This window comes from Ignatzschineria sp. LJL83 (assembly GCF_054871845.1).
On sequence record NZ_JBTXLY010000010.1, the window covers coordinates 1 to 57,671 of the forward strand.

The 57,671-nt window shown below is 36.5% G+C and carries 50 protein-coding genes and 1 pseudogene (1 of these 51 running past the window's edge); 31 read left to right on the forward strand and 20 right to left on the reverse strand.

Annotated features, from left to right (window positions below; genetic code table 11):
- Nucleotides 1–99: 99 nt before the first annotated feature.
- The 7 genes from gmtY (at nucleotide 100) to cas6f (ending at nucleotide 7,787) form a co-directional block, all read left to right on the forward strand.
- A complete protein-coding gene (gene gmtY / locus ACYSN2_RS07440) occupies nucleotides 100–1,302 on the forward strand; it encodes a gamma-mobile-trio recombinase GmtY (protein WP_461749623.1) in 1,203 nt (400 codons plus the stop codon).
- Nucleotides 1,284–4,007, forward strand: a complete 2,724-nt coding sequence (gene gmtZ, locus ACYSN2_RS07445) for a gamma-mobile-trio integrase GmtZ (protein ID WP_461749624.1) — start codon at nucleotides 1,284–1,286, stop codon at nucleotides 4,005–4,007. The genes gmtY and gmtZ overlap by 19 nt, the downstream gene beginning before the upstream one ends.
- 2 nt (nucleotides 4,008–4,009) lie before the next feature.
- Nucleotides 4,010–4,624: a gamma-mobile-trio protein GmtX gene (gmtX, locus tag ACYSN2_RS07450; protein ID WP_461749625.1), complete on the forward strand. Its 615-nt coding sequence runs from the start codon at nucleotides 4,010–4,012 to the stop codon at nucleotides 4,622–4,624.
- A complete protein-coding gene (gene greB, locus ACYSN2_RS07455) occupies nucleotides 4,621–5,091 on the forward strand; it encodes a transcription elongation factor GreB (RefSeq protein WP_461749626.1) in 471 nt (156 codons plus the stop codon). The genes gmtX and greB (ACYSN2_RS07455) overlap by 4 nt, the downstream gene beginning before the upstream one ends.
- 70 nt (nucleotides 5,092–5,161) lie before the next feature.
- Complete coding sequence (gene cas7fv, locus ACYSN2_RS07460; RefSeq protein ID WP_461749627.1) at nucleotides 5,162–6,142, forward strand: type I-Fv CRISPR-associated protein Cas7fv; 981 nt, start codon at nucleotides 5,162–5,164, stop codon at nucleotides 6,140–6,142.
- 10 nt (nucleotides 6,143–6,152) lie between these two features.
- Nucleotides 6,153–7,163, forward strand: coding sequence for a type I-Fv CRISPR-associated protein Cas5fv (gene cas5fv / locus ACYSN2_RS07465; protein ID WP_461749628.1), 1,011 nt, complete (start codon nucleotides 6,153–6,155; stop codon nucleotides 7,161–7,163).
- 12 nt (nucleotides 7,164–7,175) lie between these two features.
- Nucleotides 7,176–7,787, forward strand: a complete 612-nt coding sequence (gene cas6f, locus ACYSN2_RS07470; RefSeq protein WP_461749629.1) for a type I-F CRISPR-associated endoribonuclease Cas6/Csy4 — start codon at nucleotides 7,176–7,178, stop codon at nucleotides 7,785–7,787.
- 260 nt (nucleotides 7,788–8,047) lie between these two features.
- On the opposite strand, the gene ACYSN2_RS07475 is transcribed toward cas6f, so the two are convergent.
- Together ACYSN2_RS07475 and ACYSN2_RS07480 are read right to left on the reverse strand one after the other, a co-directional pair.
- The gene (locus tag ACYSN2_RS07475; RefSeq protein ID WP_461749630.1) at nucleotides 8,048–9,295 is read right to left on the reverse strand and encodes a hypothetical protein; all 1,248 of its coding nucleotides are present in this window, start codon (nucleotides 9,293–9,295) and stop codon (nucleotides 8,048–8,050) included.
- Between the two features lie 318 nt (nucleotides 9,296–9,613).
- Nucleotides 9,614–10,591, reverse strand: coding sequence for a permease (locus ACYSN2_RS07480; RefSeq protein WP_461749631.1), 978 nt, complete (start codon nucleotides 10,589–10,591; stop codon nucleotides 9,614–9,616).
- A 140-nt stretch (nucleotides 10,592–10,731) separates the two neighbouring features.
- On the opposite strand from ACYSN2_RS07480, the gene ACYSN2_RS07485 reads away from it, so the two are divergent.
- The 9 genes from ACYSN2_RS07485 to ACYSN2_RS07525 all read left to right on the forward strand — a co-directional run bounded on the left by ACYSN2_RS07485 (nucleotide 10,732) and on the right by ACYSN2_RS07525 (nucleotide 17,618).
- Entirely contained in the window at nucleotides 10,732–11,022 is a 291-nt protein-coding gene (locus ACYSN2_RS07485; RefSeq protein ID WP_461749632.1) for an ArsR/SmtB family transcription factor, read from the forward strand.
- A gap of 46 nt (nucleotides 11,023–11,068) precedes the next feature.
- Entirely contained in the window at nucleotides 11,069–11,413 is a 345-nt protein-coding gene (locus ACYSN2_RS07490) for an ArsR/SmtB family transcription factor (RefSeq protein ID WP_461749633.1), read from the forward strand.
- 130 nt (nucleotides 11,414–11,543) lie between these two features.
- Nucleotides 11,544–11,945, forward strand: coding sequence for an arsenate reductase (glutaredoxin) (gene arsC / locus ACYSN2_RS07495; RefSeq protein WP_461749634.1), 402 nt, complete (start codon nucleotides 11,544–11,546; stop codon nucleotides 11,943–11,945).
- 37 nt (nucleotides 11,946–11,982) lie between these two features.
- The gene (gene arsD, locus ACYSN2_RS07500; protein WP_461749635.1) at nucleotides 11,983–12,279 is read left to right on the forward strand and encodes an arsenite efflux transporter metallochaperone ArsD; all 297 of its coding nucleotides are present in this window, start codon (nucleotides 11,983–11,985) and stop codon (nucleotides 12,277–12,279) included.
- A 31-nt stretch (nucleotides 12,280–12,310) separates the two neighbouring features.
- Nucleotides 12,311–14,062 carry an arsenical pump-driving ATPase gene (arsA, locus tag ACYSN2_RS07505; RefSeq protein ID WP_461749636.1) on the forward strand — a complete coding sequence of 584 codons (1,752 nt, stop codon included), beginning with the start codon at nucleotides 12,311–12,313 and terminating at the stop codon, nucleotides 14,060–14,062.
- Between the two features lie 75 nt (nucleotides 14,063–14,137).
- A complete protein-coding gene (locus tag ACYSN2_RS07510) occupies nucleotides 14,138–15,421 on the forward strand; it encodes an arsenic transporter (protein WP_461749637.1) in 1,284 nt (427 codons plus the stop codon).
- A gap of 476 nt (nucleotides 15,422–15,897) precedes the next feature.
- Nucleotides 15,898–16,785 carry a DUF6731 family protein gene (locus ACYSN2_RS07515; RefSeq protein WP_461749638.1) on the forward strand — a complete coding sequence of 296 codons (888 nt, stop codon included), beginning with the start codon at nucleotides 15,898–15,900 and terminating at the stop codon, nucleotides 16,783–16,785.
- The gene (locus ACYSN2_RS07520) at nucleotides 16,782–17,327 is read left to right on the forward strand and encodes a hypothetical protein (RefSeq protein WP_461749639.1); all 546 of its coding nucleotides are present in this window, start codon (nucleotides 16,782–16,784) and stop codon (nucleotides 17,325–17,327) included. Before ACYSN2_RS07515 ends, ACYSN2_RS07520 begins: the two co-directional genes overlap by 4 nt.
- A gap of 75 nt (nucleotides 17,328–17,402) precedes the next feature.
- Nucleotides 17,403–17,618 carry a hypothetical protein gene (locus tag ACYSN2_RS07525; RefSeq protein ID WP_461749640.1) on the forward strand — a complete coding sequence of 72 codons (216 nt, stop codon included), beginning with the start codon at nucleotides 17,403–17,405 and terminating at the stop codon, nucleotides 17,616–17,618.
- Between the two features lie 220 nt (nucleotides 17,619–17,838).
- On the opposite strand, the pseudogene greB (ACYSN2_RS07530) reads toward ACYSN2_RS07525, so the two are convergent.
- The 5 genes and pseudogenes from greB (ACYSN2_RS07530) to ispG all read right to left on the reverse strand — a co-directional run.
- A pseudogene (greB, locus tag ACYSN2_RS07530) lies at nucleotides 17,839–17,979 on the reverse strand (transcription elongation factor GreB); the annotation flags it as partial.
- A gap of 277 nt (nucleotides 17,980–18,256) precedes the next feature.
- Nucleotides 18,257–19,564 (reverse strand): arsenic transporter, encoded by a 1,308-nt coding sequence (locus ACYSN2_RS07535; protein ID WP_461749641.1) that lies wholly within the window; start codon nucleotides 19,562–19,564, stop codon nucleotides 18,257–18,259.
- A gap of 13 nt (nucleotides 19,565–19,577) precedes the next feature.
- Nucleotides 19,578–19,925, reverse strand: a complete 348-nt coding sequence (locus ACYSN2_RS07540; RefSeq protein ID WP_461749642.1) for an ArsR/SmtB family transcription factor — start codon at nucleotides 19,923–19,925, stop codon at nucleotides 19,578–19,580.
- Nucleotides 19,926–20,398: 473 nt separating this feature from the next.
- Complete coding sequence (gene trmB / locus ACYSN2_RS07545) at nucleotides 20,399–21,094, reverse strand: tRNA (guanosine(46)-N7)-methyltransferase TrmB (RefSeq protein WP_461749643.1); 696 nt, start codon at nucleotides 21,092–21,094, stop codon at nucleotides 20,399–20,401.
- Nucleotides 21,072–22,295 carry a flavodoxin-dependent (E)-4-hydroxy-3-methylbut-2-enyl-diphosphate synthase gene (gene ispG / locus ACYSN2_RS07550; RefSeq protein WP_461749644.1) on the reverse strand — a complete coding sequence of 408 codons (1,224 nt, stop codon included), beginning with the start codon at nucleotides 22,293–22,295 and terminating at the stop codon, nucleotides 21,072–21,074. Before ispG ends, trmB begins: the two co-directional genes overlap by 23 nt.
- A gap of 307 nt (nucleotides 22,296–22,602) precedes the next feature.
- On the opposite strand from ispG, the gene hemJ reads away from it, so the two are divergent.
- On the forward strand, nucleotides 22,603–23,040 hold the full coding sequence (gene hemJ, locus ACYSN2_RS07555) for a protoporphyrinogen oxidase HemJ (RefSeq protein WP_461749645.1): 438 nt from the start codon (nucleotides 22,603–22,605) through the stop codon (nucleotides 23,038–23,040).
- 131 nt (nucleotides 23,041–23,171) lie between these two features.
- On the opposite strand, the gene ACYSN2_RS07560 is transcribed toward hemJ, so the two are convergent.
- Nucleotides 23,172–23,630 carry a peroxiredoxin gene (locus ACYSN2_RS07560; RefSeq protein WP_461749646.1) on the reverse strand — a complete coding sequence of 153 codons (459 nt, stop codon included), beginning with the start codon at nucleotides 23,628–23,630 and terminating at the stop codon, nucleotides 23,172–23,174.
- 161 nt (nucleotides 23,631–23,791) lie between these two features.
- Between ACYSN2_RS07560 and dprA the strand changes: the two genes are divergently transcribed.
- Nucleotides 23,792–25,012 (forward strand): DNA-processing protein DprA, encoded by a 1,221-nt coding sequence (gene dprA / locus ACYSN2_RS07565; RefSeq protein ID WP_461749647.1) that lies wholly within the window; start codon nucleotides 23,792–23,794, stop codon nucleotides 25,010–25,012.
- A gap of 19 nt (nucleotides 25,013–25,031) precedes the next feature.
- On the opposite strand, the gene ACYSN2_RS07570 is transcribed toward dprA, so the two are convergent.
- Complete coding sequence (locus tag ACYSN2_RS07570; protein ID WP_461749648.1) at nucleotides 25,032–25,736, reverse strand: hypothetical protein; 705 nt, start codon at nucleotides 25,734–25,736, stop codon at nucleotides 25,032–25,034.
- A gap of 207 nt (nucleotides 25,737–25,943) precedes the next feature.
- On the reverse strand, nucleotides 25,944–26,633 hold the full coding sequence (locus tag ACYSN2_RS07575) for a Bax inhibitor-1 family protein (RefSeq protein WP_461749649.1): 690 nt from the start codon (nucleotides 26,631–26,633) through the stop codon (nucleotides 25,944–25,946).
- Nucleotides 26,634–26,845: 212 nt separating this feature from the next.
- Here ACYSN2_RS07575 and ACYSN2_RS07580 point away from each other — a divergent pair, with 212 nt between their 5' ends.
- Complete coding sequence (locus tag ACYSN2_RS07580; protein WP_461749650.1) at nucleotides 26,846–29,149, forward strand: LPS-assembly protein LptD; 2,304 nt, start codon at nucleotides 26,846–26,848, stop codon at nucleotides 29,147–29,149.
- A gap of 556 nt (nucleotides 29,150–29,705) precedes the next feature.
- Nucleotides 29,706–31,106 carry an APC family permease gene (locus tag ACYSN2_RS07585; RefSeq protein ID WP_461749722.1) on the forward strand — a complete coding sequence of 467 codons (1,401 nt, stop codon included), beginning with the start codon at nucleotides 29,706–29,708 and terminating at the stop codon, nucleotides 31,104–31,106.
- A 141-nt stretch (nucleotides 31,107–31,247) separates the two neighbouring features.
- Here ACYSN2_RS07585 and ACYSN2_RS07590 read toward each other — a convergent pair whose 3' ends face one another.
- Nucleotides 31,248–31,505, reverse strand: coding sequence for a hypothetical protein (locus ACYSN2_RS07590; RefSeq protein WP_461749651.1), 258 nt, complete (start codon nucleotides 31,503–31,505; stop codon nucleotides 31,248–31,250).
- Between the two features lie 248 nt (nucleotides 31,506–31,753).
- On the opposite strand from ACYSN2_RS07590, the gene ACYSN2_RS07595 reads away from it, so the two are divergent.
- Both ACYSN2_RS07595 and ACYSN2_RS07600 read left to right on the forward strand, forming a co-directional pair.
- The gene (locus ACYSN2_RS07595) at nucleotides 31,754–32,095 is read left to right on the forward strand and encodes a hypothetical protein (RefSeq protein ID WP_461749652.1); all 342 of its coding nucleotides are present in this window, start codon (nucleotides 31,754–31,756) and stop codon (nucleotides 32,093–32,095) included.
- A gap of 179 nt (nucleotides 32,096–32,274) precedes the next feature.
- Nucleotides 32,275–33,255 (forward strand): LLM class flavin-dependent oxidoreductase, encoded by a 981-nt coding sequence (locus tag ACYSN2_RS07600; protein WP_461749653.1) that lies wholly within the window; start codon nucleotides 32,275–32,277, stop codon nucleotides 33,253–33,255.
- Between the two features lie 122 nt (nucleotides 33,256–33,377).
- Here ACYSN2_RS07600 and ACYSN2_RS07605 read toward each other — a convergent pair whose 3' ends face one another.
- Both ACYSN2_RS07605 and dtd read right to left on the reverse strand, forming a co-directional pair.
- Nucleotides 33,378–33,971, reverse strand: a complete 594-nt coding sequence (locus tag ACYSN2_RS07605) for a LysE family translocator (protein ID WP_461749654.1) — start codon at nucleotides 33,969–33,971, stop codon at nucleotides 33,378–33,380.
- 224 nt (nucleotides 33,972–34,195) lie between these two features.
- Nucleotides 34,196–34,636: a D-aminoacyl-tRNA deacylase gene (gene dtd, locus ACYSN2_RS07610; RefSeq protein ID WP_461749655.1), complete on the reverse strand. Its 441-nt coding sequence runs from the start codon at nucleotides 34,634–34,636 to the stop codon at nucleotides 34,196–34,198.
- Between the two features lie 364 nt (nucleotides 34,637–35,000).
- Between dtd and ACYSN2_RS07615 the strand changes: the two genes are divergently transcribed.
- The 5 genes from ACYSN2_RS07615 to dinB all read left to right on the forward strand — a co-directional run bounded on the left by ACYSN2_RS07615 (nucleotide 35,001) and on the right by dinB (nucleotide 41,905).
- Nucleotides 35,001–35,612, forward strand: coding sequence for an HAD family hydrolase (locus tag ACYSN2_RS07615; protein WP_461749656.1), 612 nt, complete (start codon nucleotides 35,001–35,003; stop codon nucleotides 35,610–35,612).
- A gap of 126 nt (nucleotides 35,613–35,738) precedes the next feature.
- The gene (locus tag ACYSN2_RS07620; protein WP_461749657.1) at nucleotides 35,739–36,545 is read left to right on the forward strand and encodes a type III pantothenate kinase; all 807 of its coding nucleotides are present in this window, start codon (nucleotides 35,739–35,741) and stop codon (nucleotides 36,543–36,545) included.
- A 190-nt stretch (nucleotides 36,546–36,735) separates the two neighbouring features.
- Nucleotides 36,736–37,758, forward strand: coding sequence for a tetraacyldisaccharide 4'-kinase (lpxK, locus tag ACYSN2_RS07625; RefSeq protein ID WP_461749658.1), 1,023 nt, complete (start codon nucleotides 36,736–36,738; stop codon nucleotides 37,756–37,758).
- A 359-nt stretch (nucleotides 37,759–38,117) separates the two neighbouring features.
- Nucleotides 38,118–40,493, forward strand: a complete 2,376-nt coding sequence (gene rnr / locus ACYSN2_RS07630; protein WP_461749659.1) for a ribonuclease R — start codon at nucleotides 38,118–38,120, stop codon at nucleotides 40,491–40,493.
- Between the two features lie 317 nt (nucleotides 40,494–40,810).
- The gene (dinB, locus tag ACYSN2_RS07635) at nucleotides 40,811–41,905 is read left to right on the forward strand and encodes a DNA polymerase IV (protein ID WP_461749660.1); all 1,095 of its coding nucleotides are present in this window, start codon (nucleotides 40,811–40,813) and stop codon (nucleotides 41,903–41,905) included.
- A 79-nt stretch (nucleotides 41,906–41,984) separates the two neighbouring features.
- Here the strand turns inward: dinB and ACYSN2_RS07640 are convergent, their stop codons facing one another.
- Complete coding sequence (locus tag ACYSN2_RS07640; RefSeq protein WP_461749661.1) at nucleotides 41,985–42,878, reverse strand: LysR family transcriptional regulator; 894 nt, start codon at nucleotides 42,876–42,878, stop codon at nucleotides 41,985–41,987.
- Nucleotides 42,879–43,158: 280 nt separating this feature from the next.
- Between ACYSN2_RS07640 and ACYSN2_RS07645 the strand changes: the two genes are divergently transcribed.
- Entirely contained in the window at nucleotides 43,159–43,881 is a 723-nt protein-coding gene (locus ACYSN2_RS07645) for a pirin family protein (protein ID WP_461749662.1), read from the forward strand.
- A gap of 113 nt (nucleotides 43,882–43,994) precedes the next feature.
- Here the strand turns inward: ACYSN2_RS07645 and ACYSN2_RS07650 are convergent, their stop codons facing one another.
- The 3 genes from ACYSN2_RS07650 to ACYSN2_RS07660 all read right to left on the reverse strand — a co-directional run bounded on the left by ACYSN2_RS07650 (nucleotide 43,995) and on the right by ACYSN2_RS07660 (nucleotide 47,716).
- Complete coding sequence (locus tag ACYSN2_RS07650) at nucleotides 43,995–44,378, reverse strand: YbaN family protein (RefSeq protein ID WP_461749663.1); 384 nt, start codon at nucleotides 44,376–44,378, stop codon at nucleotides 43,995–43,997.
- Between the two features lie 193 nt (nucleotides 44,379–44,571).
- The gene (locus ACYSN2_RS07655; protein WP_461749664.1) at nucleotides 44,572–46,122 is read right to left on the reverse strand and encodes a BCCT family transporter; all 1,551 of its coding nucleotides are present in this window, start codon (nucleotides 46,120–46,122) and stop codon (nucleotides 44,572–44,574) included.
- Nucleotides 46,123–46,195: 73 nt separating this feature from the next.
- Complete coding sequence (locus tag ACYSN2_RS07660) at nucleotides 46,196–47,716, reverse strand: HAL/PAL/TAL family ammonia-lyase (protein ID WP_461749665.1); 1,521 nt, start codon at nucleotides 47,714–47,716, stop codon at nucleotides 46,196–46,198.
- A gap of 432 nt (nucleotides 47,717–48,148) precedes the next feature.
- On the opposite strand from ACYSN2_RS07660, the gene ACYSN2_RS07665 reads away from it, so the two are divergent.
- A complete protein-coding gene (locus ACYSN2_RS07665; RefSeq protein WP_461749666.1) occupies nucleotides 48,149–50,938 on the forward strand; it encodes an autotransporter domain-containing protein in 2,790 nt (929 codons plus the stop codon).
- Nucleotides 50,939–51,103: 165 nt separating this feature from the next.
- Here the strand turns inward: ACYSN2_RS07665 and ACYSN2_RS07670 are convergent, their stop codons facing one another.
- From ACYSN2_RS07670 to ACYSN2_RS07680, 3 genes are all read right to left on the reverse strand, one after another.
- A complete protein-coding gene (locus ACYSN2_RS07670) occupies nucleotides 51,104–53,320 on the reverse strand; it encodes an NADP-dependent isocitrate dehydrogenase (RefSeq protein ID WP_461749667.1) in 2,217 nt (738 codons plus the stop codon).
- Nucleotides 53,321–53,890: 570 nt separating this feature from the next.
- Nucleotides 53,891–55,174 (reverse strand): 3-deoxy-D-manno-octulosonic acid transferase, encoded by a 1,284-nt coding sequence (locus tag ACYSN2_RS07675; protein WP_461749668.1) that lies wholly within the window; start codon nucleotides 55,172–55,174, stop codon nucleotides 53,891–53,893.
- Nucleotides 55,175–55,605: 431 nt separating this feature from the next.
- Complete coding sequence (locus ACYSN2_RS07680; protein ID WP_461749669.1) at nucleotides 55,606–56,436, reverse strand: outer membrane protein assembly factor BamD; 831 nt, start codon at nucleotides 56,434–56,436, stop codon at nucleotides 55,606–55,608.
- Between the two features lie 57 nt (nucleotides 56,437–56,493).
- On the opposite strand from ACYSN2_RS07680, the gene ACYSN2_RS07685 reads away from it, so the two are divergent.
- On the forward strand, nucleotides 56,494–57,486 hold the full coding sequence (locus tag ACYSN2_RS07685; protein ID WP_461749670.1) for an RluA family pseudouridine synthase: 993 nt from the start codon (nucleotides 56,494–56,496) through the stop codon (nucleotides 57,484–57,486).
- Nucleotides 57,470–57,671, forward strand: partial view of a peptidoglycan editing factor PgeF gene (pgeF, locus tag ACYSN2_RS07690; protein WP_461749671.1) — the 5' portion only. 626 nt of this gene lie beyond the right edge of the window; 202 of the gene's 828 nt are visible here — the first part of the coding sequence; the start codon lies at nucleotides 57,470–57,472; its stop codon lies off the right edge, out of view. Before ACYSN2_RS07685 ends, pgeF begins: the two co-directional genes overlap by 17 nt.

The following is a 57,671-nucleotide window of genomic DNA, read 5'->3' on the forward strand; positions in this document are numbered from 1 at the left end:
AAAATCAACGTTTAGATAACCTTGATCCGCAAGCAGTTCAATATGTGGAAGATCTACTAAATAATAGACCTCGAAAGGTGTTAGGATATTTAACACCTTATGAGTATTTGGTCAAAAACGTACTTGTCGCACTTCGTATTTGAATCTGCCTATTTAAATGCTGTTCCTAACATTACTAAAGCAACGGATGCATTAAAGTCTTTTACTGAAACTTTAATTGTAGGATCAATCGATCCAGATACATTCACTGATCCTTTAGAACTGTATTGGCGACCACGTACACTGAGAGATGCTAATAATCTTCTATTTCATATCACTCATTACACTGATTATTTAGCTCTTCAAGATGATTATCAAACTGAAAGAGTCAATCCATTTCGGAAGGCTACTAGCTACGAAGAGCGATTAAACTGGTGCGCTTACTACCATAAGCAATCCAATGTTTTCTTAAATCACTTATCGAATCGATATGAGCAAAGTGAACGAAATAAAAAAGTCCGCATGATTGATGGCTTTAATGAAAATATAGTTGCAACCGAATTTGCGGTTCGCTTTCCGGAAGAACATTTAGAGCGATTGCTATATTTAGGATTTCTTAAAAGAGATGGAACGCCTGATTACAAATCACAAGCAATTGCAATGCTATTGAATTACGGTGGTCTAAGAAAAAGCGAGGTATTCCATATTTATGTTTCTGATATCACGTTGAATCCCAATTACCCTAAAGAAGCGCTAGTTCGAGTTTACCATCCATCACTAGGTCAAGCTCCTGACCCTGCGTTTAAAAATAGACAAGAATATTTACTAGCAACAACTCAATATAAACCTAGAAATACATATTTAGGATCTGAAAGGCTATATTCAGGATGGAAAAATCCACTACTAACTTCTAAATCGGGTTATTTTGAAGTGGTTTTTAATCCTCCTCAGAAAGCGGCAGAATTCTTACTCATTTGGACAAATTATTTGAAATTTCAGCGTGTAGAGCCAGCACAGCTTAAAAAACATCCCTTTGCTTTCACAAATTCAACAGGTGCGCCAGAAACAATAAAAAACTTTCAAAGATTACATAAACGAGCTGTAGAAAAAATAGGATTAACGGTTAAAAAGGAACTTGGTACTACTGAGCATGGTCATAGACATGCTTATGGTTTTAGAGCAAGAAAAGCAGGATTAGATCAAGTTGCAATACAAAAAGCGATGCATCATAAAAGCCCCCTTTCATGCTTAGTATATATCAAACCAACATTAGAAGAAGTAACCGAGGCTTTAAGAGGAATAGAATGGAAAAGTCAGAAGTAATCATCAAAAAAGAATTAAATTACGATGAGTTAAAAAATGAATGTAAAAAGCTAGGGTTAACAAATTCAGCTCTATATAGAAAGTTCTATAGGAAATATGGATTACCTGCTCACCCTGAAAGGATTTTCCCCGAATGGGTTAGCTATAGAGATTTTTTTGATATTCCTGATTTTATTTCCTATCAATCACTTAAACAACTCATTGCACCTTTTCAATTAAAAAATGCTACGGCATACAAAGCATTTGTAGAAAAAACTAATGATGCCTCTATTCCTTTTGATCCACAAACTGCGTATTCAGATGAGTGGGAAAACTGGTACGCTTTTTTAGGCAAAGAAGAACCTTTTAAACCAAATTTTATACCTAAAGAGTATTCAATGTGGGCTGATTCTATTGATAAATTCATGCTGAAAGCTAAGGGAGGCGGCACAAAGATCAGCCACTTATGTCGCTTTGTTCGTCTATTTATCATGCCATTCGATAAAAGTAAGTCTCCTTATGAATTTCTCACTCAAAAACGATTTGATATCAAACCATTTCGTGATTTAGCTGAAACCTTATCTACTCCTCACATGAAACGTAAATTTCTTGTTTCAGTCAATGAGTTTCTTGATCACATCATCAATACAGATCTAACTGAAGAAGATGAAGAAACCGGAATAGTCGCTCGTATTGCCAATGCAAGGAATCCATTTTCTTTATTATTAACACAAGAAGAACCTGTTTCTGCTAATGCTAGATCTGAAACTACGAAGCCATGTCTACAGTATCATTTCGTAAAGAAGGTGCAAGAGTGGATTATTCCTGATGAAGCAAAAACATTTCAAGATTTAAAGCATTTACAAAAATTTGATGCTGATTGGATCAAGGTTGATCCCTCATTAATAGACAAAAAAGACCCCGATTGCATTTATAAAGTGAGTGATGGACAAACTTTCCTATGGCTTCCAATGGATTGGATGCATACTTACGCTCTTACAAAAGTGCCCTTAAGAGGCCGTCAAATTGCCTATAATGATTCAGGAGAAGCAGATGAATATATTGCAGATATTGATTCTCATGGAAAAATCATCTGGGTTAAAAATAAATCTCCTTTTGCAGGAATGACCAAAGAGCAATCTTTTATTTCCAGAATGCAAGATAATCAAATTGGCATCTACACAACGACCAATAAAACTAATAACAATGGGGCTGGATACTCTATCCCTTGGATACCAGAAGATCTGGCATATTGGTTAGTTAGACTCAGAAAATGGCAACAAAAATATAACCCTATTTCAAGCCCAAGCTCATGGTCTAATTGTAAAAGAACAAATATGAATGCCATGCAATTAAAAGCACGAGGCATAAATTGCTTTTTATTTCGTAGATTTGATGATTTTGAGCCAGCTACTGTCGCTAATGCATTAACACCTCGGCTGGCCGCTGCCTTATATAATATACAGCCATCTAATTTAATGTTGGCAGAATCAAATGGTAATCTAGCAAGTCTCAGTACTTACAGCTCAAAATACACTCCGCATAGCATGAGAGTCAGTTTGATCACTGCTTATGTCGTAGAAATGGGAATGCCGATTGAGATTGTAATGAAGGTCGTTGGGCATAGCTCAATTATAATGTCTATTTATTACTGTAAAATCTCAAATTCTGAAATTAGAAAAAGATTAAATGAAGGAGAAAAGCTAGCCTTGAAATCTCAAGCAAATGCTATTCAGGAAACCATTGAGCAGAATAGAATTGAAGAGCTAAAAAATCAGTTAGTAGGCAGTAATAATGAAATGTTACAGGCTTTAACTAATGATGTTCCTGCTGGTAATTATGTATTCAGAGACTATGGAATTTGCCCGTATGCAGCATCCAGATGTAATGATGGAGGTGAGCCCGTACAAGGTAGTAGATTATATATGCAAACTCCAAATGGTCATCTTGGCGTACAAAACTGTTTAAGATGCAGACATTTTATTACAGGCCCAGCTTTTTTGGGTGGATTGTTAGCTATTACTAATGAAGTATTACTTGAATCTAATGACCAAGCAATAATTTGCTCGAAATTACAGAATAAAATAGATTCTATTAATGATTATTTATACATATTAGATCAAGAAGAATATGCTGCTAATCTTAAACAAGATAAGTTTATGAAAAAAAATGAACGACATCAAAACGAAACTGAATTAAGGAATGTCGAATCTGAATATGAAACAGCAGCTAAAAAGCTTGATATGTTGTTATGTGATATCCAATCAGCTTATGCTCATATTAGTCGCTGTCAAAGCATCATAAATCAGCCTCAATTATTAGAAAAAGAAAGTAAGCTAAGCTTAGTAACATCTGTAGACACCGAAATAAAAGTTGAGGTAGAGGAAGTACATCACTTCCAACAATTACAAGAAGTATGTAGTAATGCTGTAATTTATCGTTCTTGTAATGCTGATAAAGCAATTTATCCTAGGACTCAACTATTAGATAAAATGGCAATGTTTAATGAAATGGTTCCAAAAATATTTACTTTAACTAAAGACCAGCAATTATTTGCAGGTAATGAAATTTTCAAATTGTTATCGTCTAGACTGCAATCGTGGGATCAAATAATGAGAGTGATAGATTGTAAGATAAAATTTAATGAGTTGGATTATACAGAACGTATTACACAATCAGATATTGAACTAATACTATCTGCTTCACATCAGTTAATTGAGGGATAAGAATGAGCCCAATAGAGTTATTAGAATTTCTAAAAAAAGATTCTTCCAACAAAATGCAAGAATCATTAGATGCAATTTATGAAATATGTCAGGAACAAAAAGAACGAGGTCTGAGTGATTTTTCAGTATCTACTATTGCTCGACTAGGACATAAGCGGGGTGTACCAAAAGCACAAAGCATTCGTAACAAAACTGGCGAAAAATATAGAGCTCTCATCCAAGCTTTCATCAATTGTAATACACCTAATAACTCCCTGAGGAAATTATCAAAATCAGATAATGATTGGATTTCTGAAATTACGAATCCAAAACACCAGATATTAGTAAGAATCCTAGCTTCTGAATTAAAAGAAGCTACACAAATGATCACTGAAATAATTCCACCTAAACAACGAATCGATATCTATGATCATAAGGGGGATACACAATTGAATAATTCCTTTAAACTAACAGATTTAGAAACTAGAGCTCTACAGCATTTACTATCCAAAGATTTCCAAAAAGCATGGAAGCTAACACCTACAGAATCTGGTGCGCTTTTAAATGAAGAAGAAAAATTGGTTTTTAAAGTTGCAACATTAGATGCTCTTCGTAAGGCATTGGAATATTTATCATGACTAGAAAATTACTAACAGCAGAAGGCTATGACACCTTAAAGAAAGAATTAGATCATATTCTGCGTGTAGAAAGACCTGAAACCACCAAGATTGTCACATGGGCAGCAAGCCTTGGAGATCGATCAGAAAATGCTGATTATACTGCAAATAAACGAAAATTACGTCAATTAGATCATAGGATTAGATTTCTAACTAAGCTTTTTGATGTAGCACAAAGATTTGAATATAACCCTCAACAAGAAGGAAAAGCATATTTTGGAGCTTGGATATCTTTAGAAGATGAAGATGGTCAAGAGTTAACTTTTAGAATTGTTGGAAATGAAGAAATTTATCAAAATAGCAAATACATTTCATTAAACTCTCCTATGGCTAAAGCTTGTTTAGGTAAAAAGGAAGATGATGAGATTGAAATTATCACTCCAGATGGGAGAAAGGTTTGGGTAATCACAAACATTAAGTATCTGTGATCTGACCCCTCTATGAAAATTATAATGAAATATTTCGATACTACTCAACTTAAGGATAAGGAGAGATAATATGGTTAAAATAACGGGTATAAAAAGTGTAGATTTTAGAATTCTTGCTTATGGCCATGGAGTTGTCAATTGGAATGGCCCTACTCCTTTGATACTAGACAATGGTTTTACTACTAAAAATCACTCGTTACCTAAATTACGAGGTTATTCAAATTTATCGGGAAAAGTTAAATTAGAAACAGGCCATAAGTACCCTAAAAAAGCATCTGATATTAATTTCGAAGAAACACCCCTATACATAAGCCAAAACTGTATTCGTCACCATTTATTTCGAGATCATGCTTACGATGCCCATTATATAAAAAAGCATAACTTAATAGAAACCTTAGCATCAATTACTGGCCTAATCCGTGGCTATGCAGTTACAGAAAGTCAATGCCACCGAGCTAGCCCATTATTTCTCACTGATTTTGTAGATCAGCTACATAATGGTAATTTCGAACAAATGGGGCGTTCAGGGCCTAAAGAGAGAAAAATGGATAAAGATGGTAATGAAGTAGCCAGTAATACTTTTTTCTCAAAAACAACATTTGGGGATACTGAATATATTGCCCATGGCTCCATTAATATTGAAAAATTACAGTTTATTTCCCTCGATAAAAAATTTGATCGAGCCTCAATGATTATTCATGAAGAAGAAGGATTTCAAGTTGCTGAACGTATTCAACAGGTTATCCAAAGCTTAGATCCGACTCGAAAAGCTAAAGTAACTTTCCACCCTAATTATGTTCGACAAGGAACGATTTATCATGAAGGTGAAGCTGGAATATTATTGGATAACACATCGATAGATATTTTAGTAAAAGAAACTTTAAATATGCTTGAAGACCTAGTTATCCAGCAATCTCAAGGCTATATGTACGTGGAAACATTAGACATAGACTACAACGATAGTAATAAAATGATGCGTATCAAGCGTAACCCCTACATATTTAATACAGAACCACAGCAAGATTATGCCGTGTATTTTAAAGCAGAATAAAAGGTGAGTTATGAAAATCATTATTGAATATGAAGCTTCATGGAGAAACTCATTCTTAGATGGTTCTAATAATCAAAAATTACCTACTAAAGGCCGCTCTTTCATTTCATCTATGGCTTTATTAAAAAAACCAAACAATTACATTCAAAGGAAAGTTACAAAAGATACTGTAATGGGGGTATTAAATCGCTTAATTGGTGAACAAGGAAAATTGTATCAAGCAAGGCTAAGGCCCAATTATTATTTCGCTGAAATTGAATCTATATTAAAAGACAACGACATCATCGATCAGCCAATTATTAGTAATGAGATTGTATATATTCGTAATATTACAGGTAACACAGATCGCAATTCATTTACAGGAATGATTAAAGTAGATGATCCATGGTTAAAATCTGTATATGCTAAGGAATTTTGGAGTGTTTTATGGATGAATATAGACGAGCTATTACAGTTTATTAACGATAACCATATTTCAACTCATATAGAACCGATACTTAATCCGCTACAAATATTACAACGATTTGAAGAAATTAAAAAAACTAGTACTTCAATAAATACAGAAATTCAACAAGCAGCTGAAAAGTTATCTAGTAGGTACCCCAAGTTTTTATTAAAGGAATCAAATAATCAGATACAAGTGCTATCGCTATATTGTTCTGCTTTATATTTAAAACTAGACCTATTATCCGAGCAGTATGACACAAAATCAATAAGGGCTCCTAGAGGTGGATTAACAGGGATTTCTCATAATGGTTTTACCCCCAAAAACTTTATGCAACGATTTTCAACTGGACCAGAAAAAATTGTTTGGGGAAACCCCTATTTATCTAAGTCTAAGAAAAAAGGTGTAGGAGAAGTTATTTCTATGTTAACTAAAGCAAGTGGGCAGCTAACGATTAATTTAAATATATCGGAATCTAAAGCAACAGAGTTACAAGATCTAATTGATAATGCTGGGGTTTCAACTTTTTATTTAGGTAAAAAAGGTCTAGCTTATATCTCACAGATTTTAATTTAAGGAATTAAATATATGAAGTATTTTATAGAGGTAACTTTGTTACATAACAGAGATATTTCACTGCGACACTTATGGTCAAAAATTTATGATCAATTACACTTAAGATTAGTGGTAGCGAGAAATATTTATGGTCAAACTAATATAGGCGTATCATTTCCTGAGTACCAATCAGATACAATTCATAATATTCAAATATTGGGTTGTAAACTAAGAGTCTTTGCCCCAACCAAGTCGATACTTGAACAGATTAATTTACCTCAATATTTAAAGTCTTGGCTAGACTACATACATATAACCTCTATTCGTGAAATACCCAACAATATTGATGGATATGCCATTTATAAACGAAAACGTATTCATGGAGAACTAGCGATTAGTAAAAAAATCATGAGACTGGCAACTTATAAAGCAATACAAGAAAGCATTACATATGAGAAAGCAATACAAGGCTATCAGCATTGGTCAACACCAAAAATCACATTACCTTATTTATACGTTAACAGCGCAAGCACAGAGCAAACCGTAAGATTCTATATTGAACAAATTAAGGTAGATCAACCCAGTATTAATTTATCTTTTTCTTCGTATGGACTAAGTCCTGAATCAACCGTACCTGTATTTTAACCTTTATTTTTCTCACAAAGAAAAGACAACTTGAAATCAATAAGTTGACTTTCATATAGAAAGATATGGTTGTTGTAATAATTTTCTTTAAACATATTGGTTTTACATATAAATTCTCATATAATTAATTGCATGCCACTGTATAGGTGGTTTAGAAGTTCCAGTAAATTCTTACAAGAGTTCACAAAATGCATGCCACTGTATAGGTGGTTTAGAAAATGTTACAAAGCCTCTTTATTAGTGGCTTTGTAACATTAATTTTATGATCTTATTTTTTTGATTAGGATAGAAATGAATTCATTTACTGGTGTTTTTAGCCATATATTCCCTAATCCACACTGATCCTCTATAAATGAGATATTTCTAGAGTAATTATAATTACTAGGCATATTCCTCTCATAAAAATGAGTGATTTTATTGCTCATGAGACAGTTAGAGTAAACTGAATTCATAATTTTTTTTCTCTTAATATCTGGATAATGATCCAATGTAATCAAACTTAGATTCATAGCAGCTAAAAAATACCCATAGATCATTTGAATGTTGTAATGCTCGCACAATTCTTTCGCCTTCTCTTCAAATGCATTAGTCTTCTTTATTTTAATCTTATGATTATATTCAACAACTTCAGTCAGAAATAACACTTCACTGTATCTTTTTTGTTTTAAATATATCGATATTTGCTCAAGATCAGTAAATTTAACCTGATAGTTCTTAATTTTTATAAGTAATAAATCCGAAAACTCTTTAAAGGTATAGTCATTAGGCTTCCAAATCAGGTCATATTGCCACAAAGCATAATTTAGAGTAGAGATAACAGGATCTGGAAGATTTTGGCAAATATGTACTATATTTGGATCAGATACGTTGTTTTTATATTGATTACAAAGAAAGTAAAAATCCAGTAAACGTTGGTTAAGAGTTTCATCAGTAGTGTACGAAAATACTTCTTTCTGAAATAGACTTTGAATAACAATATTGTCTTGAGGCTCACTATAAAAAAATTTAGATAACGCTCGAAATCCAAGCTCTCCGGTATTTTCAGGATTTACTTCATTGATAATATTATACAAAAAAACCATTTCTAATAAACTGAGCGAATTTATCAATTCAGCCGTATTAGGGTATCTAAACCTTTTTTGGTTATTCTTTAAAATTTTATAGCAAGTTTCAATATGTGGTGCAAGAGATCTATATTCTTCAAGAATTATCTGGTCAATATCTGAAGAAATACAATTTGAACACATTGTATTTTCTGTTATCAGATTATCTAAATCTCCTCTTCTGAAATATTGATGGGGCTGATTACATTTAGAGCAAAAGAAAGAAGCGTCTGTAATGATCGCATGCCCTAGATTCTTTACTGCTTCGTCTAACATATGTACAGAGATGTTAAATTGAGTTGATAAGTCATTCTTAGAATATACAAATTTGGCCTTTACATTCATAGCCCAATAGTCTTGTAGCAATTGGTTTTTGTCTGTACTTGTATAAATGACTTTAAGCATAATTCATCTTTACCTATATTAAATGAGAATATTGTTCAGTTTAAACTATGAAGCAAGGTTAAGCTCTTATTACTCTATAATCATAAACAAGGGAATGAGTAAAATATGCATCGTTACTCAAGTAGCCTATTAACTAATCATACTTAATCACTACCAGTCTATTTATTATTTAAGCAAAAAGCATACTTAAATACCCTCATTAACACTTCTCTTAAAATTATATTAACTCAAGCGGTATAAATGGGTACCTTTAGCTTAAAACCCACCCATCCACTTGATTAATATTGATTTATTTTCATAAATATAATCATTAATGCTTTAATGTAAAAATAAATATGTACTGTATCCTGCGATTAAAGCCATTGTTAAAATTACTGTAGTAAAAGCTATGAGTAATGGTGTTTTGAATATTGATTTTAATAAAATTAACTCAGTAATACTTGCCCCAGCACTTCCTATAATAAGAGCTAGTACTGTCCCAGAACCAACGCCCTTAGCTAATAGTGCCGCAGCAAGTGGAATTACGGTTTCAGCTCTTACATAAAGAGGAATACCAATTATTGCTGCAAAAGGAATTGCTAATGGATTATCATCCCCTGCATATTTAGCTAAAAATTCAGTAGGGATAAAACCATAAATTAGACTGCCAATTGCTATCCCAATGAACAAGTATACAGCGAGTTTTCGGTACTCTTCCCAAGCGCTTTTCCAACTTGTTTTTAACAAAGATTTGGACGAATCTTGGGCTGTATTTGCATCGCAACAGCTATTTGTCATGTTACAGCCATCACTTTCAACCACTCCTATATCTTCACAAGATGGTTCGCATGAGGTTTCACAAGATGTTTTTTGGGTAAGGGTATCTTGAATAATATATTTTTGAAAATTGAGTTTATGCAAGAACCATCCAGAAAAAAGTGAGATCAATAGAGCCGAAGTTGCATAAATGATAGTTAATTTAAATCCAAAAGTAACAAGTAGTAGCCCTAGAATAATTGGGTTTAAAAGAGGTGAAACGAAAAGAAAAACCATAGTAGGACCAAAGCCCGCTTTTGCTTTTAACATCCCTTTTAGCATCGGGATTGTAGAACAGCTACAAAAAGGAGTGATAGCTCCAATGGCAGCGGCAACAAAATAACTTCTTTTTTTCTCTGAGCTAAGAAGTGATCCATTTTTTAATACAGGAAATTTTTCCTGTAAGTAATTTATAATAAAACTAATTCCTATAAATAGGATAGAAAGCTCTAATGCTAAGAAGATGAACATCTCTAAAGCACTTTTTAATTCTGGAGTCATTGTATATTTCCTTTTTTACTTATATTATAAGTTTCTATATTTCTAGAAAGATCGAAATATAATTTATAGAACAAAATAAAAGTTGTCAACTTATAATAGATACAATGTTTTGTTAATAGAACTTAAAAAGGTTACAAAAAATGAACCAACATGAAGCGGTTGCGAGTTGTTTGGCTGAACTCGGGAATACTCATCGGCTAGCTATTTTTCGTTATTTAGTGAGGTCGGGAATGGAAGGATCAACAGTGGGGGAAATACAGCAAGAGCTAAATATCCCAAATTCCACTCTTTCTCATCATTTATCTAGAATGGTTAATGTTGGTCTTATTCAGCAAGAAAAAGAGGGGCGGATTATTAGATGTATCCCTAAATACTCTAAACTTGATGAAATTATTAGTTTTTTAAAAGAAGAGTGTTGTTTGGGGCATTAGGAATAAATTTCTTGAATCATTTCAATAGAAGTTGTAATATCAAAATATGGAAAAGAAAAGTGCTATAAAAATGTTTGAAGCGTTATCATCTGAGGTTAGACTAGATGTATATCGTTTATTAGTTAAGTATGGAGATTCAGGATTAGTTGCAGGAGAAATCGCAACTTTATTAGATATTCCTAATACGAATTTATCCTTTCACTTAAAGTCTCTAGTTCATGCTGAAATGCTTTATGTAGAGCAAGAAGGACGATTTTTACGCTATAAAGCTAATATTGATTTAATGTTAGATTTAGTCGAATTTCTAACAGATGAATGTTGTTTTAATAATCCTGATCAATGTTTATCTCATCGAGATAAACATCCTAAGCTCAAGAATATTCTAAGTTAAGTTTAGTAGTTAGTAATTGTAGATTGGCTCAATACTTCAGCCCTAGTTGAATTGTTGTAATGAATTATTCAATATTTCAACACTAGTTGAATAGTCATTATATGAAAAAGTAAAAAATGGAATTTATACAATGAAAGAAAAAGAAGTCATTATTTACCATAATCCTGATTGTGGCACATCAAGGAATGTTTTAGGGCTCATTAGAAATGCAGGAATAGAGCCCCTAATTATTGAATATTTAAAAGCACCACCTTCAAAACAAGAGTTACAAACTTTAATTAGTTCTGCAGGTCTTAAGCCAAGTGACGCTTTAAGAAGAAATGTTAGTGAGTTTGAGGCTCTGAAAGAACAAGATTTGAGCGAAGATCAAGTTATTGATCAAATGCTTTTGACTCCTATTTTAATTAATAGACCTTTTGTTGTTACGGCTAAAGGTACTGCTTTGTGCCGACCTTCTGAGAAAGTTTTAGAAATTCTAACTCAACCCCAAACAGATAGTTTTTATAAAGAAGATGGGGAAAAAGTAATTTAAGTTATTTTAAATAATATTTGTCATATAAGGATTTTTTATGAAAAAAGTAGAAATTTTTGATCCAGTTTTATGTTGTAGTACAGGTGTTTGCGGTGTAAGTCCAGATGATGAATTGATCAGAATGGCGGGTATAGTTGAAAATATAAAAACAAAAGGATATTCAGTGACTCGATATAATTTGGGTCAAGAGCCAATGAAATTTGCTGAAAATGAATTAGTAAAAAATCTATTAGAATCTGAAGGTAATGTTGCTCTTCCGATTATCATTATTGATGGAATCGTAGAGTTTTCAGGAAGCTATCCTTCAGAAGAAGAATTGCTTAGATACCTATAATTTATAGATATATTTAAAAAGGAGTAGTGAAATGAACTTTATTAAAGAAGCATCTCCCTTTTTGTTCTTTACTGGTAAAGGAGGGGTAGGAAAAACATCTATAGCATCCTCTACAGCCGTAACTCTTGCTGATATGGGAAAAAAGGTTCTTATAGTTAGTACTGATCCTGCATCTAATATTGCTCAAGTTTTTGGGCAAAATATTGGTTCTCACATTATACAAATAACATCAGTTCCAAACCTATCGGCGATTGAAATTAATCCTCACGATGCGGCCGAAGCATATCGTAAAAAGATTATAGATCCTATTCGTGGAACTCTTCCTGAAGATGTTGTTGTAAGTATAGAAGAACAACTGTCAGGAGCATGTACTACTGAAATAGCTGCCTTTGATGAATTCACTGCATTATTGACCAACTCAGAGATTAAGAGAAATTTTGATCATATTGTTTTTGATACAGCTCCAACAGGCCATACTATTAGAATGTTGCAATTACCAGGTGCTTGGAGTGATTTTTTAGAAACCTCACCTGAAGGAGCTTCTTGTTTAGGACCTTTAGCAGGACTAGAAAAACAAAAGGAGAAGTATAAAGCTGCGGTTGATGCTTTATCTGATGAAAACCTCACTACTATGGTATTAGTTACCCGTGCGCAAAAAAGCGCAATAAATGAGGTTTCTAAGACTTTTTCTGAACTCTATTCTCTTGGAATTCATAAGCAATACTTAGTGGTTAATGGCCTATTTCCTAAAGAAGAAGCTGAAAAAGATGATTTAGGTTCTGCTATATACCAAAGAGAACAGCAAGTTTTAAAGAATATGCCTGAGAATCTTTCAAAGTTACCAATTGACTATATCTCTTTGAAATCATTTAATTTGGTTGGTATTGATAACTTAAGGCTGCTTTTAAGTAATGTGAACGTTACTTTCGAAACATTAATGGTTCCGGAAGAAGTTAACGTTAAAATTCCTGATTTAGCTTCAATGGTTGAGAAGCTAGCAGAAAAAGACACAGGTCTGGTAATGCTTATGGGGAAAGGAGGTGTCGGAAAAACAACAATGGCTGCCGCTATTGCTGTTAAGTTAGCCGAAATGGGTAAACAGGTTCACCTTTCTACCTCTGATCCTGCTGCGCATCTAGCATCTACTTTAAATAATGAAGATCTTAGTAATTTAACAATCAGCCGTATTGATCCAGCAACTGAAACGGAAAGATATCGCCAGGAAGTCATGAAGCGTCATGGCGATAATCTAAGCGATAGTGAAAGAGCTGTTTTAGAAGAAGATTTAAGATCTCCATGTACTGAAGAAATTGCAACCTTTCAGGCATTTTCTAGAATTATTAGAGAATCTAATAAAAAGATTGTTGTAATGGATACAGCTCCAACAGGACACACATTATTGTTGTTAGATGCAACAGGCGCTTATCATAATGAAGTTATTAAGCAAATGGGAAGTAAAGGTGTCACAACTCCTATGATGCAAATACAAAACTCGGATAAGACGAAAATTATACTTGTAACGTTGGCTGAAACTACTCCAATTACTGAAGCTGAACATCTAGAACAAGATTTAGGAAGAGCTGGAATTAAACCATGGGGATGGATTATTAATAATACACTAGTCAATCATCCTACTCGCTCAGGCTTGTTGATAGAAAGGGCTTTAAAAGAAAAAACAGAGATTGAGGAGATATCTAAACGTAAAGATAACTTAGCGCTTGTCGGCTTACAAAGTGAAGAACCTACAGGTATTGAAGGCTTAAGTAAGCTTTCTTACCATTAATAGAAGGTTTTTTATAATTATTAATTTCAGATGGGCTCCTTTCATAGGAGCTTGTCGTCTTTTAGGAATTTATTTATGATATTAGCAATTACCATATTCATATTTACCTTGGTGCTTGTAATTTGGCAACCTAGGGGTTTAGGGATAGGTTGGAGTGCTTCAATAGGCGCTATTTTAGCACTGATATTTGGGGTAATAAATATTGATGATATCCCTATTGTTTGGGGTATTATTTGGAATGCGACTATTACCTTTATAGCAATAATAATCATTAGTTTGATTTTAGATGAAGCTGGATTTTTTAAATGGGCCGCATTACATATTGCAAAATTTGGTAATGGTAATAGCCGTAAACTATTTACTTACTTAATTTTATTAGGTGCTTTGGTTGCTGCTTTTTTTGCCAATGATGGTGCAGCATTGATCATTACACCAATCGTCATGGCTATGCTTTTATCTTTAGGGATTAGTCGAGCATCGACACTCGCTTTTGTGATGGCCGCAGGGTTTATAGCAGATACTGGAAGCCTTCCATTTATTGTTTCAAACTTAGTGAATATCGTTTCAGCTGATTATTTTGATATCAGTTTTACACGCTATGCTTCTATCATGTTGCCTGTAAATATCGTATCCGTTATTACCACATTAATTGTTTTACATTTATTTTTTAGGAAAGATACTAAGTTCTCGTACAACGTGATTAGTATTGAAAAGCCAAAAGATTCCATTGTAGATAGGATGACGTTTAAAGCTGGCTGGATCGTCTTAATTCTTTTATTAATAGGCTTTTTCACTTCGGATTATTTAGATATCCCTATTAGTGTTATAGCATCGATAGCGGCCATGATATTAGCTGCAATCGCTTATAGAGGCAGAAAAATTAATCTTCGAACCGTTATAAAAGGGGCACCTTGGCAAATAGTCATATTTTCTTTGGGAATGTATTTAGTCGTATTTGGTTTAAGAAATGCAGGTCTAACAACCTATATTGCTAATATCTTGAATGATTTTTCAGATAATGGTCTATGGGCATCTATTTTTGGTACCGGCATTCTTACAGCAGTTTTATCATCTATTATGAATAATATGCCAACGGTTTTAGTAGGTGTATTATCTATTGATGCAAGTAGTGCAACAGGTCTTACTGAAGAAGCAATGGTTTATGCAAATGTCATCGGTAGCGATTTAGGACCTAAAATCACGCCTATTGGTAGTTTAGCAACACTGTTGTGGCTTCACGTTCTATCTCAAAAGAACTTAAAAATTACTTGGGGATATTATTTTAAAGTAGGTATTATTTTAACAACCCCAATTCTACTAGTAACTTTAGCCGCTTTAGCTATTAGACTTTCCTTTTAAAATATTGTGATACAAGGAGTGAAAAGTCACTACGTTAGTTCATGATAACCTCAATTAATTTAAATTTATGATTAGAGCAACGCTATTGAACGTTTAAATCAATAGCGTTTTTTACATTTATTTTTAGCTTGAAAGCTCTATTTTCTCTTCAGTAATGATCCTATCCCCATCGGATTATCATGGGAGTGATGGATATGTAAAAGCAAAGAAAACAGATTGTTGCATAGTCTATTGAAACTTCGCCGATTAAACCTACGACTGATAGAATACTGAGAATCGAAAGTCCTCAACCAGATATGGAGAATGGTTTTATTCTGCTCAATCCAAGCCAAAAAACACTAGTTGCACAATTAAAGCACTTCCCCATGAATATATTATTAGATTTATAGAATTAATGTATAAAATCTATTTTTTAGGTCAGAAAAAGTATAAGCTATCCTACATTAAATATATTTTTCATTGTGGGATAGCTTAAAATGGTTAGAAAAATCAAAATACATGCATTTGATGTTATTGGGTCGTATCGAGGGAATTTAAAAAATGTATTTGAAAGTATGTATAGCAACAAAAACTTACCCATAGAGGATAATACTCTCTTAATTAAGCGTAAAAATTTTAGATTTGAATATATAGAAAAAATTACACATCAGTCTGCGGAGCTATGGTATGTAGAGTTTAGTTTTTTAACTTTAACTAATGGCTTAGGTCGTGGAAGTCGACAAACCAAAATGTCATCAATAAATTTAAATAATAAAATAGGTGAACAATTTTGCTATGACACAGGCCTACTCTATGATCCGAATAAAAATATTGTTATAGTCCAGTATAACCATACAGGTCCAAGAATCTCTCAAATCCAAGAGTATTTACAGAAATACTATACAAAAAATGCTGAAAAGTTTTTAGATATAGATTTCACTCCTGTTTTAAAAAGCAATGTGTTAGATAAGCTAGAAAAGGGTAAAAATGTACTAACCAAAATAGAACTCAATATTAACAGGTCGAAAATTACAAATAAGAACAAAGATATTACTAATACCCTTAATGCTTATTGTGATAGAGATGACAAATTTAAATTTGAAATCTCTTCCAGCCAGCGAAAAGGGAAAATTAGTAGTGCTGCGGAAAAGACTTATAATAAGTTTAAAGGTCTTTTGAAAACAGATGGTAGTGGAATTGATACTTTCAAAGTAAGTGTTTTGAATGAAGACAAATCAATTGAACTTTTAGATCTGGTTAAGGCTAGGTTGGTAAAAGAGGAAGAAGTCGAAACGGATATCAGCGGTCTGTATGATACAACTAGTAGAAAAAATGCAACAATAAGAGCGTATCAGTCTTGGATAAAAGAGGGTGAAATAAAGTGATAACTGAACTGAAGAATTATGAAAGATTTGCACCTTATTACATAACACTTATTCTAATTAGTGTTATTTGTGCTATTTATTTTTATTACCCTTCAGTATTAGATATTATTAAAATTCCTGAAAAAAATGAGCTTTTTTCTGCTTCATTATCATTATTTGGTATTTTATTAGGATTTTTAGCAACAACCAAAACTATCTTGTTGAGTTTTAAGTCTAAAGTAGTCACGATACTAATCGAAGAAGGATTAATGACAACTCTCATTGGTTATATTTCATTGGCAACTTGGGCTTGTTTTTGTATGTGTGTGCTCAACATTATTTTTTTCTTTTTGGAGAAAAGAGATATTATTATCTATTCGATCTGGGGCGGCGCAACAACATTTTCATTATTACTATTTATTAGGGTCGCTTACTTAGTTCTGAAGGTTTTGAATATACATTATAAAAATGCGGAAACTATAGCTAAACAAAAAAAGGAAGATGAGACTAAAAGGATAAATAAAGTACAAGAAGATGTGTTAGGTATAGACGCTAATCCTTGAACCTCAGTACCTTCCCATGAGTGACCTAAAAGCCTACATTAACGCTAATGTAGGCTTTTTTGTGAGGGAAATTTCATGACAAATATTTTCAAACAAGGTTTGAACGCTTTATCAAGTGCTGTTAAATCTGTTTTAAAACAAAATACGACTCAAGTTGATAATCTCGATCGTGAGCAAATGACGGCTTATTATGGGAAAAATGTGAGAACAACCAGCCCTGATGAATTAAAACGTTTACTTGATTCAGCGGATAAAGACGATATCAGTGCAATACATACGCTCTTCTTTTAGATGGAGGAACAAGACGGACATATCATTTTTATGTTTCTTGCCCTATACAATCGCTTTTTAGTAATTCTCAAATAATTCCTAGCTTTTGTGAACTTTCAAAAAATATAGCTCCATACATTCTATTAAAATAGTATACATTTTAGTATTAATACTATTTATTTAACATTGATAATAATGGATATTTTTACAAATAGTATACTTATAGAGGTTCTTTCATTTAATCTGCATTCTCAGACCTATCTCCGAGGCTTGCTGCCCATGAAACGATGCGTGTTATTTCGGGTCTTTCCGTCCGTAAAAGATAATTTAGCTCATCTTGTAACGTTTGATAGCCTTCTGCAGTTAATAATTTTCTATTCATCATCAATATTCCAATACTTTTATAGCCCTCCATAGAATGATGTTAAAACCTGCTGTTATTCATAGGTATATTCATCATCTATAGGATATAAAGAGAATTATCGCATTAATAATTTTTTTAGCTTCTTTTAAATCCTAAAGGCTAACTTTGTGAACAATAATAGCGAATATCCTACAACTAAAATTTCATATAAAAAAGCGAATATCTATTGAGATATTCGCTTTTTCGATGTTTTAATTTAGATAAAATAAAGACTCATATCCTATGAATAAACTTCTTAAAATAACGTTAATCGAAGCACTAACGCCACTAATGTCACAAACAATACCGGCAATGTGAGGACGATTCCGACTTTAAAGTAATATCCCCATGTGATTTTCATGTTTTTTGTCGCTAAAACGTGAAGCCATAGAAGCGTTGCTAAACTGCCGATGGGCGTGATTTTTGGTCCTAAATCACTGCCGATAACATTGGCATAAACCATCGCTTCTTCGACTAATCCTGTTGCCGTTGAGCTATCGACCGATAACACGCCGATCAACACCGTTGGCAGATTATTCATAATGGAAGAGAGTCCGGCGGAGATAAATCCTGTGACGATGGTTGCGCTCCAAATGCCTTGATCTGCAAGCTTATTCAAGATTATGACTAAATAATCCATAATGCCGGCATTTCTTAAACCAAATACCACTAAATACATGCCGAGCGCAAAGATCACGATTTGCCAAGGCGCTGACATCACCACCTTTTTCACGTTAATCACTTTGCCACGTTTGGCCGAAAGAAGGAGCACAAAAGCGCCGATACCGGCAATGGCACTAATGGGAAGATGAATCATATCGGAGATAAAAAATCCGAGCAGTAATAGCCCTAAAATCCACCAACCTGTGATAAAAGTCCGACGATCAACAATCGCATTTTTCATAGCAATTTTTGGCGTTCCGCCTTCGAAAATTTTATCGGCATCATAGGTAAATGCCAAATCTTTGCGGTAATAGATATAGAGCACAAAAAGCGTCATCACAATCGAAATCAGATTCACCGGAATCATCACGGATGCATATTGTCCGAAAGAGATCTGATAATAATCTGCCGAAACGATATTCACCAAATTCGATACCGTTAATGGCAAGCTTGCTGTATCGGCGATGAAACCTGCGCCCATAACAAAGGCAAGCGTAGAAGCTCTACTGGCGCCTAATTGAATCAAAATCGCCATCACAATCGGCGTGAGGATCAGCGCTGCGCCATCGTTCGCAAAAAATGCTGCAATCAGTGCGCCGAGCATGATCATATAGAAGAATAATCGCTTTCCGCTTCCTCGCCCAAGATAAGCAATATAGAGCGCCGCCCATTTGAAAAATCCGGCTTCATCTAATAAAAGGCTGATAATGATAATGGCAATAAAAGTTAATACGGCATTCCAAATAATGCCCCAAACAATGCCGATATCGGAAAATTCTATCACGCCACAAATAAGCGCAACGATTGCCCCAAAAGCCGCACTATAGCCAATGCCTAAACCTCGTGGTTGCCAAATGACGAGCGTAATTGTAATGATAAAAATCACTAATGCTAAGATCATTCTGTTCTCCTCATTACTTCGAAAATAGTTGCATTAAAGCAGGGAATTTTGCGGGATCAATTTCGCAACAACCGACAGATTCCTGACAGCAAGAACCTAATAAGAAGTTAATGAGAGAAAATACTTCCGGTGTTTTAATGTGATAGCGCACAAAGCGTCCTTCTTTCGTCATTTCAACAACGCCGGCATGATAGAGCGCTTTCAGATGAAAAGAGAGATTCGTATTAGGAATTTCTAAAGCTTCAGCAATATCGCCGGCAACTAAGCCTTGTTCGCCATATTTTAGAAGTAATTTAAAGATATCTAAGCGCACTTCTGAAGAGAGCGCTTCAAAAATCGTGACCGCTTGCTGGTTATTCATGATTGCCTCAAATAAATAGGAATATTGCCGAGAACAATAGCATAAGTACAATCATCATTTCAATATTTCAACTAAATTTGAAATATAAAAATAATAATCGCCATAAAACAATTTTACAAAAGCTCAATGACCAAACAGGCGATGAATCATCGCTGGTTCGAATGTGTGCATGCTTATATGTATCCCGTGCCAGCAATATGGATTCTTTGAGATTTCTTTGGGTTATTAAATCTAAAATAACGCTATTGTGATGGTATTTCATGACGACTTTGAGCCCAGAATTGCGATGTGTCAATGCTGTCATGCGATCTACAAAAATGCACAAACATTCTTCCCAGCGACATGACAGCTTAAAATAGATATGAAAATATTGAGCGGTTTTATAGTGCACAAGAAAAAGCTGTAAAAGCGAACCTTTACAGCTTTTCTAATCTGAATTGTCATGAAAGCTCACGCTATCAAGCTATTCATCCCTACTTTTTAAGAAATACTAAATCCCAAACGCCGTGACCTAAACGAATGCCGCGCGCTTCAAATTTTGTGGGTAAACGATGCGTTGGATTTTCAACAAATCCTTCAACGCTATTTTCATAATCTGGCGCTGCTTGCATCACTTCCATCATATGTTCCGCATAAGGTTCCCAATCCGTTGCAAGGCAAAGTCTACCGCCTTTTTGCAATTTTTGAGCGATCAATGCGACAAATTCCGGTTGAATAATACGGCGTTTGTTGTGCTTCTTCTTATGCCAAGGATCTGGGAAAAAGACTTGAACACATTCTAAACTACCATCTGGAATACAGGTTTTTAAAATATGTACCGCATCATAATCAATGGCACGGATATTATGAAGATCACGCTCTTCCACATCTAAAAGTAATCTTCCAACGCCGGGACGATGTACTTCTAAACCTAAAAAGTCACGTTCTGGTTCATTTTCTGCCATATTTGAAAATGACATGCCATCGCCAAAACCAATCTCTAAAGTGCGAGGCGCATTTTCACGACCAAATAACGTATTTAAATCCCATTGATGATCTACTTCATCATGCGTAATTAAATATGGGCTTTCCGCTAAAATGCGCTCTTGACCTTTCGTTAAGCGCCCTTCTCTTTTAACAAAAGAGCGAATCGCGCGAAGCGGTCTATTATTGTTTTCTGTATTTTCCATCAATATATTCGTTAATTATTAGTTTAAATTCATCAGCGATATTCTCGCCCTTCAAAGTTACTGAGCGCTCGCCATCTACATAAACAGGCGCTACGGGTTTTTCCCCATTTCCCGGCAAGCTAATGCCGATATTTGCCATTTTTGATTCTCCAGGACCATTGACAATACAGCCCATGACAGCAACCACCATCTTTTCAACGCCTTCATATTGGGTTTTCCAAGTCGGCATGCTGTTATCAATATACGATTGAATATCTTGCGCAAGATATTGGAAATCATCGCTACTTGTGCGGCCACATCCAGGACATGCAACCACTTTTGGCGTAAATGCACGAATCTGTAAGCTCTGTAAAATCTCTCTGCCAACCAATACTTCTTCCGTACGAGAAGCATTTGGTTCTGGTGTGAGAGAAATACGGATTGTATCGCCAATACCTTGTTGCAATAGAACTGCCAATGCAGCCGTAGAAGCAACGGTGCCTTTCATGCCCATTCCTGCTTCTGTTAAGCCTAAATGGAGCGGTAAATTAATTTTACCGGCAATATCTTGATACACTTTGATCAATTGTTGGCTTTGGCTCACTTTCACAGACAGAATAATATCGTTATCCGTCATGCCGATATCTTTCGCAAAGGCAACGCTTTCCAATGCCGAAACAATCATCGCTTCACACATAAGCTCATCATTAGAAAGTGGCACTGCTTTTTTGAGATTTTCATCGAGCAATCTTTTTAAAACTTCCGGATCTAAGCTTCCCCAATTCACACCGATTCGCACAGGTTTTTGGTATTTGAGTGCTTCTTCCACAATGGAAGAAAACTGCTCATCTTTACGCGCACCACGACCAACGTTTCCGGGATTAATACGAAGCTTTGCTAATGCTCTTGCACATTCTGGCTCTGCTTGCAGAAGTCTATGGCCATTAAAATGAAAATCCCCAACAACCGGCGTTGTATAGCCTTTCGCATCAAGCTTTTCTACGATAAATGGCACAGCTTTTGCGGCCGTTTCAGTATTCACCGTTACGCGCACAATTTCAGAGCCACTATCTGCTAATTCAATAATCTGCTGAACTGTTGCATCTACATCTTCCGTATTCGTATTGGTCATTGACTGCACACGAATTGGATAATCCGAGCCGATCCCAATATTGCCAACCATCACTTGGCTTGTAGGTCGTCTTTTAATGGTAAAAACCATGAAGAAATCCTTTTAAGGTCATAGAAATATTTTTCGAGCTATTATCGCTAAAATCCCTCCATAGCACAAGGGAACCTCAACTTTTATGATTCCAAGCAATCAAGCGAATCTACGATTTCTATCATCATTCTTAAAATAATCTTTGTTATAATCATTCATAAAGATATTTCCTCAAAATTTTCTCGAGACTTCTATGGAAGTTCTAGGAAATTTTAGAAGCTTCTAGGGAATATCCATAAAATTCTCGGCATTTTATGAATTTCGATCAACGATAAAACTTATTTTAACTTCTCATTCAAAGGTCACTATGTCATATCTCGTTTTTAAAGCTTTACATATTATTTTTATGGTTACGTGGTTTGCCGGTCTTTTCTATCTGCCACGAATTTTTGTTTATCATGCGATGAATGAAAGCCCAGATACCAATGAAACATTCAAAGTGATGGAACGAAAGCTGATGATTATGACCAATATCGGCGCCGTATTAACCGTTACTTTTGGCTTAATTTTGATTATGAAAAATCCTGCGCTTATGAAAATGGGTTGGTTACACTTTAAACTCACACTTGTGACGCTTCTCATTATTTATCAAGGTTTTTGCTATCATTACGTTTTAGCTTTTAGGCATGATAAAAATGTTCACGGGCATAAGTTTTATCGCTATTTCAATGAATTCCCGAGCATCATTTTAATGATTGTGGTGTTCTTAGCAGTATTAAAAGCGATTCCTTTTATTCATTTTTAGTTCGCTCTAAACATTATCATTTAATGCATAAAAAAAGGATCTATCACATGGTAGATCCTTTTTTGCATAATTATTAATTAGCGGTAACAGTTATCCCTTACCGGCATTATACACTCTAATGCTTAGAGTATTTAGAGTGCTTTTACAGCTTCCAACACTTCTTGCGCATGTTCCGGCACTTTTACTTTGCGCCATTCTTGTAAAATCTCGCCTTTTTGATTCAAGATAAACGTACTGCGCTCAATGCCAAAACCAATTTTTCCAAACATATTTTTCTCTTTAATCACATCAAACGCTTTACAGAGCGTTTCATCTGGATCTGAAAGAAGCGGATATTGCAGATCAAATTTATCAGAGAATTTAATGTGGGAACTTTTACTATCTCTAGAAGCTCCGACTAAAGCACAATTTGCCGTTTTAAACTCATTTAATAACAAATTAAAATCTTGCACTTCAATGGTACAACCCGGCGTATTATCCTTTGGATAGAAAAAAAGGACGATATACGTTTCCTGAATTTCTGAAAGTGCTAATGATTCCGTTTGTGTCTCAAACTTTCTTGTGAAAATTTTTTCCGCTAATTGTGCCATTACTGAACTCCATCTCATATATTTTAAAGTCACATTCGATTCATTATGCAATATCTCGCGCTTCTCTCGAGTATTTCAAATCTTTCAATCTATTTACGAATCGAATTTTTATAAAAATCTTTTTGTAATATAACATAGAACCCTTACAAGGAAACGCCATAATGCTAGATGCTTGGCTCACACTCTATTACACACCTCTGATTGGTGCTGTCCGCTTTAAATGTCTGATTGATTATTTTGGCTCGGCAGAAAAAGCGGTCATTGCCGATGATTTAGAGTGGCAAAACGCCGGCATTCCCTCATCTGTAATTGCTAAAAGAGCATCTTATGCCAACAAAGTAGAACAAGCATTATTGTGGGCGGAAAAACCCAACCATCATATCCTGACTTTTCATCATGAACATTACCCGTCTCTTTTAAAAGAGATCTTTGATCCGCCAATGCTTCTCTTTGTTCAAGGCAATCTAGAGATATTAGGAGAACCACAAATTGCCATTGTCGGCGCACGAAAACCAACATCAGAAGGGTTATATAATGCTCGATTATTTGCAGAAGAGCTCGCGAAAGCAGGACTTATTACTAGCGGTTTAGCAATAGGCGTTGATAAAGTCGCTCATGAAGCCACTGTGGCACAGCAAAAACCAACCATTGCCGTATTAGGTTCTGGTTTAAATGAAGTATATCCAAAATCTCATCTCTCATTAAGCCGTGAAATCCTTCAAAATAATGGCACATTAATCAGCGAATATCCGCTTCAAATGCCCCCTAAACCTCAAAACTTCCCGAGACGAAATCGTATTATCGCCGGATTATCGTTAGGAACTTTAGTGGTAGAAGCGACGTTAAAATCAGGTTCACTCATTACTGCAAGATTAAGTATGGAAGAAAATCGGGAAGTATTTACGATTCCAGGATCGATTCATCAGCCACAATCACGAGGTTGTCATCAGCTTATTCGAGAAGGTGCCACGCTCGTTGAATCAACTCTAGATATTCGCACCCATCTCAAAGGCTGGTTTGAAACAAGTGATCCTATTATTCAATCGGATCTATTTATGGCACAAGAAGATGCACAGAAAGCATCTCTCACAATTTCTTCGAAAAATAGTCTCAAAAGATCATCAGACTCATCCCATACCCAAAGCACACCGAAAATAGCAACTACTAAGATCAAACCAGAAGCGATTCCCCCAATCACATTGCCGGAAGATCATCCTCAATATGCCCTATTTCAACTCTTAGAAATGCCAAAATCTATCAATCAACTAGTAGAATTGACGCTCAAAAACACAGCGGATATTACCGCAGATTTAATTATGTTAGAGATTGAAGGCGTGATTATTTCTGAGCAGGGGTTTTATCGACAAATAAGATCGATGTGAAGTGCAGAACGACTCATTGTTATACTGCTCTATCATCTTTAAGATATTGCTCTTTAATCTGCTCTAGCTGTCGAAAAAACTCTGGCTTTGAAAAGGCTTTAGTATATTGCCCGCAAGCATCCATTACAAAAAAATCAACGGATTGGCTAAATAGACTAGTAAAGCTTCGCCCTTTCCCGATATTTTCTAAGAAAGGGCGAGATATCATGGAGATATGATGCCCGCCTTTTTCTCGAATTACTTTGATAATAGATTCGGGAAGTTCTCCCACAATCACACAATTCTCAGCAACATCTTGTTCTATAAAAACTTCCATATATTGTAATATAGATTCATCTTGCGGTTTACAAAAAAAGAAAACTCGAGGTTTACCAAAGAATTGTTGCAATCCTTGCAATCTTCCCTCTTCTTGCCATTCAAAATAAGGAATCGAATCGCTCAGAATAAGCGGTTTATCAAATGCAAATACAGATAAACCGGCACTACTTAAATAACGATCAAATAACCAGAGTTTGTGTAGAGCCTCATCCGAAGTTAAATGCCGTAATGATTGGTAAATATGCATTAATCGCCAACTATCGGGAGCACCAATGTAAGGCCTAAAAGGTCGACCTAGCAGGATTCGTTTGAGGACTTCAGTTTCTGCATAAAACTGTGTTAGTGGAGAGATATAATGTTGCTCTAAACACTTTAACACCTCCTCTTTCTGCCCACGATTTACCATTTATTTCTCCAGCCATCTGATTTATGAACTTCTTATCTTAGGCAAAAATTAAAAAATTTCTATCGGAAAGATATAAATAACCCATATAAACCCAAAATAAAAACCATAAAAAAGGCGTTCAACTCAATGTAACGCCTTCTTATCGTATCAGATTGTCATATCAAGATTATTCAATAATTTATTAAATAACCTTGTTTTCTTCATCTATTAATCGTTGCTTGCAAGAATCAAACGTAACAAGCTAGAGAAGATATTGTAAAGAGAGATATAGATATCTAATGCCACGCTAATATAGTTATCTTCTCCACCTCTTACAACATTGTTAATTCTCCATAAGATAATCGCGCCTGAAAATGGAATGATTAACATAGAGATGATTAAGTTCATGATTGGCATTTTCAAGAAGAAGAAGTTCAAAGCAATGGTAATCATCATTACAATACCAACAGCCCCAAGGTATTTCCCAATTGGGGAAAAATCTTTAGTTTTATCGCCACCAATTGCCGCTAATACTAAGAATAAACCTGCTGTACCGCCGGCAGCAATTCCAATATATTGCCAACCGTTACTCGTACTTAATGCAACCGTTAAGAGAGGTCCAAGCATCATGCCCATTAAGAATGTAAATACGAACATGAGTACTAAACCCATCGGAGATCTTTTAGTCGCTTCAATCGCAAATGAAAGACCGTAGAACATCACCATAAATCCGATGAAGAACATAATTGGGCTAGAGATCATCAAATTCGCAACAATTTGTGATTGAATTGAAATATAAGCGCCAATAATAGTCGGGATAAGAGAGAGCGCTACTAATGTATATGCTTGACGCAAAACTTTATGCATTCCCTGTCTTTCAACACCACTGTAGGTATCCGTTTGATAGTAATTACTCATTATTATAAATCTCCAAAGGGTATTCTGATAAATTTTTAAATTGTTTTTCACAATTTTACAAATTGCTTATTCCCTAGAATTGTATCATCTTTGCATGAAAGTTAGCGAGTATTTAGATTGAAATTCTACGTAAAAAATGCGATTCTACTCCCCATTCAATATTCATCTATAAGATTTTAATTACTTAAAATCATGACAAGTGAGCTTTCACTGTGCCCCAAAATAAAATCGTACCCTCGAAGCTAGCATTCGCCTTATTACTCGCTCTTCCTGCGACAGGATTTGCCGAGCCTATTGCCTGTCAAATATCTCCCTTGGCACAATTTATTATGCCGGAAAGCAATAGCTCTAAAGAGCAAATGATCGTCAATGCAGATAGTGGTTATCTCTTAGATAATGAGGGAAGGCTTGAGGGAAATGCCGAGATTATTTATGGCAATGATAAAATTAGTAGCGACAGCTTCACCATTGATCGGGTTCATAACATTGTCCAATCTTCAGGTTCTCAAGTACGTTATGCAACGCCGAGCGCGGTATTAGTCGGCAGTAAAATTGTGCATCTTCTCTCTAAAAATGAAACGCATCTTTCAGAATCGCAATATTATCTCAAAGCCGAACCCAATATTCAGGGACGTGCGAGCCAAATTGACCACCGTGGCAATGAACAAAATACTCTGCTCAAAAATGCCACCTATTCAACGTGCGCTATTGATAATGAGATTTGGAGAGTAAAAGCAAGAGACCTAGATATCAATCACGAAACAGGTCGCGCTGAAGCCTATAATGCTACATTAGACTTCTTTGGAACGCCGGTACTCTATGCCCCCTATTTATCGTTCCCTATTGATGGCAAAAGGCATAGTGGCTTACTCTTCCCTGAAATTTCCGTGAGTAAAAGTAGTGGATTAAGTCTATTTGCACCCTATTATTTTAATATTGCACCCAATATCGATGCGATATTAGCATTAGGATTTATTTCCAAACGAGGCCCTGCTATTAAGGGGAATATTCGCTATCTGAATACGTGGCAAGAATTTGCACTTTCAGGAACTTATATTACAAAAGATCGTCAATATGATCATAAAAAGCGTTGGATTATTAAAGCGGAGCAAACCCTCAATTTTAATAAAAATCTGACAGGAGAAATTTTATTCCAAAATGTCTCTGATGAAAATTACCTCAAAGATATTGAAGATCAGACAGGCTTATTAGAAGATGTGACGCTTGAGCGAAACGCTGAACTCAATTATCGTACTGAAAACTGGGCGACAAAACTTCGTTTTCAGGATTATCTCGTCACAGATAGAGAAGTTATTAAACACAATCCCTATGGCAGAATGCCACAACTTCTTTTTAGTGGAAGTTGGGATCTTAAAGGGTTTAATTTCGGGATTGAATCAGAGTTTGTACGTTTTGATGTCAAAGATGACCGTTTTACGGACAGAACGAAACCCTCCGGTGCAACGCGTATTGATATTATGCCAAGCATTAGCTATCGCTTTGAGAATTCATGGGGATTTATTGAGCCTACTGCACGCTTTAGATTTACCCATTATGACCTCTCTTATGACAATAGTTTTAAGCCAACAAATCAAAAAGAGAGCTTTTCAAGAACTTTACCTATTCTTAGCTTAGATGCGGGAATGTTCTTAGAGAAAAATATTCACTTTGATACCCTATTTGGCGGTGGAGATTATGTCCAGACTATAGAACCTAGACTTTTCTATCTCTATGCCCCTTACCGTAACCAAAGCCATATTCCGATTTTTGATACCTCAGAAATCACGCCTAATTATTACAATCTTTTCAGTTTCAATGATTTCTATGGTGCGGATAGACAATCAAATGCTAATCAGTTAACGACAGCATTTACAACGCGCATTTTTAATGAAGAAGATGGCGCTGAAAAATTCAATCTATCAGTAGGTCAAACACAATATTTCTCCAATCCTAGAATTACCATTGGAGAAGATCTTAATAAAGATAGTGATAAAATCCGTAGTTCTGCACTTTTCGCGCAGACTAATATAGAAATCCTTCCTAAGTTGCATGTAGGAAGTTCTATTGAATGGTCCTCTACTACTAAAAAAACAACTCGAGCTACTTTTGATATCAACTATCGCCCTGATGAACGTAAAATTTTCAATATTGGTTACCGCTTTAATCGAGGCCTGGAACACTTAGGTTATTCTGAAGATCAGACCAAAATAGATCAAATCGATGTGTCACTCTTTTGGCAACTTAATAATCGTTGGGCTATTGCGGGACGTTATAATTATGCCTTTAGTGAATCAAAAATGATTGATAGCCAAATTGGGGTTGAGTATCGTGATTGCTGTGTTACAACCCGCGTTGCCGCAAGATACTACCGTGATGATATCTACGATAAAAACAAACAATGGCGTATCTACTTAGAATTCGATCTAAATGGTATGGGCAATATTGGACAAAATACCGAAAAAATGTGGGAACAGAGTATTGCCGGGTTTAGAGCTCGCGGAAATCGTTATTTCTAAAATCTCCTAGATTGCATCCGATATTTTTCAAGATCATTTCGTTTTCAATACTGTTTCACAGATTCCAAAAAGTCCCTGATATCTACTATTAGGGACTTTTTCTATTATTGAGTACTGATCTTGCTTGATCACATTTCCAATGACGAAGCGATACTCACTGAGCAATAGTTTCTTATAATATGTTTATGAGACGCATTCTTGATAAATATTATTAATCATACATCAACGTACTATAACTTTTTATTATTTAACAGGTACTCGAAAGATGGCTTAAAACCTCAAAAACAACCTCTGAAGCTATACATTTCCAATTATGTAAATATCTGTGTAATTTAAATTTTAAAAATCGATAGCCAACTCACACAAAAAGTGTAAAATCCTCCGAGCTTCATATTAAAATGAAGTTTTTATGAGAATCCCAATTCTCATATTCTGATACAAGGGGGCAATAATTCTTCTGAATTAACGCGGCTAATTTATCTCTCTTAACATGCTATCTAAGGCTGGGGGAAATAAACTTATGTTACTAAAATCCAAAGCGTTATCTCCTAACGCGATGTCTTCATCTACAACTATCTCATCTCCTGCAAGATTACAAAAAACACTCGTATTGTGGCAGCTCGTTATGATTGGTCTAGCATATATGCAACCAATGACTGTCTTTGATACCTTTGGGATTGTAAGTATGCAAACGGGAGCTCACGTTCCCACCGCGTATATCATCACATTAATTGCAATGATGTTCACAGCTCTTAGCTATGGAAAAATGGTTCGCTATTATCCATCTGCGGGATCTGCTTATACGTATGCCCAAAAATCACTGAATCCTAATTTAGGCTTTGTGATCGGCTGGTGTACGATGCTTGATTATCTATTTAACCCGATGATCAACATCTTATTAGCGACTATTTATCTAAAAACGTTGATCAGTGATGACATCAGTATTTGGTATTATGTTGTGCCGTTAACCATTGCAATGACCTACGTAAACTATCGTGGCGTTGAATTAGTCGCAAACGTGAATACCCTTATCGTATTCTGTCAGCTTCTATTAATGGGAATCTTCCTTGCGCTTGTGATCAAAGGATTAGTAAGCGATGGCGTTGGACAAGCAACGATTGCAAGTACCAAACCATTCTTTACGCCTGATATGCAAATTGGCGCCGTTGCTGCAGGTTCTGCAATTCTCTGCTTCTCTTTCTTAGGATTTGATGGCTTAAGCTCACTTTCTGAAGAAACAAAGAATGCCGCGAAAACAGTGCCAAGAGCGATTTTCCTCACGACCTTTATCGGCGGGATTATCTTTATCGCAATGACATATTTCATGCAACTCTACTTCCAAGGGTACGTATTTGCGAATCCGGAAGAGAGCCAACCTGAAGTATTGTTATATGTGGGAGAGCGCTCATTAACAAGCTTTGTTGCCGCAACATTCTTCCAATCTGTAGGTTTATGGCTCGCAGTATTAGCAGTATGTGCCTCAGGTATTGCAGCGCATACCGGCGTTTCACGCATGATGTATGTGATGGGTCGTGATGGAGTTTTACCACCAAAAATCTTTGGTTACATTAATCCTAAATTTAAAACCCCTTCCATCAACATCGTGATTGTCGGCATTGTCTGTTTAACCGCAGGATTCTTCGACCTGAACTTTGCGTTACATTTAGTCAACTTCGGTGCTTTAACCGCATTCTTCTTCGTGAACCTTTGCGTCGTTGTTCAATACTACATCCGCGATAGTCAGCGTTATACTTTAGGTCATAATGTTCATTATCTGCTTTTCCCAATGTTAGGAATGGCATTTATTATCTACCTTTGGTTTAACCTTGAATATACAGCACTTGTGATTGGACTTGTTTGGGGAATGATTGGACTGGTGTACCTTGCGTTTATTACAAAAGGCTTCACACAATATCCAAAAGAGTTCATCAACCGTTCTCGCAATCCTGAACTATAAAATTAAAACACTCGTATATTGAAATCACTTTAAGTCCGGCGAAGGAGATGCGCCTTACAATAAAGACTTCAACATACAACACATCAAGACCTCAAATTCATTGAGGTCTTTTTTATTGTGATAAACATCTACTCAAAGAAATCACGTTATAAATGTCGCTTTTAATCTCTCCTCAAACGCTCTTAAAACGTCATCTTGTGATTTGAACTTTTGTTCGCAATAAAAAAAGTCATCTTCTACCCAAATCGTTTCATCAACCAATACTTCATTTCCAAGTGCTTGTAGACGATATATATCCTTACGATAAACACTCATGGAATAATGACTTTCTGAATCCAGTAAAATGAGTAACTTAAAATCAACAACTCCTAAATCTTCTGTTTTCGTATCCACAGACATAAACAATGTTTCCACCAATTTATGATATTTAATCAAAATATCTACCTCCTAATCTTAGGTATCCATATTACTGCAAGAACGTTTTAAATTATATTCCGCTAGAGCAATAATACATCTACCATTTTCAGTTTAAGAAAAAACAATCTAATCTATAAACTTTGCCGAATGTTAGAATACAATTTACAAAATCATTCAGAACACAACATTCTATTCCCCTTCTCTTTCCCTCTTTGAATTTAGGATAAACCATGGAAGATTTAGACTTACAACGCATTCACCCTTTTGAAATCCTGCAATATGAAGAAGATCTTTTTGGGTTACATTTTCCGGCAAATGATCGCTTTGATATTTTTGATGATTTAGAGATTGAAAATAGTGGTTATAGTTGGGTCGATATTATTGAATTTTATCTTGAGAATGAATTTACCGACCTACAAGGTCTATTTACCTATGAACCGAATGAAGAGAGCTGTGAACTTCGAGGAACATTTGAAGATATTAAAGCCTTTGTTCTCAATTTCCGTCCGCTCTATTTTGATGATCATCAACTTTCTCTTCTCATTCAAGAGATGCAGGAAAACTGGTATTAAGCTTTCAAATAGATCTTCAAAACAGCGCTTCGAGGTAGTTTCAAAAGGCTTTTCAAAACACTTTTTCCATATGCTTTGAAAATCTCCCTTCAAAAGCGTGAGTGCTTTCATTTACTATCAATTTTAGATTTCATTTTTCAATTGATTGTTTAAAGAATATTTTTAAAGGATAAGACATTATGAAATTTTCAATTTTAGATCTCGCCAATATTAATCAAGATGAAACTCCCAAAAATGCTTTTGAACGCGCCGTTAATCTTGCAAAACTTGGAGAAAGTTCAGGATTTCACCGCTTTTGGGTTGCGGAGCATCATAATATGGTGAATATTGCGAGCTCGGCAACCGCTGTTCTGATTGGGCATATTGCCGGCAATACTAATACGATTCGCGTAGGTTCCGGTGGCATTATGCTTCCCAATCACGCGCCTCTCATGGTTGCCGAAGCTTTTGGTACATTGGAAACCCTTTACCCAAATCGGATTGATCTCGGACTTGGCAGAGCGCCGGGAACAGATCAGATGACTTCGCGTGCACTTCGCCGAGATCCAAATCGTGCCGATCAATTCCCTCAGGAAGTGATGGAACTTCTTTCTTATTTTCATCCTGAAGATGGGCAAAGAATCAATGCCATTCCCGGCATAAATTTAGATGTTCCTGTGTGGATTCTAGGCTCAAGCCTTTTTGGTGCTCAACTTGCCGCACATTTAGGATTACCCTATGCTTTTGCCGGACATTTTGCGCCAACTCATATGGAATCTGCTTTGAGAATCTATCGGGAACAATTTAAACCCTCACAATATCTCGATAAACCTTATTCTATGCTCTGCCTAAATGGCGTTCTTGCAGATACGCAAGCAGAAGCTAAGTTTGAATTTACAACAATGTTGCAAAGTTTTACGCAGCTTATTCGAGATGATCGAAAACTCACCCCACCGCCGATTTCCGATATGGATCAATATTGGAATCCGCTTGAGAAGCGCCACGTCACTTCCATGTTAAAACTCTCGGCCGTTGGTGATAAAGCTCATACGAAGGATTTTATTACAGAACTTATTTCCACCATTGAAGTGGATGAACTGATGTTTGCTGGCGTTATTTATGATGCCGAGAAGCGATTACATTCCTTCAAGCTGATTAGTGAAGTCATGCAGAGCTTATAACTAGACTAAACTACAAAATCATGATCAGGGCTTCATTATCAGAAGGTTTCATTATCAAAAATTCGTAAACCCTCTTCATTCCGAAGCCATGTATCTGTCATGGATCATCTTGTAACTGACACTTAAAAGAAATCAATCAATATAGAGATTTCCGAGATAATCAGAAATGATCCCATCAATAGATTGAAATACTTCATTCTATTACCCACTCTAAGAATTGATGAAAAGCTATCGCCACATAATCCCCACAAGAATAGACATAAATAACACATCACAAAATAGACACTGATAAAAATGATCAAAGTGCTGTGGCTCTCAAGGGATGAGAACATTGTCACCCCAGAAATACAGGCTAACCACGCTTTTGGATTTAGCCATTGCATGAATAATCCATCTTTAAATGATGGAACCGCTAAACTTTCCTTATCTTTAATAGAAATTTGCGCCGTTGAAGACATAATTTTAAAAGCGATATAACAGATGAAAAGTGAACCCAATATCGCTAATACTTGCAGTAAAAAAGGATAGAGTAGGAAAATATCCTGTAACCCAAAACCAATCAGAAGGAGCAACACAAGCAATCCAAATGTTGCGCCCGTCGTATATGGCAATGAATTTTTCAGGCCGTAATTAATACCGATAGATAAAATCACAGTATTAACAGGTCCCGGCGTAATAGACATTGCAATCGAAAATAAAAACATGGAGATAAGCATAATGAGCTCTGCGGTTAATGGATTATAAAGAAAGAAGTAATAAAAAGCGTTTCATTATGCGGTATTTTAATACCTAAAGTATATTAAAATTTACATTTGAATATGCAGCTCTATTCATATTCCTATTTTTTATATCCACATTTAAATACTCAGCATTATCTTAAAACTTTAATAGTCTTTAACGGCCTTTTCTTGAATGGTTAATGCTTGTATTTAAGATATCCCTAAGATATCTCTAACAAAAATGTGACAGGCCCATCATTGATCAACGATACTTGCATATCCGCACCAAACTGCCCTGTTTCAACCACTGCAATCTGCGTTTTTGCATATTCTACAGCGTAATCAAACAAAGTTTCCCCCAATGCCGGCGCTGCTGCCGATGTGAAACTTGGGCGTAATCCCTTTTTAGTATCTGCGGCTAATGTAAACTGCGAAACTAGTAGCAATTCTCCGGCAATATCCTTCAGAGAGAGATTCATCTTTCCTTCGTCATCACTAAAAACGCGATATTTAAGAAGTTTATCAATACCCTTTTCGATGATCTTTGGGGTATCTTCCGGCTCAATTCCTACAAGTGCCATAATGCCCTGTGAAATCTCTCCAACCACATTGCCCTCCACAACCACATTCGCATTTTTAACTCTTTGTAATAAGATCTTCATGAATCCTCACTTTTCTCCTTTTCTAGTTTTGCTACGAATAATCTTTGCGATGAAGCTCCAAAATGACGGTTCTTGCTGGCACGGGATATTGATAAGCATGCAAACATTCGCCCCAGCCACATATCAGCTCATCATGTAATAAATTTTTTCGTAAATAGATATCATCCGATTGAGTGCTTTAACACAATCTCTCAATGATTATCCCGTTTAATATCGCGTTCAATATCGTATTGTATATTTCATGACTCAAAATTGAGTACGCAATTTTAATCCTTGCTATGATTGCTATCATAACAATCATTATCTCTACATGCCGCAAATTCAGCCAACTACTTCATCTTCAATCCACTAAAAGGAATTTTCTATGAGCTATCCTGATCTTCGTAATATTCGCCATTGGATTTTTGATATGGATGGCACGTTAACTATTGCCGTGCATGATTTTGCCATGATTAAAAAGGTATTAGATATTCCGGATGATGAAGATATTTTGGTAAATCTGGCGCAATTACCGCTTGAGGATCAAAATGCGAGATTACGTTGGCTTGCGGAATATGAGTTAAAACTTGCAAAGCAATCATTGCCGGCAATGGGTGCTGTCGAGCTTTTAGAATACTTGAATCATCAATCTTCAGAACTTGCGATCTTAACTCGTAATCTGCAGGATTTAGCACTCATTACATTAGAAGCGATTGATGTTCACGATTACTTTCAAGAAAATGTGGTATTTGGTAGAGAAAATGCCGAGCCAAAACCTTCGCCGGATGGCATTGAGCAGATTTTAACAACTTGGAATATCTCTCCGAAAGAAGCTGTGATTGTCGGCGATCATGAATATGATTTGGCTAGCGGTAAAAATGCCGGCATTCAGACGATTTTAGTGAATCAAGATCGCAATATTTATCCAGAGCTTGCGGATTATTTTTTTACAGATTGTACGGCGCTCTTGAAATATCTAAAAACAGCCTCAAATTAAGCGAAACGTCAATAATGTTGTCAGATAAAGTTGTGAACTATTTACCCGAATCTCATGGTAAAGATGAATTTCACGACAAAATGTCTATAATAGTACCCTTTATTTTCTATAAAAGAGTGTGGAATCATGAAGCTACTACTAGTAGACATTGGTAATACAACTGCAGATTTTCGGGCTTATGATCCTAAGACTGAAACTTTGACTCCATTAATCAGACCGCTCAGCCAAGATAATATCTTGAGTGATACGGATACGATTGTGAAAACTCTCCAAGAGTTTGATATGGAGTTTTTCGCAATTGTCTACGTTTCTGTCGTACCTGATTTAAATGATCTCATTCGTGCAATTGGTTACTATTTCGAGATTCCTGTCTATAGTTTACGCCATGATCTTCCCGTCGATTGGTCCTCTTTTAAACTGAACAATGTGCATCTTTTAGGTGCGGATTTTGTCGCAAATTATTATGGTGTGAAAGCGACGTATCCTTGCGAAAACTACGCCGTTGTTGCGCTTGGCACAGCAACCACAATCTTTGTCGTACAGAATCATCAGTTTTTAGGAACAACGATTTCTCCCGGCATTCAATCCAGTCTTAAAGGACTTTTTGCACAAGCCGCCCTACTTTCAGAAATGAATTATGAAGCGCAAGAAGGTGTTTTAGGATTCAATACCCTTGAATCTATCGGCATTGGCACAATTAACGGTCATTACTATATGATTGAAGGACTTTTACGAGAGATCAAAACAAAATATCAAATTGATAATGTGATTTTAACCGGCGGTAATATGTATCACTATGCGGAGCTTGAGAATAAGCAGTCATTTATTTTTGATGAAACCTTGATCTTCAAAGGGCTTGTCTATCTTTATGAACAAAAGATCGCATCTGAACAATCTGATCAGCCCGAAACCCAAACTCATCAAATCGCGTAATCTGCATGACGCATAATTATGTAACATAATTCTTTAATAACAGCTCAATAACAATTCAATAAGCATTCAATAAAAACTTATTCTTGATCGAAAAAATTGCTTTATAATTATAGACATCGCTTTATAGCTACTTCTATAAACATCCATAAATATTCACATTGATATTCAACTTTAGAAAGATATATTTACCATGCTCAAAACACCGAAATTTTGGCAATCTAAAGGATTGATCTCAACACTATTACTGCCCGCTTCTAAGCTTTATGAGTGGGTTTCCCATCAAGACTTAGCATCAAAAGCCAAAAAAGCGCAACGATTACCAAAACCAACGATTGTGATTGGAAATATTAATGTCGGCGGTACAGGAAAGACGCCGGCAACCATTACGCTGACGAAAGAATTACAGAAACGTGGACTGAAAGTTGGCATTCTTTCCCGAGGATTTGGTCGAAAACATTCTGAACTTCATATCGCAAATGATCATTCAACCGCAGAAATCATGGGCGATGAACCTTTTTTAATTTATCAGAAAACGACAGCGCCGATGGCAATTGATGCTTCTCGCTATACTGCTGGCATGGCACTTTTAGAACAATACCCTGATCTTGATTGCTTCATCTGCGATGATGCACTACAACATCAACAGCTTTCCCGAGATATTGAAATCATTGTGGTGGGAAAACAAGGTTTTGGTAATGAACGAATTTTTCCGGCAGGACCTTTGAGAGAACCCACTTCTCGTCTTAATTCTGCCGATTTTATTCTGAGTAACAATGCCGATACTTCAGAACTCAAAGCTAAAACATCAACACCGATCATTGAACTTCATTCTGAGCTCTTATCGCCGATCAATCTTCATACTCAAGTTTCAAATCCATTTACCGATTTTCAGAACCAACCATTAACGGCAATTGCCGGCATTGCACATCCTGAAAACTTTTACACAATGCTTCAAGCCAAAGGATTAACCTTTCAGACCCGAAGTTTCCCCGATCATTTTCAATTTACGGATAAGGATCTTCAAGATATTACAACACCAATTTTGATGACGGAAAAAGATGCTTCAAAATGCCGGCATTTAAAACGGCAAGATCTTTGGGCGGTTCCTCTTGAAAATAAGATTTGTTCGCGATTTATTGATACACTAACCTCTAAAATCCATGATCTCAATCACAATGATTTAGCTCGAAAAACAGATGAAATATCTGTTTAAAATGACAGGAAACCGAACAAAAACAACAATCACTTTAAGGAAGCCTTTTTGATGCAATCATGTCAGTCAACAGCAACCTTCCCATTCACCGATCCCATGCGCCTTCTCCGAAAAATTTGCAAACATTGGGCGCATACAATAACAACAGAATATGGGGATAATGAAGGCTTTGTCGACTTCAAAGATCACAAAATCGCCAACCTATGCCAATGATGGCACCATAACAATTAAAATTACAACGCCCACTAAAGATGATTAAAATAGTTTCATAGTAATTGCGAATTAAGAAATAAGATAAATTTCGCAAAAGAAAGCTTATGAAATTCAGTGGGAGTTATCCATATAAGGAAATAACATTAGTGAATGATACAACAAAAGATTTAGCATATTTTGCCAAATACTTCGAAAATGATGCGGAATATAGCGCACAAAAAGAACAATATGGCCGAGCGATTCCAAGCCGTGCCTTTATGTTAGAACTTCTTCAAAACCATCCTAACCTAGGATTTGAAGAGATTGCGACGATTTTCAAGCTTCGTAAAAACTGGGAATTAGATGCCCTTGAAAACCGCTTAAATGCGATGATTCGTCAAGGCTCTCTCTTTTTAGATCCCAAAGAAAAATTACATATTATTAGCCCAGATAAAACTTACATCGGAACAGTTTCAGGTCATCCTGAAGGTTACGGTTTCTTAGACGTTCCGGGCGAACCTTCTCTCTTTATTCCACCAAGTGAAATGAAGAAAGTCCTTCACGGCGATACGGTTGAAACAAGTATTGCCGGCGTGGATAATCGTGGTCGCCGTATTGCCGGCATTATTAAAGTTCTGGAGCATGGACTTACTGAACTCATTGGCCGTTTTTATCGCAGTGAAGGTGTTTCTACCGTCATTTCTGAAAATCGCAAGATTACCCAAGAATTCTTAATCGATGATGCCGATACTTTAAAAGCAACAAATTTAGATCTCGTTCGCATTAAAATTACCGAATATCCTTCTCCTAAAACACGTGCAAGAGCGGAAGTATTAGAAGTATTTGGCGAGAATATGACGATTGATATCGAAATCATGCAAGCACTTTTAGAGCATAATATTCCGCATCAATTCTCAAAAGAGACAGAAGCGGAAATTGAATCGATTGCCGATACCGTTTCAAAAGAAGAAACTGCAAAGCGTAAAGATTACCGAGAAATGCCGTTAGTGACGATTGATGGCATTACCGCTCGAGATTTTGATGATGCCGTATATTGTGAAAAACTCACAGATGGCTCTTACAAACTCTATGTTGCGATTTCAGACGTTGCCCATTATGTGCAACGTGATAGCGCCATTGATAAAGATGCCTATCTTCGTTCAACATCGGTCTATTTTCCGAACTATGTTGTACCAATGCTTCATCAAAAGCTCTCTAATGGAATCTGTTCGTTAAATCCAGATGTGGATCGTTTGATCATGATGGCTGAATTGCAGATTAATCCTGATGGAGAACTGGTTCAATATGAGTTTTTTGAAGGCGTCATGCGCTCACATGCTCGTTTAACCTATGAACTTGTCCAACATATTATTGATGGTGACGATACGCTTCGTGAAAGTTATGAGAAGCTTGTTCCGGACTTAGATAACTTACATGATCTCTACAAAATTCTCCGTAAAGCTCGTAATGAGCGTGGAACCATTGATTTTGATACTGTTGAAACCTTAATTTTATACGACAATGATGGCGAGATTGATAAAATCGTGCCGGATGCGCGTTTTGATGCGCATAAAATTATTGAAGAATGCATGATTACAGCGAATATTGCTGCGGCAAAATTCATTGAAAACTCAGGATTATCGGCGCTCTATCGTGTGCATCCAAAGCCTGATAGCAAAAAACTACAAGCCCTTCGTGATTTCTTAAAAGAATTCAACTTAGGACTTGCCGGCGCTGAATCACCAACGCCGATGGATTATGCCAATACTTTGGAAGCTGCAAAAGAATTGCCGGCATTTAATATGATTCAAACGGTGATGCTTCGCTCTTTGAGCCAAGCGATTTATCAACCTGAGAATAATGGTCACTTTGGATTAGCGCTTTCGCATTATGCGCATTTCACAGCACCGATTCGCCGTTTCCCTGATCTCATTACACATCGTGCGATCAAACTTGTTCTTCAAGGCGGTGATAAATCTCACTTCTATCCTGAAGCGCATATGGTGCAAATGGGTGAGCATACTTCGATGGCGGAACGCCGTGCGGATGATGCAACTCGTGATGTCATGGATTGGTTGAAAGCAAAATATCTCTCACGCTTTATTGGCGATGAGTTTGATGGGAAAATCACGAGCATTACAAGTTTTGGAATGTTCATTGAGCTTGAAAATGTCTTTATCGAAGGCTTAGTGCATATTTCACAGCTTCAAGGCGACTACTTCATCTATGACGATACGCGCCACCGCTTAATTGGCGAAAAAACAGGTCAGCAATATCGTTTAAGCGATCCTGTTCGTGTGAAAGTATTGGATTCTAATCCTGAAACAAAGCATATTGATTTCGAGCTTATTTCTCCTGTAATTCAAGGCGGAGATAAAAAAAGTGCCGGCGATCGTCCTGTTCCAAAAAAATCTCGTAGCCGTAAAGCTAAAGGAGATTCTGAAAAAAGATCCCGTTCTAAAAAAACAGGAAGAATCTCTAGAGATGAAGCTAGCGATAAAAAGCCTTCTAAAAAACGCCGTAAAAAATCAGCAAAAAAATAGCAGATTTTAGTCAAACAGATCTATACATAGATGCATGTCAACAATCTCTAATCATCAATAGATTACAAATAAAGCCATCTCTCTGATGGCTTTATTTTTATATCTAATCTTCATATCTAATCTTTATATCTGATCTCTATATCTAACCTTTATATATCCTGCGTATCTCATATTATCTCTCATTGTACCTCTTGTTATATTTCCGTTAAAATCACACCACAGATCGCTTTAATATTTTCTAATATTTTTCAACCTTTTTACATACTAACGATTCTTCATTTACCCAATTTTAGGCTATTTCATTTCCGTGATCATTTATGAATTCAACTGCTCGTAAAATTATACATATTGATATGGATGCCTTCTACGCTTCCGTAGAGCAACATGATCATCCTGAATTTTTCGGAAAACCTCTAGTTGTTGGGTTTTCAGAAGGTCGAGGTGTGATTGCTGCTGCAAGCTATGAAGCCCGAAAATATGGCATTCATTCTGCACTTCCCACAAGAAAAGCGCTTGAGCTCTGCCCGCACCTTATTTTTGCGCCTCCGAGATTTTCTCGTTATCGAGAAGTATCCAATGCTATTCGAAAAATCTTTCATGAATATACCGAACTTGTGGAACCTCTCTCCCTTGATGAAGCTTACTTAGATATCTCTCATCTTGCCGATAACTTTGCTGAAGCAAATAAGATCGCTTTAGAGATTAAAATGAAAATTCAAAATCTATTAGGATTAACCGCTTCTGCTGGCATCTCTTATAATAAATTTTTAGCGAAAATCGCTTCCGATGTGAATAAGCCCAATGGTATTTTTCTAATAAAAGAAAACAATGCCGTCAGCTTTCTACAAACGCTCCCAATCAAAGATTTTTACGGCGTTGGAAAAGTCACGACCAAAAAGATGCATGAACTTGGGATCATTACCGGCAAAGAGCTCTATCAAGCAAGCGAAGAATTTCTATCTCATCATTTTGGCAAGGCCGGCAAAAATTACTACTATTATGCGCGCGGGATTGATCATCGCATCGTTGATCCCTATCAACCGCAAAAATCTTTAGGTGTGGAAGAGACCTTTTTTGATGATTTAACATCGAAAGAAGAGATTATTGAAGAGCTGGAAATTGTGGCAAAAGAGCTTATTAAACGCTCTCTAAAAAGCCAATTTATTGGTAGAAACTGCACATTAAAATTGCGCTATAAAGATTTCAGCCAAGTTTCCAAAAGCCAAACATTGCATTTTCCTTTAGGCGAAAGCTTAGAAGATTTGTGGCAAGTCACATTGCTATTATTAGAGAATATTCAGCTAAAACCACAAAAAGGGATTCGCTTAATTGGGCTGACCATTGCAAATATTGATCTTGAAAAAGATGCGCTGAATAATGAACTCAATCAGCTCCAAATTCCGCTATCGTAAACACTCATCATCATTTCATCTATTAATTATTACTCAACGACACTTCACAACTACAATCCACTCCAATTTTCTTTATTGTTTACGCAGATTCATTGATCCACTCTTTCCCTAAGGCATCTTTCCACCAATTAATCGCCAAACCTTCATCATGCGTACGCCAAGCCATATAGAGGGTTTCATCTTTATGTGCTTCTGTTACTGGCAATTCTATTAATTCTCCACTTTTAAGCTCATGACGCACCGCATACTTTGGCAGAAAACCATGCCCAATTCCGCGCTTTTGAAGCAAGATTTTATCTTCTAACGTATTCACTGTAATCCGTTTCTGTCCTTCATAAACACCCACAGTTCGAAGGGGCATATAACGAGCACTATCTGACAAAATCACGGCAGTATAATCGAGCAAATCGCATTTTGTGAGAGGCAATGTTTTTTGTGCTAAAGGATGATACGGCGCCACACAAAAAATAAATGGAATCATGCCAATGGGATATGTACTATACCCACCGCCTTCTGGTCCTTCTCCGACAGCAACAATCAAATCGGAGCGGAATTTCATCAAAGATTCCCACGTCCCCATCATGACTTCTCTTGTAATATTGACCTCCGTTGCGACAGAGGATTCTTTAAATTTTTTGAGTAACACAGATGCTTTTTCCAATGGGAAAATAGCATCAAAGGCAAGATTAATAGATGATTCTATCCCGCTTGCCATCTTATTTAATCGGGTTTCTAAATCTGTCACAGCGGTTAAAAGTGTACGCCCTTCTTCCAACAATAACGTTCCTAATGCCGTGAGTGTGACATGCGGACCATTGCGTTCAAAAAACTGAAATCCCATCTGTTCTTCGATTTTAGAAACGCTATAAGAGATGGTTGAAGGCGCCTTATGAAGAATCTCCGAAGCTTTAGAAAAGGAACCGCTTTTCGCGATCGTATCAATAATTTTAATTGCTTCTAATGTTAACTTCATAAAATATCCACCTTATTATCTAAGTAAATTCTTGAATCAATTTTAATTTTCGAAAAATTCGATCATTATTGTCAATTTAATTCAATTTAGTATCGATTTCCATCTTTATAATGAACAGTATCAGATAATAACGATTCAGAAGATAAATTCAATTTTTTTCATTAAAAATCCAAAAACTAAAAACTAATACTTTTCTGTCTCTTTGAAAACCATTAAAAAAATCATCAAAAATTTTAAAACTATTTATTCCGATACATTATTTATATAAGGATATTAACTCATGATAGAAATACGCAAAGCAAATGATCGTGGCCCTGCTAATCACGGTTGGCTCAACTCTTGGCATACATTCTCTTTTGCCAATTACTTTGATCCTAAGCAAATCGGTTTTTCCGACCTTTTAGTCATTAATGACGATACTGTAGATGCCGGAAGAGGTTTTGGCGCACATCCCCACGATAATATGGAAATTTTCAGCTATGTGTTAGAGGGAGAGCTGGGACATCAAGATTCTATGGGAAATGGTTCTACCATTAAACCGGGCGATATTCAGCTGATGAGTGCCGGCAATGGTGTTGTACATAGCGAAATGAATGCTTCCAAAACAGATTCTGTCCATTTTTTACAAATTTGGATCATGCCTAATGTTAAAAATGAGGCACCGAATTATCAGCAAATCCACGTATCTAACGAAGAAAAACAAGGAAAACTTCGCTTAATCATCTCGCCTAATGGTGCAGATCATTCCTTAACCATTCGTCAAGATGCCAAAATTTATGCTGGATTATTTAATGAACATGAAACTGAAACATTTTCATTAGATCCTCATCGTTACTACTACCTTCACGTTGCCAAAGGCTCGCTTCATGTGAATGGACAAATATTCAATGCCGGCGATGGTGCAAGAATCCGTGAAGAATCTGCGCTGACTTTCTCAAATGGTCATAATGCCGAGATTTTACTCTTTGATCTTCGCCCTAATGAGCTTCCTACTAGAATATAAGTCAATGAAACCCTTCATCTAATAAATATGGAGGGTTTCCAAACATCACACTCAGTTTTGTCATTCTAAACTCAGTATGATGCTTGTTATTTTTAACTTGTTGTTCTTCATTATTACTGTTCTTTTACGTTATGAGGAAAAGAACAGATCCAAAGTGAGGCTAATATGACCATTACAATGATGATTGCCGGCAACCACCAAGCGTAATCCCGTAAGATATAGAGAGATAAAAGCGCAGAACTACTCATCATTCCAATAGCTAACCATTTTATCTTCAGCGGAATGATCCTGTTTTGCTCCCAATTTTGAATCATCGAACCAAAATACCGATTCTCTAACAGCCAAGTATGAAAACGATTAGAGCTTTTTGCCCAGCATAATGCTGTTAGTATGATGAATGGCGTCGTAGGCAGTAATGGCAAAAATATCCCAATTATTCCGATCATCAGAAAAATTCCGCCGAAGATCATCAGTAATATTTTTTGAAAACTTCTCATATTTCCCACCAAAATTCCAGAATGTAAAACCTCTAAAATTATATCTTATCCTTTTGAAATACCTATAAAGTTCAATTTTCAAAAACGATAATAAATCATCACATGAATGATAGTTTAACATCAAAAAAACGCCTCAAGTAATCACTCCTTGAGGCGTTTTATTATCGGTCCCATACTTATTCTTTACAATGATTTATTCTTTATCAAAAGCATCTTGCTTAAAAATAAATACTTTCGCTAAAGAGGCTAGTTGTAAGATGAAGATAGAGAATACACAGAATCCACCGGCTGCGGCTAAATACTTAATACCATCTATTCCCTGTCCACCGCCACCAAACGCGCCCATGATCACCGCGATTGATCCGATTAATACTCCCCAAATAATGCGCTGATATCCTGGTGCTTCTTCTCCCATCAAACGATTATTCACGCACATGCCGGCAATTGTCGTGGTCATACTATTGGCAACTACTGCAAATGTGAACAGACTTAATACCAAGAAGAGTGGCACTATCACAAATCCTAATTTAAAAGGTAGATGTTCTAAGAAAGCCCATAAGCCAGAAATTGCGCCGTTATTTTTAATAATTCCTACAAGATCCACAACGCCTTCTTGTTGCAAATGTAACGCTGTTCCGCCCCATACTGAAAACCAAATAAGAGCAAATACTGAAGGGAGAATCCAGTTAATAATGATGAATTCACGGAATGTTCTTCCATAAGAGATCATTGCAAGGAATAACCCCATTAATGGCGCATAAGCAATCCATACAGACCAATCAAAAAGCGTCCACCACTGTGTTAATGCCGCTCCTCCATTATCTATAGGATCTAAACCCCAAAGGAAAAAGCTATCGAGCCAAATCCCCATGCCTGCCGTTAAAATTCTTAAGATATAAACGGTTGGCCCCGTTACAAAAAGTAAGATTAAGAGGAAATAGAGAATTTTAGTTTTAATTCCCGCCAATACCTTAAATCCGCGATCTAACCCTACATAAGAAGAAAATGTGAAGACAAAAGTAGTCGTAGCACCCAACCCAACCCATAAGCTAACCGTTGGCTCAATATTATAAGCCACTTTTAATCCTACAATGGCAAGTGCAAGCCCAGTTCCCATTCCTGAAGCGAGTCCCAATACAATTGCCATCGTTGCCAAAGTATCAATGACACTCCCTACGCCCTTTTTATAAACCTTATCTCCAAAAAGTGGCGTTAATGTTGAAGCCACTGATAACGTTTTTTTGCGATTGTAATAGACATAAGCAGCAATTAGCCCTGAAGCGGTATAAATGGCATAAGGAATGAATCCCCAGTTATAAAAAACTCTTCCCATCGCCCATAATGCGGTATAGCTTGTTTCGGCTTCTATTCCAAAACCATCCAGTTCCCCATAAATATTACCAAAATAGATGATCGGTTCATTCACACCATAAGTGATTAATCCCGTAGCAATTCCCGTACTAAGCGCCATTGCAAACCATCTGCCAAAACTGCCGCTTGGCTTTGCATCTTTTCCGCCTATTTTCTTTTTCCCAAGTTTAGAGAACAGAATAATACTCACAAATAGAAGCGCAACAAGTGATACCCACTGATATAACCAACCAAAACTATTGAGTGCCCAATCAAAAATTGCTTTTGAAATCTGAATCAGCAGGTTGTTATCAATCAGCCCTATCAGTACCGCAACCCCCATAATTAAAAACATTGGCACGAAAACGCCCCAACGAACAGTCATTTTGTTCATTTCCATCTCTCCATTTTTATAATTTTATCGTGATTTTTTAATAATTTTTATCGTCATAGCTTTGCTACGATCTTTACTGTAATTGTCCAATGATCAATTCGGCATCTTCTATAATTCTTCCTTGATGAATCTGCTCCCTAACAGTTTCAATACAGGGAGATAAATGCACATCGATACTCAAATCAGGTAAACGAGCCGTTAACGTTGCTTGAACTGCCTGAGTTACTTGAGAGCGTGGATGCTCTGTTAAAAATGCTTGGATCGCAAAGCCAGACAAAAGCTCTATTGCTAAAATATATTCAAGATTCTTCGCAACTTTCAAAGCCTTTTTAGAAGCGTTATAGCCCATAGCAACGTAATCTTCTTGGTTATTACAAGTTGGCGTATTATCAATGGTTGCAGAAGTTGAAAGAATTCTCATTTCGTTTAAAAGCGCCGCTTGCGTATATTGCGGGATCATTAATCCTGAATTGAGCCCAGGGTTCTGAACTAAGAAGGAAGATTGATGGGAATATTGCTGATCAAGTAGACGATTATTTCGTCTTTCAGACATTTTAGCTAAATTCGTTGCGGCAATCGCTGCTGCATCCATGGCAATACCTACATATGATGAGTCGGCATTACAAGCTGAAATAATCGCCGCATCCTCTTCATCGATATACACAATAGGATTATCGCAACAAGCATTCATTTCCACTTCAAGTGTTGTTTTAGCATCTTCTAATACTTTACGTACAGCCCCGTGAAGCTGAGGAATACAACGAACTGAAAGCGCATCCTGCAACATTGCTGAAGAATTATTTTGAAGCCATGAAGATTCTTCTAAAATCGCTCGTAAATTCTGTGCGACCTTTCCTTGTTCAATATGCGGTCTCACAGACATCACTCGTTGATCAAATGCCGATAAATTACAGCTTAAGGCTTCTGAAGAAATTGCGGCGACCACGTCTGCTGTTTTAGCAGCTTGTAACATATCGAAAAGCGCTAATGCCGCAAGCCCTGTTGCGGAGGTTGTTCCAGAAATAAGCGCTAATCCTTCTTTTTCTGCTAATGGCAAAATGTCCCACCCTAAAAGTGCATATACTTCCGAGGTTGGATGCCATTGTCCTTGGTAGAAAAGTTGGCCTTCCCCAAAAAGCGTCAAAGCAATATGCGCTTCTATCGATAGATATCCCACAGAACCATCACTGGGGATATATGGTGTTACCTGTTGATTCAGCATATCTCTGTATCGATCTAAAACAATGCTTCGTACACCACTAAAACCCTGCCCGATATTTTGTAGAACCATGAGCATTACAGCCCTTACTTGTTCTACCGGCATGACTTCTCCCACAGAAGCAGCATGAGAAAATATAAGATTCTTTTGAAGCTGTGCTAAAGAAGCTTGATCAATCATCACATCACACAAGGATCCAAACCCTGTCGTTACGCCATACATTTTTCTATTTTCAGCAGCCCAATTTTCCAATTGCTCTCTAGAACGATCCACTCTAGATCGATATTCTTCTGAAAATATGATTTCGACATTTTCTCTGACGATTGCATTAAAGCTCTCTAACGTTAAAGGGCGTCCTAACTCGACCTGTTTCATATTCTCTCCTGACACTTCTATGATTCTTATCATCTTTTATTAGTATATTTTCATCTAATGTCTATTGAATGAGTATTTAAATGATCATTCCATTTATGGCATCAGATGAATAATGTATAGACATTTATACATGACAAATAAATTTAACACTAGACAATTTTTGTTATAAATTTCACCAATTTATAACAAACAGATCAATAGATAACGGTAACTTACTAATAAAGATACTATAATTTTTCATTCACTTTTATTAAGAGAGAAAGATCTAAGTAATAAATTAGTCACTTTTCATTAAAAATATGATGGAAAGCTAACCTCGATCATGCTTAAAAATTTACAAATGATATAATCATTTAAATATATACATTATTTAATAAATATTATGTGATATGTTCCATGTATTATTAAATTGTAAATAAGGAGATGTATTTAATGAAAATAAAAACGTTTAAGAAGCTCCCTCTCTTTTTAGCGCTTTCAGCCATATTAACGACGCCCATTCTTATGGCTGAAGATCTAACTGAAACCACTATTTTTTATGACGGTACAGATACCTCTGTTCTCAATCCTGGGGGGAGTATCATCCCTACTATCGATGGCATCAATAAACCCCAAGATAATAATGTCATTATTGACTTCGATGCTACTGATGATTCAATCCAAGCTCCTGTTAGCGTGTATGGGGGATACTCCAATAATGACAATGCCACTGTTAAAAATAACAAAGTAACGATTCATGATGGAAGAATCACTGGAGCTCTGATGGGATCTCATTCTGAAATCACTCCTCATTCTAATCCAACATTACAATCTGCTATTGCTGAAGGAACCCTAACAATTCACCAAGGAGAGTTTGGTGGTCGTGTTATGGCGGCTAATACCTCTATACAGGCAAGAGTCATAGGCGACGGCCTTTTCAGCCTTGAAGCTACAGGAAATTTAACGGTTAATGGCGGAACTTTTAAAGATATTGTAGCGGGTGCCGGGAGTACAAATCAAAAATTAGGATCTGCAATCTCAAACGCTACCGTTAATATTTCAGGAGGTCAATTTTCACAAATGGTTTATGGAGCTCATGCTGCTGGAAATGCTAATAGAGTTGCTACTGAAGGAATTGAAGCTATCGCAAATGGAACTATCAATTTTTCTGGCGGTATAATTGATAGAAATATGTATGCCTCCTACATTAATTCCGCACAAAAAGGAGAGTCAACTGCTCAATTAACAATTTCAGGGGGCGAAATTAAAGGTCATGTATACTCCGCTTACGGCTCAGCTTTGGGAATAAATATGGATAGCTCCTCTATTATTGCTAAGGGTTCCGTAAATATGTCCGATGGAGTTGTCGGAGGTCTTTTAGTTGCTGGTTATGCTAATAGCTTCCAAGAATCGGAAGCAACAGGTAGCATTGTTATGACAGGAGGACATGCAAAAACCTCGGTATATGGCGCATACTCCACTATAAATGCCACTACAACCTTAGAAAATAGAGCAACAGCATTCTCTGAGCTAGATATTTCCAATAGCACTATTGATCAAAATGTCATAGGTTCCATCGCTATAACTCATCATAAAGCTGAAGCTCAAAGCATTATCAGCCTCCAAGATAGCCATATTAATGGCGATATTGTTGGTGCTAATGTCAGTATTCATGATAACCCTGTTGGTACAGATCCGGTTGGGACGATCATTGCCACCAACAACCAAATCAGCTTAGATGGTCAAATCACTTTAGGCCCTGAAAGTAGTATTTGGGGCGCAAATATTAATGGTGCGGCTGCTTATAAAAATGCCTTTACCGGTAATGTGTTAAATATTCGTAGCAATCCTCTTTCTGTTGCAGAACTTGGAAACTTTGAAAACTATAATTTTTACTTAACAAAAAATAACGATTATCTTGTAAACTCAGATACCGCCATGATTACCGTTACAAAACAATTACATAACGAGGATACATGGGATAATATTGACATTGAATCTCCCAATGATAAAAATATTACCCATAATAAATCCCTCGTTTTACTCAAAGGCATTTCTGGAGAAAATAGTGTCAAAGCCGGCGATTCAATCTTGCTACTTTCAGCAACAGATGCGCTTTTAACACAAGGAAATTGGAATACCACTGATGGTACTCAGACTCCAAAAGATTTTTTAAGCGACCTGATAGAAACTGGCGAAAAACATGAGCTTCAAATGGGTCTTGCCAATAAAATTCATGTTGAATATGAAATCGATGATATTACTCAACAAGTATCTGCAAAATTCTTATCAGATAAAATCTTAGATGATTATCTCGTCGAAAGAAATATCAAGCCATTAGTGGAAGGCAGAATCTCTGCTCTCATGAATGTCACTCGAAAATCAGATCTCGCAACTGGCATTATTCGAGATTTAAAAGAAGATCAGGTAACACCTTTCGTCACTGTTAAAGGTGGAAGAGATCGATATCAATCAGGATCCCATATTACCGCCAATATGTTTGATCTCTTAATGGGAGCGGGATATCGTTCTGAAAATCTCTCCATTGCCGGCTTTGCAACCTATGGATATGACGATTACAAAACCTATAACTATTTTGCAGATGGCGAGGTAAAAGGAAAAGGTCATAATAGTAGCTATGGATTAGGTTTCGCAGGAACTTATGACTTTACGAATGAGTTTTACGCTGATTTTGGCATGCAAGTAGGTAGAATCAATACAAAATTCAACTCTAGCGATATTATTACAGGAAGTGGAGAAGAAGCACACTACAAAAGTAAAGTGACTTACTTCGGTGGATATTTAGGCGCAGGATATCGATATGCATTGGATGATACGAGTAACCTGAATACTTCTATTCGCTATCTATATAGTCACTTGGGCTCAGATGGCATTACCATTGATGGCGATGCAATTCAGTTCAAAAGCTTGAAGTCTTCTCGCTTAGAGCTTAAAACCCAATATGAAAAAGTCTATTCAGAACAGATGACGTTCAATACTTCCCTTGCGTATCAATATGAATTTGATGGAAAGGGAGATGCGAATATTGCCGGCATTTCAATCGATGCGCCGGGAATGAAAGGTTCTACAGGGCTTGTCGGTGTTGGTTTTGAATATCAACCAAAAAGCGATGATGAAGATAGCTTCTTAAATCGCAGTAAAATTAACATGGATGTCCAAGGCTATTTTGGTAAACGCCGAGGAGGTTCCGTTTCCCTCACGTATCGTTATATGCTGAAATAACTTCAAATAACGATGTAAGCTTAATACATTTTAAATGATTACAACAGAGCCCGATAATCACTTATCGGGCTCTGTTTTTACTCTATTCAGATCTAACAAAAGTCTTAAATAGAATTTGTCGTTATTTCCATGAATGACTTCACAGTACAACTACAAATCTCATCATTAAAATGATGCTAATACTTCATTTAATGTATTACTTGGACGCATTGCCTTTTCTGCTTTTGCATCTACCGGACGATAGTAACCGCCGATTTCTTCTGCTTTTCCTTGCGCTGCAATTAACTCTTCGTTAATTTTCGCTTCATTCTCCGCTAAGTTTTTCGCAACTTTCTCAAAGATTGCTTTTAACTCGGTATCTTGATCTTGGTTTGCTAATGCTTCTGCCCAGTAAAGTGCTAAATAGAAGTGTGAACCACGGTTATCAATCTGCCCTACTTTTCTTGCCGGAGAACGATCTTCTTTTAAGAATTTCGTATTTGCAAGATCCAGCATTTCGCCTAATAACAATGCTTTCTCATTATTTTGCGTGCGACCAAGATGTTTCAAAGATTCCGCTAATGCTAAGAACTCCCCAAGTGAATCCCAACGTAAATAGCCTTCTGTCACAAATTGCTCTACATGTTTCGGCGCAGAACCGCCGGCACCTGTTTCAAACAGACCGCCACCTTGCATTAAAGGTACGATCGAGAGCATTTTTGCAGATGTTCCAAGCTCTAAAATCGGGAAGAGATCCGTTAAGTAATCGCGTAATACGTTGCCGGATACTGAAATCGTATCTTTGCCTTCACGAATACGTTTAAGGGTTTGCTTCGTCGCCGAAATCGGATCCATGATTTGGATATCTAATCCTTCTGTATCATGATCTTTAAGGTAAATATCAACCTTTTTAATCATTTCACGATCATGCGCACGATTTTCATCTAACCAGAAAATTGCCGGCGTATTCGATAATCTTGCACGAGTTACCGCGAGTTTTACCCAGTCTTGAATCGGTGCATCTTTCGCTTGGCACATTCTGAAAATATCGCCTTTTTCAACCGATTGGCTCATTAATACTTTGCCATCTTTTGCGATCACTTCAATCACACCATTTCCAGGTGCTTGGAATGTTTTATCGTGTGAACCATACTCTTCTGCTTTTTGTGCCATTAACCCAACGTTTGGAACTGTTCCCATTGTTTTTGGATCTAATGCACCATTCTCAATACAATCTTCAATAGTTGCCGCAAATACGCCGGAATAACAACGATCTGGAATAATCGCAATCGTATCTTCGGTTTGATTATCCTTATTCCACATCTTCCCGCCCGCACGAATCATTGCCGGCATTGATGCATCTACAATCACATCAGAAGGCACATGCAGATTAGTAATGCCTTTATCAGAATCTACCATTGCCAAACGTGGACCATTTGCAATCGCTGCATCAATTGCCGCAATCACTTCTGCTTCTTTCGCATGACCTTGGATTTTCGCATAGATATCGCCTAAACCATTACGGGTATCCACACCGATTTCTGCGAAAAGTGCTTCATATTTTGCAAAAAGCTCGGCAAAGTACACTTCAACCAGAGCACCAAACATGATTGGGTCTGATACTTTCATCATGGTTGCTTTTAAATGCGCCGATAAAAGGACATCTTGCGCTTTCGCTTCCGCAATAGCGTTAGCTACAAATGCTTTGAGCTTTGCAATGCTCATCACTGAACTATCAATGATTTCGCCTTTCAAAAGTGGTGCAAAACCTTTAAGTTCTACTTCTGTATCATTCCCTTTAAAGACAATTTTATATTCTGTTGCTTCTGGAATCGTCACTGATTGCTCAGAACCGTAGAAGTCACCTTCTTCCATCGTTGCGACTTTTGTCTTTGAGCTCTTTTTCCATTCGCCCATAGAATGGGGATTATTACGCGCAAATTCTTTAATCGCCATCGGTGCACGGCGATCAGAGTTTCCTTCACGAAGCACAGGATTTACCGCTGATCCTAAAACACGAGAATAGCATTTTTTAATCTCGATTTCCGCATCTGTTTTCGGCTCTTCCGGAAAATCAGGAATTGCAAAACCTGCAGCTTGAAGCTCTGCAATCGCTCTTTTCAATTGTGGAATAGATGCCGAGATATTCGGTAACTTAATAATATTGGTACTTGGATCTTGGGTCAGTTTACCAAGTTCAGCAAGCGCATCTTCTACACGTTGTGATTCATCTAAAAGATCCGGGAATAACGCTAAAATACGACCTGTTAATGAGATATCTTTGACTTCAATATCAATCTCTGCAGGTTTTGTAAAAGCTTCCACAATCGGAAGAAATGAATAAGTTGCTAATGCCGGTGCTTCATCAGTTTTTGTATAGTAAATCTTCGACTTCGCCATCACGCGTATCCCTCTTTTATAGTTAGTAAATTTATAAATAAATATTTATTTCAATCATCAAAAAACATCTAAACTTTATTTTTTATTGATCCTGACATATTTTTTATATCATCGATGATGATATTGGCAATTTATTGAGGATGCCTATTCAAAATGTTAAAACGTTAAAACGTCTATTTAAGGTATATATTTTATATTTATATCCTCTTAATATACATTTTTCATATGTCTAATAATCAAGAACCTCAGGCAGTATATAAGAGATCAAGCGAAAGAAGCAAATCAACGCTAATCTGCGTTAAAAAGCGACTTCTTTACCTATTTTAAGAGTACAGATCAATTCAAAGAGATATCGTCAAGGATCATTGCCGTAATACCAATAACCAATAAAGTCATGACCAAAACTCCATAAAATGATGAATTCATCTTAAAACAGATAAATAGAATAGATATATAGAGCCAATATGCTGACTAAATATCCCCTTCTAAGTCCTTACGAAAAAATAGAGATAAGAAGTGAGGAAAGTATATGAGATAAATATAAACTGAATTGAAAGGAAATATCCCTACTATCTATTGTAAAAGTGGACTAATTTCTTGAATCACAATATCTAACGCACCTTGATTTTTTGCCATTGTCGTTCTTGCAGCATTTCCTAAAGAGATGCGCTTTGCATCATCTTCCACAAGCAACATAATGTCTTTTGCGAGTTGCTCATTATCAGTCTGAATAATCGCATCATAGCGTAAAAAATCTTTTAAAATTTCTCGGTTTTCATCCATAAAAGGACCTACAAGAATGGGCTTTTCAAAAAATGCCGGTTCTAAAATATTATGCCCACCGATAGGAACAAAGCTTCCACCAACTAATGCAATATCGGCAAATGCATAAAATAGCAGAAGTTCTCCCAATGTATCTACGAGCCAAATATCCGCATTCGCATCAAGATCTTCTAATTGCCCCTGACTTCTAATGGATAATGAAAAATCATGCGCATCGACATATTCTTCCAATAACGATGTCACTTCTAAAAAACGTTCAGGATGTCTTGGCGCTAAAATTAGCTGTAAATGAGGATGTGTTTTTTTCGCTTTAATAAAAGATTCGATCACAATCTCTTCTTCAGTTTCATGGGTACTTGCCGCAATCCAATAGAGAGATCGTTCTGTGCGTTTTTGCTGTAATTGCTTTAATCTTTCAAACACAATTTCCGCAACGGTTAAATCATATTTGATATTCCCCATTTTCTTTGCAGAATGGACACCTAAAATCTCAAATCGTAAGACATCCTCATCCGTTTGCGCTAAAACCGTGACATTACGAAGAAGTAGATCCATACTCGGTTTAATTTTAAGATAACGGCGATAAGAGCGATCAGATAAACAAGCACTGATAATAAATACCGGAATATTCTTTTTCTGGGCCTGCCAAAGAAGATTAGGCCATATTTCTGTTTCCATAATCAAAGTCGCTTTTGGAGAGACTTTTTGCAGAAAGTGCGCAACTGAAGGCCCAAAATCTAATGGCAAATAAGTATGAGCTAATTGCCCGCTTGCAAGTGCTTCTTTAAACGAACGCTGAATCTGCTCACTACCGGTTAAGGTGGTTGCTGTAAAGAGTATTTTTTTATTAGGAAAATCTGCGAGTAATCGTTTCACAAGTGGTGTCACTGCTCGAACTTCTCCCAATGAAACTGCATGTATGAGTAAATCTGCTGGATCTACTTTTTGAAAGCCAAAACGATCTCTGAAATTTTGCACACCAAGGGGAGAACGCCAATCGCGCAAAAAACGCATCACAACAATTCCCGGAAGCAAAATCCACCAAAGTACACGATAGAGTGTCAGAATAATCATAATGCGTTTCTTTATCTGTTCTATTTTATTAATAAAAGTTGAAGTGAAATATCTTTTAGAATATTTTGCTTCATTTCTAATGTCGAATGAGTCATTACCCATTACGAATGGCTAAGGTTAATGGTTAAAGCTAATGGCCAACTACATACTTGGGATGGGGCTTTTGCTCTCTTATTTTCTCTCTCAATGTAGAGTCTATTTAGACGATATATTGAGAGATCAAAATACCAAGAATTTTAGTATAGAGGAGATTTACACTAAAAACAGATTAAAAAAATCACAAATCCCCTTATTGACTGATTCTAATCAGATTCTCAAATAATAAAAAATCCTGAAACGCATAAATCATTTCAGGATTTCTACTATTTTTGTAAATTGTGAACTAAAAGCGGTTCCCCAATCCATGTTTGTTATCTATGTTAGTGATCTACTTAACCTTCTACAACTTCTTCATCCACAACTACTGAAGCATTGGGAGTATTGGCATAACCAAACTCAGAAAGTCTCGCATCATATGGGAAGTTATGTCTTAAAACATCAATACTTTTTTGTGATAATTCAGGAAGATTCAATGCTTGATATGCTTTTGCCTGAATATAGAGCGCATTTGATACGGATGTTGTTGCGTCAAAATTATCTAACACATATTGCGCACGATTAATGGCACCCACATATGCATGACGCTCCATATAGAATTCTGCTTTATGGATTTCCGCTTCCGCTAAGAGGTTACGAAGATAGATAATACGTTTTGCAGAGTCTTCTGCATATTCGCCATTAGGATAACGTTCAACCACAATTCTAAATGACTCTAAAGATTGCATCATTTGGTTTTGGTCCACTTTAGAACGATCTGGTGGTAATAATTTATCTAAAATGGAACGCGCTCTGTCAAAGTTAATTAAACCTTGCATGTAGTAGAGGTAATCAATACTTTCATGATTTGGGTAAATTCTCACAAATTCCCCGATTTCCACTAAAGCTTTTTCATGCTGTCTATCATGATAATGCGCATAAATTTTATTCAACTTCGCTTGCTCTGCTAAACTGGTATGTGGAAAGCGTGCTTCAATTGCCTCATAATGTTGAACCGCTACTTCATAGCTAGCGCCATCGAGGTTTTTATCCCCTTCTGCGAGAAGATCTTGCCCTGTCATGGCAAAATATTTATCTTCTTTTTTGGCTTGTGATGAGCTGCCGCACGCAGTAATAATTCCCGCTGAGATCAGCACCATAAAAAATTTTAGTGTTTTCGCTTTCATTTTATTACTATAGAGTCCAACAATTGAATTAATTCTTCGAGATTATACATACAAATTATGAAACATTCAGAAACTTTTACGATCACTGTTCCCGAGCATTTAGACAAGCAACGTATTGATGCTATTCTCCCAATCCTACATCCAAACCTTTCTCGAAGCCAAGCACAAAAGCTCATTAAAAATGAAAAAGTTCTCCTTAATGGAGAAATTCCTCGCGCAAGAGAAAGCGTTTCTACTGATGATATCATTCTTTTAACAGTAGATACTTCTCCTGTCGAGGAAAAAATTCAAGCAGAGAAAATTGATCTAGATATCGTTTTTGAAGATAACGATTTAATGGTTATCAATAAACCTGCCGGAATGGTGGTTCATCCTGGTGCTGGAAATAACCAAGGCACATTAGCAAATGCCCTGCTTCATCATTGCCCTGAACTTGCGAATTTAGAACGTGCCGGCATTGTGCATCGCTTAGATAAAGAAACTTCTGGTCTTTTGGTCATTGCCAAAAATGCAGAATCAGAAACTGCGCTCATTGAGCAATTTAAAGAACGCACACCAACTCGTGTATATCATGCGCTTGTAATTGGCGAACTAATTGCCGGCAGAACTATTGATGCACCGATGGGACGCAATCCTTATCGCCGTAAGCATATGTGGGTTACAGAAACTGATGAAGATGGCAACAATGAAGGAAAAGAAGCGATTACGCATATTCGTGTGCAAGATCGTTTTAGAGCACATACGCTCATTGAAGCTCGTTTAGAAACCGGTAGAACCCATCAAATTCGTGTGCATATGCAACATATCAACTACCCAATTGTCGGCGATAGTGATTACGGTGCGCGCCTCAAATTACCAAAGAAATTCGGTCAACATGCTGAAAATGTCCTTCGTGGTTTTAAACGCCAAGCGCTTCACGCATTTGCCATTGGTATCACTCATCCTCGCACCGGCGAAGAGCTCTATTTTGAACAAGCGTACCCTAATGACCTTGCGACATTAATCGATGCCATTCGTGAAGAGAGTATTATTTATGAGCAAGATAATTAGTGCAGATCATATTGATCCAAACAATCCGGCATCACACCTAGAAATCATTGCGCCTAATTGGCCCATCTCTTCAAAAATCAGCGCCTTTACGACCACTCGTAAAGGTGGTTTTAGTGAGGGCGATTTTGCGGGGCTAAATTTTGGTTTAAGCACGTTAGATCACAAAGAACATGTTCAGAAAAATC

What these genes read in the sequence shown, in the direction of transcription:
- gmtY (WP_461749623.1), top strand. Translation starts at nt 100, where the DNA reads ATGAGTATTTGGTCAAAAACGTACTTGTCGCACTTCGTATTTGAATCT.
- gmtZ (WP_461749624.1), top strand. Translation starts at nt 1,284, where the DNA reads ATGGAAAAGTCAGAAGTAATCATCAAAAAAGAATTAAATTACGATGAG.
- gmtX (WP_461749625.1), top strand. Translation starts at nt 4,010, where the DNA reads ATGAGCCCAATAGAGTTATTAGAATTTCTAAAAAAAGATTCTTCCAAC.
- greB (WP_461749626.1), top strand. Translation starts at nt 4,621, where the DNA reads ATGACTAGAAAATTACTAACAGCAGAAGGCTATGACACCTTAAAGAAA.
- cas7fv (WP_461749627.1), top strand. Translation starts at nt 5,162, where the DNA reads ATGGTTAAAATAACGGGTATAAAAAGTGTAGATTTTAGAATTCTTGCT.
- cas5fv (WP_461749628.1), top strand. Translation starts at nt 6,153, where the DNA reads ATGAAAATCATTATTGAATATGAAGCTTCATGGAGAAACTCATTCTTA.
- cas6f (WP_461749629.1), top strand. Translation starts at nt 7,176, where the DNA reads ATGAAGTATTTTATAGAGGTAACTTTGTTACATAACAGAGATATTTCA.
- ACYSN2_RS07475 (WP_461749630.1), bottom strand. Translation starts at nt 9,295, where the DNA reads ATGCTTAAAGTCATTTATACAAGTACAGACAAAAACCAATTGCTACAA.
- ACYSN2_RS07480 (WP_461749631.1), bottom strand. Translation starts at nt 10,591, where the DNA reads ATGACTCCAGAATTAAAAAGTGCTTTAGAGATGTTCATCTTCTTAGCA.
- ACYSN2_RS07485 (WP_461749632.1), top strand. Translation starts at nt 10,732, where the DNA reads ATGAACCAACATGAAGCGGTTGCGAGTTGTTTGGCTGAACTCGGGAAT.
- ACYSN2_RS07490 (WP_461749633.1), top strand. Translation starts at nt 11,069, where the DNA reads ATGGAAAAGAAAAGTGCTATAAAAATGTTTGAAGCGTTATCATCTGAG.
- arsC (WP_461749634.1), top strand. Translation starts at nt 11,544, where the DNA reads ATGAAAGAAAAAGAAGTCATTATTTACCATAATCCTGATTGTGGCACA.
- arsD (WP_461749635.1), top strand. Translation starts at nt 11,983, where the DNA reads ATGAAAAAAGTAGAAATTTTTGATCCAGTTTTATGTTGTAGTACAGGT.
- arsA (WP_461749636.1), top strand. Translation starts at nt 12,311, where the DNA reads ATGAACTTTATTAAAGAAGCATCTCCCTTTTTGTTCTTTACTGGTAAA.
- ACYSN2_RS07510 (WP_461749637.1), top strand. Translation starts at nt 14,138, where the DNA reads ATGATATTAGCAATTACCATATTCATATTTACCTTGGTGCTTGTAATT.
- ACYSN2_RS07515 (WP_461749638.1), top strand. Translation starts at nt 15,898, where the DNA reads ATGGTTAGAAAAATCAAAATACATGCATTTGATGTTATTGGGTCGTAT.
- ACYSN2_RS07525 (WP_461749640.1), top strand. Translation starts at nt 17,403, where the DNA reads ATGACAAATATTTTCAAACAAGGTTTGAACGCTTTATCAAGTGCTGTT.
- ACYSN2_RS07535 (WP_461749641.1), bottom strand. Translation starts at nt 19,564, where the DNA reads ATGATCTTAGCATTAGTGATTTTTATCATTACAATTACGCTCGTCATT.
- ACYSN2_RS07540 (WP_461749642.1), bottom strand. Translation starts at nt 19,925, where the DNA reads ATGAATAACCAGCAAGCGGTCACGATTTTTGAAGCGCTCTCTTCAGAA.
- trmB (WP_461749643.1), bottom strand. Translation starts at nt 21,094, where the DNA reads ATGGAAAATACAGAAAACAATAATAGACCGCTTCGCGCGATTCGCTCT.
- ispG (WP_461749644.1), bottom strand. Translation starts at nt 22,295, where the DNA reads ATGGTTTTTACCATTAAAAGACGACCTACAAGCCAAGTGATGGTTGGC.
- hemJ (WP_461749645.1), top strand. Translation starts at nt 22,603, where the DNA reads ATGTCATATCTCGTTTTTAAAGCTTTACATATTATTTTTATGGTTACG.
- ACYSN2_RS07560 (WP_461749646.1), bottom strand. Translation starts at nt 23,630, where the DNA reads ATGGCACAATTAGCGGAAAAAATTTTCACAAGAAAGTTTGAGACACAA.
- dprA (WP_461749647.1), top strand. Translation starts at nt 23,792, where the DNA reads ATGCTAGATGCTTGGCTCACACTCTATTACACACCTCTGATTGGTGCT.
- ACYSN2_RS07570 (WP_461749648.1), bottom strand. Translation starts at nt 25,736, where the DNA reads ATGGTAAATCGTGGGCAGAAAGAGGAGGTGTTAAAGTGTTTAGAGCAA.
- ACYSN2_RS07575 (WP_461749649.1), bottom strand. Translation starts at nt 26,633, where the DNA reads ATGAGTAATTACTATCAAACGGATACCTACAGTGGTGTTGAAAGACAG.
- ACYSN2_RS07585 (WP_461749722.1), top strand. Translation starts at nt 29,706, where the DNA reads ATGTCTTCATCTACAACTATCTCATCTCCTGCAAGATTACAAAAAACA.
- ACYSN2_RS07590 (WP_461749651.1), bottom strand. Translation starts at nt 31,505, where the DNA reads ATGTCTGTGGATACGAAAACAGAAGATTTAGGAGTTGTTGATTTTAAG.
- ACYSN2_RS07595 (WP_461749652.1), top strand. Translation starts at nt 31,754, where the DNA reads ATGGAAGATTTAGACTTACAACGCATTCACCCTTTTGAAATCCTGCAA.
- ACYSN2_RS07600 (WP_461749653.1), top strand. Translation starts at nt 32,275, where the DNA reads ATGAAATTTTCAATTTTAGATCTCGCCAATATTAATCAAGATGAAACT.
- ACYSN2_RS07605 (WP_461749654.1), bottom strand. Translation starts at nt 33,971, where the DNA reads ATGCTTATCTCCATGTTTTTATTTTCGATTGCAATGTCTATTACGCCG.
- dtd (WP_461749655.1), bottom strand. Translation starts at nt 34,636, where the DNA reads ATGAAGATCTTATTACAAAGAGTTAAAAATGCGAATGTGGTTGTGGAG.
- ACYSN2_RS07615 (WP_461749656.1), top strand. Translation starts at nt 35,001, where the DNA reads ATGAGCTATCCTGATCTTCGTAATATTCGCCATTGGATTTTTGATATG.
- ACYSN2_RS07620 (WP_461749657.1), top strand. Translation starts at nt 35,739, where the DNA reads ATGAAGCTACTACTAGTAGACATTGGTAATACAACTGCAGATTTTCGG.
- lpxK (WP_461749658.1), top strand. Translation starts at nt 36,736, where the DNA reads ATGCTCAAAACACCGAAATTTTGGCAATCTAAAGGATTGATCTCAACA.
- dinB (WP_461749660.1), top strand. Translation starts at nt 40,811, where the DNA reads ATGAATTCAACTGCTCGTAAAATTATACATATTGATATGGATGCCTTC.
- ACYSN2_RS07640 (WP_461749661.1), bottom strand. Translation starts at nt 42,878, where the DNA reads ATGAAGTTAACATTAGAAGCAATTAAAATTATTGATACGATCGCGAAA.
- ACYSN2_RS07645 (WP_461749662.1), top strand. Translation starts at nt 43,159, where the DNA reads ATGATAGAAATACGCAAAGCAAATGATCGTGGCCCTGCTAATCACGGT.
- ACYSN2_RS07650 (WP_461749663.1), bottom strand. Translation starts at nt 44,378, where the DNA reads ATGAGAAGTTTTCAAAAAATATTACTGATGATCTTCGGCGGAATTTTT.
- ACYSN2_RS07655 (WP_461749664.1), bottom strand. Translation starts at nt 46,122, where the DNA reads ATGAACAAAATGACTGTTCGTTGGGGCGTTTTCGTGCCAATGTTTTTA.
- ACYSN2_RS07660 (WP_461749665.1), bottom strand. Translation starts at nt 47,716, where the DNA reads ATGAAACAGGTCGAGTTAGGACGCCCTTTAACGTTAGAGAGCTTTAAT.
- ACYSN2_RS07665 (WP_461749666.1), top strand. Translation starts at nt 48,149, where the DNA reads ATGAAAATAAAAACGTTTAAGAAGCTCCCTCTCTTTTTAGCGCTTTCA.
- ACYSN2_RS07675 (WP_461749668.1), bottom strand. Translation starts at nt 55,174, where the DNA reads ATGATTATTCTGACACTCTATCGTGTACTTTGGTGGATTTTGCTTCCG.
- ACYSN2_RS07680 (WP_461749669.1), bottom strand. Translation starts at nt 56,436, where the DNA reads ATGAAAGCGAAAACACTAAAATTTTTTATGGTGCTGATCTCAGCGGGA.
- ACYSN2_RS07685 (WP_461749670.1), top strand. Translation starts at nt 56,494, where the DNA reads ATGAAACATTCAGAAACTTTTACGATCACTGTTCCCGAGCATTTAGAC.